The organism is Erythrobacter sp. A6_0 (assembly GCF_017744235.1).
In the GTDB taxonomy this organism is placed as follows: Bacteria; Pseudomonadota; Alphaproteobacteria; order Sphingomonadales; family Sphingomonadaceae; genus Qipengyuania.
The window spans coordinates 334,606-392,276 of sequence record NZ_JAGHQR010000004.1; the positions used below are offsets into that span (position 1 = coordinate 334,606).

At 63.6% G+C, this 57,671-nt stretch carries 49 protein-coding genes and 1 tRNA gene (2 of these 50 only partly in view); 28 read left to right on the forward strand and 22 right to left on the reverse strand.

The features are described 5' to 3' along the window. The 3 genes from J7347_RS12820 to bfr form a co-directional block, all read left to right on the forward strand. Positions 1-446: the end of a DUF418 domain-containing protein gene (locus J7347_RS12820; RefSeq protein WP_245174069.1), read on the forward strand. 850 nt of this gene lie to the left of the window's left edge; the window shows 446 of its 1,296 coding nt (coding positions 851-1,296); its start codon lies beyond the left edge, outside the window; it ends in the stop codon at positions 444-446. 83 nt (positions 447-529) lie between these two features. Further along, positions 530-724 carry a ferredoxin gene (locus J7347_RS12825; RefSeq protein WP_209162429.1) on the forward strand — a complete coding sequence of 65 codons (195 nt, stop codon included), beginning with the start codon at positions 530-532 and terminating at the stop codon, positions 722-724. Between the two features lie 124 nt (positions 725-848). Beyond that, on the forward strand, positions 849-1,382 hold the full coding sequence (bfr, locus tag J7347_RS12830) for a bacterioferritin (protein ID WP_067681423.1): 534 nt from the start codon (positions 849-851) through the stop codon (positions 1,380-1,382). A gap of 40 nt (positions 1,383-1,422) precedes the next feature. On the opposite strand, the gene J7347_RS12835 is transcribed toward bfr, so the two are convergent. From J7347_RS12835 to der, 3 genes are all read right to left on the reverse strand, one after another. Further along, entirely contained in the window at positions 1,423-1,641 is a 219-nt protein-coding gene (locus J7347_RS12835) for a hypothetical protein (protein WP_156502046.1), read from the reverse strand. Between the two features lie 131 nt (positions 1,642-1,772). Further along, positions 1,773-2,300 carry a DUF2721 domain-containing protein gene (locus J7347_RS12840; protein ID WP_067681429.1) on the reverse strand — a complete coding sequence of 176 codons (528 nt, stop codon included), beginning with the start codon at positions 2,298-2,300 and terminating at the stop codon, positions 1,773-1,775. Continuing rightward, positions 2,297-3,694: a ribosome biogenesis GTPase Der gene (der, locus tag J7347_RS12845; RefSeq protein ID WP_067681432.1), complete on the reverse strand. Its 1,398-nt coding sequence runs from the start codon at positions 3,692-3,694 to the stop codon at positions 2,297-2,299. Before der ends, J7347_RS12840 begins: the two co-directional genes overlap by 4 nt. 147 nt (positions 3,695-3,841) lie before the next feature. Between der and J7347_RS12850 the strand changes: the two genes are divergently transcribed. After that, complete coding sequence (locus tag J7347_RS12850) at positions 3,842-4,492, forward strand: CHAP domain-containing protein (protein WP_082851381.1); 651 nt, start codon at positions 3,842-3,844, stop codon at positions 4,490-4,492. A gap of 3 nt (positions 4,493-4,495) precedes the next feature. On the opposite strand, the gene J7347_RS12855 is transcribed toward J7347_RS12850, so the two are convergent. The 3 genes from J7347_RS12855 to J7347_RS12865 all read right to left on the reverse strand — a co-directional run bounded on the left by J7347_RS12855 (position 4,496) and on the right by J7347_RS12865 (position 5,390). Next, positions 4,496-4,852, reverse strand: a complete 357-nt coding sequence (locus J7347_RS12855; RefSeq protein WP_245174071.1) for a DUF3297 family protein — start codon at positions 4,850-4,852, stop codon at positions 4,496-4,498. A gap of 79 nt (positions 4,853-4,931) precedes the next feature. After that, the gene (locus tag J7347_RS12860) at positions 4,932-5,111 is read right to left on the reverse strand and encodes a hypothetical protein (RefSeq protein WP_209162430.1); all 180 of its coding nucleotides are present in this window, start codon (positions 5,109-5,111) and stop codon (positions 4,932-4,934) included. A 33-nt stretch (positions 5,112-5,144) separates the two neighbouring features. Further along, positions 5,145-5,390: a hypothetical protein gene (locus J7347_RS12865; RefSeq protein WP_209162431.1), complete on the reverse strand. Its 246-nt coding sequence runs from the start codon at positions 5,388-5,390 to the stop codon at positions 5,145-5,147. 171 nt (positions 5,391-5,561) lie between these two features. On the opposite strand from J7347_RS12865, the gene J7347_RS12870 reads away from it, so the two are divergent. Together J7347_RS12870 and tig are read left to right on the forward strand one after the other, a co-directional pair. Further along, positions 5,562-5,646, forward strand: a tRNA-Leu gene (locus tag J7347_RS12870). A 63-nt stretch (positions 5,647-5,709) separates the two neighbouring features. After that, positions 5,710-7,335: a trigger factor gene (gene tig / locus J7347_RS12875; RefSeq protein WP_209162432.1), complete on the forward strand. Its 1,626-nt coding sequence runs from the start codon at positions 5,710-5,712 to the stop codon at positions 7,333-7,335. Positions 7,336-7,553: 218 nt separating this feature from the next. Here the strand turns inward: tig and J7347_RS12880 are convergent, their stop codons facing one another. From J7347_RS12880 to J7347_RS12890, 3 genes are read right to left on the reverse strand one after another with little or no spacing between them, the layout of a single operon-like run. After that, positions 7,554-8,996, reverse strand: coding sequence for a cation:proton antiporter (locus tag J7347_RS12880; RefSeq protein ID WP_209162433.1), 1,443 nt, complete (start codon positions 8,994-8,996; stop codon positions 7,554-7,556). Between the two features lie 12 nt (positions 8,997-9,008). Then, positions 9,009-10,556: an amidase gene (locus J7347_RS12885; RefSeq protein ID WP_209162434.1), complete on the reverse strand. Its 1,548-nt coding sequence runs from the start codon at positions 10,554-10,556 to the stop codon at positions 9,009-9,011. Positions 10,557-10,599: 43 nt separating this feature from the next. Continuing rightward, complete coding sequence (locus J7347_RS12890; protein WP_348521628.1) at positions 10,600-12,744, reverse strand: TonB-dependent receptor plug domain-containing protein; 2,145 nt, start codon at positions 12,742-12,744, stop codon at positions 10,600-10,602. A gap of 194 nt (positions 12,745-12,938) precedes the next feature. On the opposite strand from J7347_RS12890, the gene J7347_RS12895 reads away from it, so the two are divergent. Together J7347_RS12895 and clpX are read left to right on the forward strand one after the other, a co-directional pair. After that, the gene (locus tag J7347_RS12895; protein WP_245174072.1) at positions 12,939-13,640 is read left to right on the forward strand and encodes an ATP-dependent Clp protease proteolytic subunit; all 702 of its coding nucleotides are present in this window, start codon (positions 12,939-12,941) and stop codon (positions 13,638-13,640) included. Positions 13,641-13,884: 244 nt separating this feature from the next. Next, complete coding sequence (gene clpX, locus J7347_RS12900) at positions 13,885-15,150, forward strand: ATP-dependent Clp protease ATP-binding subunit ClpX (protein WP_209162435.1); 1,266 nt, start codon at positions 13,885-13,887, stop codon at positions 15,148-15,150. A gap of 335 nt (positions 15,151-15,485) precedes the next feature. Here clpX and J7347_RS12910 read toward each other — a convergent pair whose 3' ends face one another. From J7347_RS12910 to mtgA, 3 genes are read right to left on the reverse strand one after another with little or no spacing between them, the layout of a single operon-like run. Continuing rightward, positions 15,486-16,028 (reverse strand): SEL1-like repeat protein, encoded by a 543-nt coding sequence (locus J7347_RS12910; RefSeq protein WP_209162436.1) that lies wholly within the window; start codon positions 16,026-16,028, stop codon positions 15,486-15,488. Further along, on the reverse strand, positions 16,018-16,962 hold the full coding sequence (locus tag J7347_RS12915) for a cation diffusion facilitator family transporter (protein WP_209162437.1): 945 nt from the start codon (positions 16,960-16,962) through the stop codon (positions 16,018-16,020). Before J7347_RS12915 ends, J7347_RS12910 begins: the two co-directional genes overlap by 11 nt. 3 nt (positions 16,963-16,965) lie before the next feature. After that, a complete protein-coding gene (mtgA, locus tag J7347_RS12920; protein ID WP_209162438.1) occupies positions 16,966-17,634 on the reverse strand; it encodes a monofunctional biosynthetic peptidoglycan transglycosylase in 669 nt (222 codons plus the stop codon). 89 nt (positions 17,635-17,723) lie between these two features. Here mtgA and J7347_RS12925 point away from each other — a divergent pair, with 89 nt between their 5' ends. Next, entirely contained in the window at positions 17,724-18,467 is a 744-nt protein-coding gene (locus tag J7347_RS12925) for an SDR family oxidoreductase (RefSeq protein ID WP_209162439.1), read from the forward strand. 97 nt (positions 18,468-18,564) lie between these two features. Here J7347_RS12925 and rpoH read toward each other — a convergent pair whose 3' ends face one another. Then, positions 18,565-19,470 (reverse strand): RNA polymerase sigma factor RpoH, encoded by a 906-nt coding sequence (gene rpoH / locus J7347_RS12930; RefSeq protein ID WP_197465545.1) that lies wholly within the window; start codon positions 19,468-19,470, stop codon positions 18,565-18,567. Between the two features lie 123 nt (positions 19,471-19,593). Continuing rightward, on the reverse strand, positions 19,594-20,538 hold the full coding sequence (locus J7347_RS12935; RefSeq protein ID WP_209162514.1) for an RluA family pseudouridine synthase: 945 nt from the start codon (positions 20,536-20,538) through the stop codon (positions 19,594-19,596). Between the two features lie 17 nt (positions 20,539-20,555). Here J7347_RS12935 and J7347_RS12940 point away from each other — a divergent pair, with 17 nt between their 5' ends. The 3 genes from J7347_RS12940 (at position 20,556) to J7347_RS12950 (ending at position 22,540) form a co-directional block, all read left to right on the forward strand. Further along, positions 20,556-20,951 (forward strand): M67 family metallopeptidase, encoded by a 396-nt coding sequence (locus tag J7347_RS12940; protein WP_067683760.1) that lies wholly within the window; start codon positions 20,556-20,558, stop codon positions 20,949-20,951. 168 nt (positions 20,952-21,119) lie between these two features. Then, positions 21,120-21,779 carry a histidine phosphotransferase family protein gene (locus J7347_RS12945; protein ID WP_067683763.1) on the forward strand — a complete coding sequence of 220 codons (660 nt, stop codon included), beginning with the start codon at positions 21,120-21,122 and terminating at the stop codon, positions 21,777-21,779. 122 nt (positions 21,780-21,901) lie between these two features. Beyond that, entirely contained in the window at positions 21,902-22,540 is a 639-nt protein-coding gene (locus J7347_RS12950; protein WP_082851488.1) for an N-acetylmuramoyl-L-alanine amidase, read from the forward strand. On the opposite strand, the gene J7347_RS12955 is transcribed toward J7347_RS12950, so the two are convergent. The 5 genes from J7347_RS12955 to J7347_RS12975 form a co-directional block, all read right to left on the reverse strand. Then, positions 22,537-24,504: a tetratricopeptide repeat-containing sulfotransferase family protein gene (locus tag J7347_RS12955; protein ID WP_209162440.1), complete on the reverse strand. Its 1,968-nt coding sequence runs from the start codon at positions 24,502-24,504 to the stop codon at positions 22,537-22,539. The two genes, J7347_RS12950 and J7347_RS12955, sit on opposite strands and share 4 nt — an antisense overlap. Before the next feature lie 85 nt (positions 24,505-24,589). Further along, positions 24,590-27,280 (reverse strand): TonB-dependent receptor, encoded by a 2,691-nt coding sequence (locus tag J7347_RS12960; RefSeq protein ID WP_209162441.1) that lies wholly within the window; start codon positions 27,278-27,280, stop codon positions 24,590-24,592. Between the two features lie 178 nt (positions 27,281-27,458). Next, positions 27,459-29,168, reverse strand: a complete 1,710-nt coding sequence (locus tag J7347_RS12965) for a BCCT family transporter (protein ID WP_209162442.1) — start codon at positions 29,166-29,168, stop codon at positions 27,459-27,461. A 196-nt stretch (positions 29,169-29,364) separates the two neighbouring features. After that, a complete protein-coding gene (locus J7347_RS12970) occupies positions 29,365-30,471 on the reverse strand; it encodes a copper resistance protein B (protein WP_209162443.1) in 1,107 nt (368 codons plus the stop codon). Then, positions 30,468-32,309, reverse strand: a complete 1,842-nt coding sequence (locus J7347_RS12975) for a copper resistance system multicopper oxidase (RefSeq protein WP_209162444.1) — start codon at positions 32,307-32,309, stop codon at positions 30,468-30,470. Before J7347_RS12975 ends, J7347_RS12970 begins: the two co-directional genes overlap by 4 nt. Positions 32,310-32,399: 90 nt before the next feature. On the opposite strand from J7347_RS12975, the gene J7347_RS12980 reads away from it, so the two are divergent. The 8 genes from J7347_RS12980 (at position 32,400) to J7347_RS13015 (ending at position 40,036) form a co-directional block, all read left to right on the forward strand. Next, on the forward strand, positions 32,400-32,678 hold the full coding sequence (locus tag J7347_RS12980) for a metal-sensitive transcriptional regulator (RefSeq protein ID WP_209162445.1): 279 nt from the start codon (positions 32,400-32,402) through the stop codon (positions 32,676-32,678). Continuing rightward, a complete protein-coding gene (locus J7347_RS12985) occupies positions 32,675-33,301 on the forward strand; it encodes a DUF2231 domain-containing protein (RefSeq protein WP_067683777.1) in 627 nt (208 codons plus the stop codon). Before J7347_RS12980 ends, J7347_RS12985 begins: the two co-directional genes overlap by 4 nt. Before the next feature lie 11 nt (positions 33,302-33,312). Continuing rightward, positions 33,313-33,801 (forward strand): DUF411 domain-containing protein, encoded by a 489-nt coding sequence (locus tag J7347_RS12990; RefSeq protein ID WP_245174073.1) that lies wholly within the window; start codon positions 33,313-33,315, stop codon positions 33,799-33,801. 41 nt (positions 33,802-33,842) lie between these two features. After that, on the forward strand, positions 33,843-34,568 hold the full coding sequence (locus J7347_RS12995; RefSeq protein ID WP_067683812.1) for a glutaredoxin: 726 nt from the start codon (positions 33,843-33,845) through the stop codon (positions 34,566-34,568). Between the two features lie 20 nt (positions 34,569-34,588). Continuing rightward, positions 34,589-35,176, forward strand: a complete 588-nt coding sequence (locus J7347_RS13000; protein WP_209162446.1) for a DUF305 domain-containing protein — start codon at positions 34,589-34,591, stop codon at positions 35,174-35,176. Positions 35,177-35,347: 171 nt separating this feature from the next. Further along, complete coding sequence (locus tag J7347_RS13005; protein ID WP_209162447.1) at positions 35,348-38,233, forward strand: insulinase family protein; 2,886 nt, start codon at positions 35,348-35,350, stop codon at positions 38,231-38,233. A gap of 38 nt (positions 38,234-38,271) precedes the next feature. Beyond that, positions 38,272-39,192, forward strand: a complete 921-nt coding sequence (locus tag J7347_RS13010; protein WP_209162448.1) for an ABC transporter ATP-binding protein — start codon at positions 38,272-38,274, stop codon at positions 39,190-39,192. Beyond that, positions 39,185-40,036: an ABC transporter permease gene (locus J7347_RS13015; RefSeq protein ID WP_209162449.1), complete on the forward strand. Its 852-nt coding sequence runs from the start codon at positions 39,185-39,187 to the stop codon at positions 40,034-40,036. Before J7347_RS13010 ends, J7347_RS13015 begins: the two co-directional genes overlap by 8 nt. Here J7347_RS13015 and J7347_RS13020 read toward each other — a convergent pair. After that, entirely contained in the window at positions 40,033-41,550 is a 1,518-nt protein-coding gene (locus tag J7347_RS13020; protein ID WP_209162450.1) for an MFS transporter, read from the reverse strand. The genes J7347_RS13015 and J7347_RS13020 overlap by 4 nt on opposite strands. 118 nt (positions 41,551-41,668) lie before the next feature. Continuing rightward, on the reverse strand, positions 41,669-42,706 hold the full coding sequence (locus J7347_RS13025; RefSeq protein WP_209162451.1) for a LacI family DNA-binding transcriptional regulator: 1,038 nt from the start codon (positions 42,704-42,706) through the stop codon (positions 41,669-41,671). A gap of 295 nt (positions 42,707-43,001) precedes the next feature. Between J7347_RS13025 and J7347_RS13030 the strand changes: the two genes are divergently transcribed. The 8 genes from J7347_RS13030 to J7347_RS13065 all read left to right on the forward strand — a co-directional run bounded on the left by J7347_RS13030 (position 43,002) and on the right by J7347_RS13065 (position 57,164). Then, positions 43,002-45,788: a TonB-dependent receptor gene (locus tag J7347_RS13030; protein WP_209162452.1), complete on the forward strand. Its 2,787-nt coding sequence runs from the start codon at positions 43,002-43,004 to the stop codon at positions 45,786-45,788. Positions 45,789-45,870: 82 nt separating this feature from the next. Further along, on the forward strand, positions 45,871-47,412 hold the full coding sequence (locus J7347_RS13035) for a tryptophan halogenase family protein (protein ID WP_209162453.1): 1,542 nt from the start codon (positions 45,871-45,873) through the stop codon (positions 47,410-47,412). Continuing rightward, positions 47,409-49,226, forward strand: a complete 1,818-nt coding sequence (locus J7347_RS13040) for an alpha-amylase family glycosyl hydrolase (RefSeq protein WP_209162454.1) — start codon at positions 47,409-47,411, stop codon at positions 49,224-49,226. The genes J7347_RS13035 and J7347_RS13040 overlap by 4 nt, the downstream gene beginning before the upstream one ends. Next, positions 49,226-50,854 carry an alpha-amylase family glycosyl hydrolase gene (locus J7347_RS13045; protein WP_209162455.1) on the forward strand — a complete coding sequence of 543 codons (1,629 nt, stop codon included), beginning with the start codon at positions 49,226-49,228 and terminating at the stop codon, positions 50,852-50,854. Before J7347_RS13040 ends, J7347_RS13045 begins: the two co-directional genes overlap by 1 nt. Next, entirely contained in the window at positions 50,854-52,914 is a 2,061-nt protein-coding gene (locus J7347_RS13050) for a glycoside hydrolase family 97 protein (RefSeq protein WP_209162456.1), read from the forward strand. The genes J7347_RS13045 and J7347_RS13050 overlap by 1 nt, the downstream gene beginning before the upstream one ends. Next, a complete protein-coding gene (locus J7347_RS13055; protein WP_209162457.1) occupies positions 52,914-54,428 on the forward strand; it encodes a tryptophan halogenase family protein in 1,515 nt (504 codons plus the stop codon). Before J7347_RS13050 ends, J7347_RS13055 begins: the two co-directional genes overlap by 1 nt. 142 nt (positions 54,429-54,570) lie before the next feature. After that, the gene (locus tag J7347_RS13060) at positions 54,571-56,196 is read left to right on the forward strand and encodes an FMN-binding glutamate synthase family protein (protein WP_209162458.1); all 1,626 of its coding nucleotides are present in this window, start codon (positions 54,571-54,573) and stop codon (positions 56,194-56,196) included. Next, entirely contained in the window at positions 56,193-57,164 is a 972-nt protein-coding gene (locus J7347_RS13065; RefSeq protein WP_245174074.1) for a mechanosensitive ion channel family protein, read from the forward strand. The genes J7347_RS13060 and J7347_RS13065 overlap by 4 nt, the downstream gene beginning before the upstream one ends. Here J7347_RS13065 and J7347_RS13070 read toward each other — a convergent pair. Further along, positions 57,117-57,671 carry the 3' portion of a peptidase M61 gene (locus J7347_RS13070; RefSeq protein ID WP_209162459.1) on the reverse strand. 1,332 nt of this gene lie beyond the right edge of the window, so the window shows 555 of its 1,887 coding nt (coding positions 1,333-1,887); its start codon lies beyond the right edge, outside the window; the stop codon is at positions 57,117-57,119. The two genes, J7347_RS13065 and J7347_RS13070, sit on opposite strands and share 48 nt — an antisense overlap.

A 57,671-nucleotide genomic window follows, 5' to 3' on the forward strand; every position in this document is an offset into this window, starting at 1 on the left:
GGGCGGGGGTGCTGGTCGGCGGGGCGCTGACATTGTGGATCGCGCTGATGGTTCGGGCCGGTGGGTTCGGCTATTGGGACACGATTGCCGCTTTCATCGGCTGGTCCCATTTCCCGCGTCTCTTCATGGGACTGGGTCTGCTCGCGTTGCTGGCGCTGTGGGGCGAGCGGGTGAGCGGATGGCTGGCCGTGCGCGTTTCGGCAGCGGGGCGGGCCGCCTTTACCAATTATCTCGGCACGTCCGTGGTGATGATGCTGGTCTTCCATGGCTGGGCGGGGGGGCTGTTCGGCGAATTGACGCGTGGGGGGCTCTACGGCGTCGTGGTGCTGGCCTGGGCGCTCATGCTGCTCTGGTCGAAGCCGTGGCTGGATCGGTATCGCTACGGCCCGCTCGAATGGCTGTGGCGATGCCTGACCTATGGGCGCCGGTTTCCCCTGAGGCGGTAAGATATTTGCCCAGCCCTTGCTATTGAGAATAACTCGCACTATTCCTGTGAATGCGAATCGATCGCAAAGGGAGATCAGCGAGCGTGTACGTCTGCATCTGCAACGCCATCCGCGAAAGCGACCTGCGCCGCGTGGCACGCCATTGTCCGGGCGATGCGGAGGCGTGTTACGCCGCGTTGGGCAAGACCCCCAATTGCGGGGCCTGCCTGTGCGAAGCGGACGAGATCGTGGATAAAGAGCGCGAAATGGCCTTCGTCCCCGAACACGTCGCCGCCTGATTTTTCGCTAATGAAAAGCGCTCGCAATGGCGGATTTCCGCCATTTTTCTGGTATTCCGCCTTGCCAGGACCGACCTTGGCGAGCATACCGCACCGGTAATTTCCCTCTTTCAGGAGACCCCCGGTGAAGGGCGACGAAAAGGTCATCGATTATCTCAACAAGGCGCTCACCAACGAGCTGACCGCGATCAACCAATACTGGCTGCATTATCGTGTGCTGGACAATTGGGGTGTGTTCAAACTCGCCGCGTACGAGCGCAAGGAGTCCATCGAAGAGATGGAACACGCCGACTGGCTGGCGGATCGTATCCTGTTTCTGGACGGGCTTCCCAACTTCCAGGCGCTGCACAAGCTGAAGGTGGGCGAATCCGTCAAGGAAGTGCTCGAAGCCGATCTCGCGCTCGAAATGGAAGCGATTCCGCTGCTGCGCGAAGCCGCCGACTACTGCCAGCAGGTCAAGGATTTCACGTCCGGCCAGCTGTTCGAAAAGATCCTCCGCAACGAGGAAGAGCATGTCGACTTCCTCGAAAAGCAGTTCGACATGATCGTGCGCATGGGCGAGCAGAATTACATCCAGCTCCAGAGCGCGGCTGCCGGGGAAGAGGGCAATGAAGGCGGCGCGTGGGGCCTTGGCGGTGGAGACGGCAACGGCAATTGAGTGAAACGGCGCGCGGCGTTCGTATGAGCGTCGCCACCCCTCAGGCGAGTTCCCAGAAAGGCGCGTGGCCTGTGCCGCGCTTGACCAGGCGCGCGATCCGTTTCCCATCGGCAAACAGTTCGGCGCTTCCGCGCGTGAGATTGATGTCTGACACCAGCAACGCCGCCTCCACGCTTGCGCTGTCGAGTTCGGTGTCGGGCATGTCCTTTCCCTCGTCGTCCTCATCGAAGGACCGGATCACAATCTGCACTCTTCCCACGTCACTCTCCTACGCGCTTTCCGATCAATAGATGGGAATGGCGGCCTGAACGGAGTATGTGGGATTGGCTCGTCTGCCCGCAATTCCGTAACGTCCGAACGCGAAATGAGCTTGTCGTGCGATCGCCGCGCTCAGCTGCCGCCGTGCTTGCGCTTCGTACGCTTCCAGAAGCGGTTCTGCAGGCGATGCGGCGATTTGACGCCGACCGCTGCCAGTCGCGTTTCGCGGAAGAAATAGATCAGGCCGATGATCAACAGGATCATGGTCAGGATCCAGCAGGCTGCGATCAGCGTGCCGATCTGCGCTTCGATCCAGGCGCTGATGAAGAGCAGCGCGATCACCAGGCTGATAACCGCCGCCGCACCGGTGCCGAACATCACCGCGACCTGCGCCAGCGCGCGCCGCTTCTCCAGCCAGATGCGCTCTTCGTCCTGCGGATCGGTCCGGCCGTCCTCGATCCGGTCGTCGATCCGTTCGATCCGGTTGGCGATCCAGATCATGCGGCTGACCAGCACGTTCATGATCGCGCCGATCGCGGCCAGAAGGAAGGCGGGCGCCAGGCTCAGGGAAACGATCTGTTGCACGCGCGGCGTGCTCGCCGTGCGTTCGAGGATGTCGGACGCCACCGGAACGGCGGAACTCAGCAGGTCTGCGATCATGACGATGCGTAGGGGTTCTTCGCGCTTTTGAGGACGACGCGCACCGGCACCGCATCGAAGCCCAGCTTGGCGCGGATGCCGTTGACCAGATAGCGCTCGTAGCTCTTGGGCAGCATGTCCAATCGCGTGCCGAACACCACGAAACGCGGCGGGCGCGTTCCGGCCTGCGTGATGTAGCGCAGCTTGATCCGCTTGCCGCCGGGCGCGGGCGGGGGATTGGCCTCCATCGCATCGTCGAACCAGCGATTGAGGGCGGCGGTGGATACGCGTTTCGACCAGGTCTCGCGCAGCTCGAAGGCGGCGTTGAGCATGGTGTCGAGGCCCTTGCCGGTCTTCGCGCTGACCGCGAGCACCGGAAGGCCGCGCACCTGTGCCAGCCCATCTTCCAGCGCGCCCTTGATGCCATTGAACAGGGAGCTCGCATTTTCGGCGACATCCCATTTGTTGATGGCGATCATCAACGCGCGGCCTTCCTGCAGGACCATGTCGGCGATCTTGAGATCCTGATGCTCCAGCCCCTTGGTCGCATCGAGCAGCAGGACGACGACTTCGGCGAAATCGACCGCACGGCGCGCGTCGGCGACGGACAATCGCTCGAGCTTATCGGTCACGCGCGCTTTCTTGCGCATTCCGGCAGTGTCGATCAGGCGAATTTCCTGCCTGTCGCCCGTGCGGGGATTGAGCCACTCCCAATCGACCGCAATCGAATCGCGTGTGATCCCGGCTTCCGGGCCGGTGAGGAGGCGGTTTTCACCGAGCAGGCGGTTGATCAGCGTGGACTTGCCGGCATTGGGACGCCCGACGATGGCGAGCTTCAGAGGGCCGCGCGGGCGCTCTTCATCTTCGTCTTCGTCAAAGTCGATCGGTTCGACCGCATCCTCGTCTTTAGCTTCGGCCTTTTCGCCGATCACGGGCCATAGCGCGCCGAACAGGTCCGCGACGCCTTCGCCATGCTCGGCGGAGAGCGGCACGGGTTCGCCGAGGCCCAGCCCATAGCTTTCGAATACACCCGCTTCGCCCGCGCGCCCTTCGGCCTTGTTGGCGACGAGCACCACCGGCACGCTCTGCTGCCGCAGCCAGCGCCCGATTTCCTCGTCGAGCGGGGTCAGGCCCGCACGCGCGTCGATCACGAACAGCGCCGCATCGGCGCCTTCGATGCTGACTTCGGTCTGGGCACGCATGCGGCCGGGAAGCGTGTCCGCGTCTTCGTCCTCCCACCCCGCAGTGTCGACCACGGTGAACTGCAGGCCCGCGATCTCCGCATCGCCCATCCGCCGGTCGCGCGTGACGCCGGGCTGATCGTCCACCAGCGCCAGCTTCTTGCCGATCAGTCGGTTGAAAAGAGTGGACTTGCCCACATTGGGACGTCCGATGATGATGACGGTGGGTTTCATGAAAAGCGGCTTTCGTTGCGCCTGCGCAGGTGGCCCCTGCCGCCACCTTTGGCAAGCTCGGGGGCAGGCGGGTCGAAGAATATGCTGAATTTCTATTAACCAGCCCTACAAGGATAGCGGCAAATTTTTGCCGCCATTACGGTGGGCATGTACAAGCCTTCTCACCGTTCGCTCGCCATTGCGCTCCTGGCCGGTTCCACCGCCTTCGCTCCGCCGCTCGCCGCGCGCGATGCGCCAGGTTTCGAAGCGCGCACGGTGTCTCCCGCTATCGGCGCTCGGGCGGAACTGACGCCCTATCTCCAATGCGTGCCCTATGCGCGGCAGGTCTCGGGCATCGAGATATACGGCGATGCCCGCACATGGTGGGATCAGGCGCAGGGCCGGTACGCCACCGGTACCGTCCCCAAGAAAGGCGCGGTGATGACCTTTCGCCCGCACGGCTCGATGGAACTGGGTCATGTCGCGGCGGTCAGCCGCGTGGTGGACAGTCGGACAGTACTGCTAGACCATGCGAACTGGTCGCCGATCGACGGGCGACGCGGCCAGATCGAGCGGGACGTGATGGCGGTGGACGTCTCGCCCGCCAACGACTGGAGCGCGGTGCGCGTGTGGTATCACCCGCTGGGCGCGCTGGGTACGACCGAATGGCCGGTCGAAGGCTTCATTTATCCGAGCCGCGATCGCTCTGCCCCGGCGGCAAATCCGACACGGGTGGCGCAAAGCCCCGCCATTGCGCCCGGACCGACGCGGCTCGAAAGCTCGCGCCGGTTCCTCGCCGCATTCGGCAATCTGGACTGAGTATCAGGCCTTGGCGACCGGCGCGTCCTCGCCGAGGTCTTCGTACCAAGCTTCGACAGGGCCGTTCAGCTTGATGGTGAGGGGATTGCCCTTGCGATCCATGGTCTTGCCGGCCTGCACGCGCACCCAGCCTTCGGAAATCGAATATTCCTCGATGTCGCGGCGCTGATTGCCCTTGAAACGGATGCCCACGCCGCGTTGCAGAACTTCCTGATCGAAGTGCTCGTTGCGCGGATTGACCGACAGGCGATCGGGCGGAACGTCGCTCGCGTCGGGAGTCTTCGCGGCGGCAGTGGTGTCGGCGGCAGTGGTGTCGGCGCCAGTGGTATCGGCGGCCATGTTTTCGGTTTCGTCGGTCATGCCGCGCCCCTAATTCGCGGGGGCGCGGGCGGCAAGATCATTTGCGGCCCAGCGTGGCATGAGCGCCGGAACGAGGCCGTCAATCCGGCGGCGGCGGGGTTTCCAGCGGGGTGCGATCGGGCTCGTCGTAATCGGGCTGGACCGGCTGGATCTCGTCCGGCTCCTCGAAGGGCGTTTCGGAAGGCGGGCTTTCACCCGGGACCTCGCTCGGCGCGCCGGGATTTATGGTGTCGGGATTGGGATCGGGTTGCGTGGCCATGATAGAGGCTCCTTCGCGGTAAGGGGAAAAGGATCAATCGGGCGGCAGGTTGATCGTCGGCTCTCCGATCCCGTCGCGCTTGTCACGTTCCACCAGTTTATCGGACAGCTCGGTATCGATCTCGTCGGGATCGCTGCGATGGCCGAGTACCTCGCCTTCGGTTTCGCCCTCGTCCTTCATTTCGGCGGCGGTCTTGGGCTTCACATTGGGATCGATCGTTGGCGGAGTCGCAGGGGGCGTGCGCGGGGTTTCGTAATCGGGATCGGGCGTGTCGGTCATCGGAGACAATCCTTTCACTATCATCAACCGACGACGGGTCTGCCCCGTTCCTTCCGTCATGGGCGCTTCACCGCCACGCTTGCCCTTTTCGGCGCAGCGCATTAGAGGCACGCGGCTATACGCGCGCTGGCGGCTGCTGGCGCGCGGCTTCGTTCGTATTGCGGGCGGATTGCGGGCGTGGCGGAATTGGTAGACGCGCTGGTTTTAGGTACCAGTATCGAAAGATGTGGGGGTTCGAGTCCCTTCGCCCGCACCAGCCGCCGCCAACCGGCCGTCCCTCGCGCAGCCCGATAGACAAGATTCGAGAGTATCCGTTCCCATGCAGATTACCGAGACGACCAATGAAGGCCTCAAGCGCGCCTACACGCTGACGATCCCCGCCAAGGACATCGATGCGCGTATCGGGGGCGAGATCAAGAAGATCGCCCCGCAGATCCGCATGCCCGGCTTCCGCCCCGGCAAGGTCCCGGCGAATCTGGTGCGCAAGATGCACGGCGAGCAGATGCACGCGCAGGCCATCAACGACATGATCCGCGAATCGGTCGACGAATTGATGCGCGAAAAGGATCTGCGTCCGGCGATGCAGCCCAAGATCGAGCTCAACGAAGGCTACGATCAGGGCAAGGATGCCGAGCTGTCGGTCGAACTCGAAGTGCTGCCCAAGGTCGACGCGCCCGATGTCGATGGCCTGAAGCTGGAACGCCTGACGGTGCCGGTGGCTGACGAGCAGGTCGACGAGATGCTGCAGCAGCTCGCCGGCAACAATAAGAGCTACAAGGACGCGGCGAAGAGCAAGAAGGCCGCCGATGGCGACCAGCTGATCATCGATTTCGTCGGCCGCGTGGATGGCGAAGAATTCGAAGGCGGCGCCGCCCAGAACACCCCGCTGGTGCTCGGTTCGGGCCAGTTCATCCCCGGCTTCGAAGAGCAGTTGACGGGCGTGAAGACGGGCGATGAAAAGACCATCACTGTCACCTTCCCCGAAGATTACCAGGCCGCGCATCTCGCCGGCAAGGATGCCGAATTCGACATCACGGTCCAGCAGGTGAAGGTCGAAACCGACACCGAGATCGACGACGATTTCGCGAAGAATTTCGGCCTCGACGGGCTGGACAAGCTGAAGGAATTGCTGCGCGCCCAGATCGAGCAGGAAACCAACGGCCTGACGCGCACCCAGATGAAGCGCCAGCTGCTCGACCAGCTTGCTGCGGGCCACGATTTCCCCGTGCCGCAGACCATGGTCGATGCCGAGTTCGAACAGATCTGGGCCCAGCTGCAGCAGGAAGCCGCTCAGGCCGAAGATCCCGAAGCGGCAATGAAGGAAGTGGAAGACGAGCGCGACGATTATCGCCGCATCGCGGAGCGCCGCGTGCGTCTGGGCCTGCTCCTTTCCGAAATCGGCCAGGCCAACGGCGTCGAAGTGACCGGCCAGGAAATGAACATGCTGATCCAGCAGGCCGCCCAGCAATATCGCGCCGAAGATCGCGAACGGTTCATGCAGTATATCCAGCAGGAGCCGATGGCCGCCGCCCAGCTGCGCGCCCCGCTCTACGAGGACAAGGTCGTCGACTTCCTGTTCGACAAGGCCGACGTCACCGACCGCGAAGTGACGCGCGAAGAGCTCGAAGCCGCGATCGAAGCGGATGAGGGCGAGGAAACCGCGAAGGCGAAGGCTCCGGCCAAGAAAAAGGCCGCTCCGAAAAAGAAGGCTGCCGCCAAGGACGCTGGCACGGGCGACGCCAAGGACGCGGACAAGAAGGCTCCGGCGAAGAAGAAGGCTCCCGCCAAGAAAGCCGCCGCCAAGGATGAAGGCGCGGACGACAAGGCACCTGCCAAGAAGGCTCCGGCGAAAAAGGCTGCCGCCAAGAAGGACGACGGCAAGGCCGAAGCCAAGAAGCCTGCGGCCAAGAAGGCTCCGGCCAAGAAGGCCGCTGCGAAGAAGTAATCGATCGGGCGGGCAGGGGCGCAAGCGTCCTTGCCCGCTTCGACCGGCGGTGCCCTTTGGGCTCGCAATGAAACGGAAGAGGTCGTGTGCCTCGCCGGTGTTTCTTCCTCTGAAATCGCCGCCAGAGCCGATCAGGTCAGGTCGCGGGCCTTACCTCCGCCAATCCCCTTACCTACAATATCGTCGCGAGCGTGCCGAAGCGTTTCGGCGCGGCCCGATCACTCCGGCTTGTAGTGCCGCTCGACATCGACCGGTCCGTCGCAGTCGAGCCGGTCCGCATCCTCGTCGCGCATCTGATCGGCTTCGGCTTCCTCGAGTTCCTGCCGCAATTCTTCGCGATCCTCGTGATTGGGCGGGACAAGCGAGGCCATGCTGTCTTCTTCGCCGACATGGATATGGGCGTTGCGCCGCTCGACGAAGCCGATCACCGGCCCCGCAAAGACGCCGTGGACCATGATCGATAGCAGGATCGCGAAGCTGGCGGTCGCCCACAAAATGTCGAGCTGACCGAAGGCTGCGTTGTTCTGGCCGTAGGCGAGGTAATAGATCGATCCCATGCCGCGCACGCCCAGAAAGGCGATCGCGAGCTTTCCGGGCAGGGGCAGGCCGCACAGGGATTCGGCGATCAGGCCGGAAATCGGACGGATCACGAAGACGAGCGCAAGGCCGACCGCCGCACTCGCCCAGGTAAGCCCGTTCAGCACGCCGCTCGCCAGCATAGCACCGAAGCCGAACAGCACGGCGACGAGCACGATCTGTTCGATCTGATCGATGAAGTGATGGCTTATCTTGTGATAGCGGCTGGCATTCTCGCGCTGGCGCGCGGTTACGGCGGCGACGAAGACGGCCAAGAAGCCGTACCCTTCGACCAATTCGGCGCAGCCATAGGCGAGCAGCAGAGTGCCGAGCACCACCAGCCCTTCGCTGGTGGAATAGCGGGGGCGTTCGCTTTCGACATCGTCGATCGGCGCATCTGCCTCGCGCTCGAACACGTACCATGCGCCCGCCCGGCCGATGCCCCATCCGACCAGGCAGCCCATGACGATGCGAAAGACCAGGTCGAAGGCCGCCCATTCCGCCGTCCACCAGCCTAGCGAGGTCATGCCGACAGCGGCGATCGCGAGATAGGTAAAGGGGAAGGCCAGCCCGTCATTGAGGCCCGCTTCGACCGTCAGGCTGAAGCGCACATCGTGGCGCTTCGATTCGCCGGGAGGGCCGACCTGGACGCTGCGGGCGAGCACCGGATCGGTAGGCGCCATCGCCGCTCCCAGAAGTATCGCGCTGGCAGGCGCCAGGCCGAGCGCCCACCAGCCGAGCAGGGCCACCGCGCCCACCGTCAGCGGCATGGCGATGACGAGGAGCGGCCAGATCTGCCGCCAGTTCTTCCAGCTGACCGGACGATCGATCGCCACTCCGGCCGCCGCGAGGCTGGCGATGACGATGAATTCGGTGATGTATTCGAGCGTCAGCGCATCGAACCCGTCGCGCGCCGGATTGAAATGCGGCAGGCCGATGGGAAGCGAGAAGATTGCAAAGCCCGCCGCCACATAGACGATCGGCAGCGACAGCCAGAACCGCGACAGATGTTTTTCCAGACTGACCGCGAGCATCAGCCCGAGGCCGAAGATCGCGAACAGGAAGATGCGCGGGTCGAATTCCATGCCGGAACCCGCTCAGTTCGCAGTCGCGGGCGCGGACGGGCGCAGGGCGGGTTGCCAGCGCTCGAAGCGCGGCTGCGGCAGAACGGCGCTGCGTGCGCGCTCATAGGCGGCTCCCGCCTTCAGCACGGCGTGATCGTCCCACTTCGCGCCGATGATCGACAGGCCGACCGGAAGGCCCTCGATCGCGCCCATGGGCACGGTGAGGTGGGGATAGCCCGCGATCGCGGCAGGCGCGCCGAAGCCGATCGAGCCGTTGAAATTGTCGCCATTGACCAGATCGCTGACCCAGGCGGGCCCGCGCGTCGGCGCGACGAGGAAGCTGACGTCGTTTTCGGCCAGCAGCAAATCGATCGTGCGCTCTCCAGCGAGATGGATCGCGTTCTTTCGCGCTGCTTCGTAGGCCTCGCGGTCGGTGGTGCCTTCCGCCTGGATAAACAGATCCTGCCCGAACCAGCGCATCTCCGTTTCGGCATTGGCCTCGTTGAAGGCGATCAGGTCGGCCAGGCTGCGCGGCATGTCTTCACCGGGAAGGGAGGAGAGGTATTTCCCCATCTCCTCGCGCAGTTCGAACATCAGCACCTGAAAACTGTCGCGATACATCTCGGTATTCGGCTCGAACTCGATATCGACCAGAATGGCGCCCGCGCGCTCCATATCGGCGAGCGCGGCGTCGAATGCGTCTTTCAGATCCTGCCGGTCGCCGACCTGGCCGCGCATCACGCCGATACGCACGCCCTCCAGCGAGGCCTCGGCCAGTCCCGCGCTGTAATCGGCGGGGCGGTTCGGTACCGTAGTCGTCACGGCATCCGCCGGGTCTGCGCCCGCGATCGCGGTCAGCAGCATGGCGGCGTCCATGACGCTGCGCGCCATCGGCCCGGCCGTGTCCTGCGTGCTGGAAATCGGCACGACATGGGTGCGGCTGACCACGCCCACGCTGGGCTTGAAGCCGACCACGCCGTTGATCGAGGCGGGACAGGTGATCGATCCGTTTGTCTCCGTCCCGATCGCGGCCCAGGCGAAACCTGCCGCCACTGCCGCCCCGCTGCCCGAGGAGGAGCCGCAGCTGTTGCGGTCGATCGCATAAGGATTGCGGACGAGGCCGCCCAGCGCACTCCACCCGCTGGTCGAATTGCTGTCGCGGATATTGGCCCATTCGCTGAGATTGGTCTTGCCCATCACCACGCCGCCCGCGCGCCGCAGATTGGCGATCATCGGTGCGTCGCGCCCGGTGAGGTTGTCAGCCAGCACAAGCGATCCGGCGGTTGTCGGCCATTCGCGCGTCTCGATATTGTCCTTCACCAGTACCGTGCGCCCGGCCAGCAGGCTGGCGGCATCTGCCGCGCCAGCCTTGTCTGCGGCACCGGGATCGTATGCGATGACGGCATTCAGCATCGGGCCTGCATCGTCGAGCGTGCGGATGCGCTCCACCGCCGTCGCGGCGTCGCGCGCCGCACCGCTCGCCGAAGCGCTTGCGACTCTTTCAGTCGGCTGCGGCGTAGCTGTTGCACAGGCGGCGAGCGAAAGGGCGAGGGCGGCGAGCGGGATGGCGCGAATGGTCATCCGCCAGCACTGCCATCGCCACGCCCCTGCGGCAAAGCCTAAATCAGAAGTTACCGCTGACGGTCAGGCGGAAGATCGGACCGATCCGGCGGCGCGATGTCTCGCGGAACAGGATCTCCTCGGTTGGGCGCGGCCCGGCGAACAAGGTGCGCTCGAAATTCTGCGTCGCGCCGAAGATGTTCGCGACCGAGGCGTTGAGGGTCAGCCCGTACACGTCCTTGTTCTCCACGAACGCATCCACGAAGGTCGGCCCCTCGCCGAACCGCCCGATCTCGAAGCGACGCGAATAGGGCGCATTGTCGTTGCTGAACAATCCCGCGCCATAGGCCCAGTCCGATCCCGCGACGTCGTGGCGGACATTCGCCTCGACATAGTCGATCGTGTTGTTGGAGAACGGCCGGTCCAATCCGGTGAAGGGGTCGGTCACGCTCAGCCAAGCCTTCGAAGCGTTCACATCGAAGCGCACGCCCCTCGCGCCGATAGGATCGAGTTTCAGCGTCCCGGTCACACTCATGCGGGTCGATTGCGCATCGCCGATATTTCCCCGTGCCTCGCCCCCATTGTCGAGCGGGAAGAAATCGATGAAATCCTCGAAATCGCGGTAGGAATATTCGAGCTTCAGCGAACCCCAAGGACCGAAGCGGCGATTGGCTTCAATATCGAGATCCCAGCTCTGCACCGGGCGCAGGGCGTTGTTGCCCGCATTCTGATTGTCGTCGTCGAGCGCCACGCTGGCGAGAAAATCGCCGAACGACAATTGTCCGACCTTGCGCGTTACCTTTACCGAAGCGTCGAACTTGCCGCCCGGCGTCCAGGCGAGCGAGAGCGAGCCCTTGGGCCGCTGGAACGTGCGCGAATTGGCGGCCACGCCGGTCTGTTCGATGCGCGAATATTCGCCGCCCGCCGTTGCCTGCAAGGCGATCGTCCGCGTAACCTGCTTGCTGACGGACAGGATCGCTTCGTATCGATCCTCGGTCACGCCGCCGGTCCCTGCCGGGAACGGGACGATTACGAACTCTCCTTCGGGCGAGAGACGGAACAGGCCCGATGCGCGGTCAAGCCGGTTGAACGCGGCCTCGCCAGCCAGCTGCCAGTCGGCGGCGAACATGCGCCAGCCATATTCGAAGCGTCCGATCCGCTCGCCGATCCCATTGGTCTGGGTGAAGCGGCTGCCGCGCGGCAGCGAGCCATCGTCGAAGCTGTCGATCACGCTGCTTTGAAATTCGTCGCGTTCGAACCGTTCGAGGGCGATCAGCTTCATCTTGCCCGGCCCGAGCGGAAATTCGATATCGCCGCCGATTTCGTATTCCGGCCCGCGCTCGCGCGCTTCGGCCAGGCGGCTGCGGCGAGGGCCATCGAGGGGCGTCGCCAGTTCGGGCGTCTCCTCGAAAAAGAAATCCTCGCCATATTTGAGATTGAGATTGGCGAGCACGCTGTTCGAAAATTTATAAGTGAAGCGCGTGGAGAGCTGCGGATTGTCGAAACCGCCGGAAAATTTCGTCGCCTGCGTTTCGATCAACTGCCCGCGCCCGTCGGTGATGAGGATATCGCCGTCCGCCCCGAAACGCTGATTGCCGTTGCTGAGCGCAACCGTGTAATCGAGCGCACCGCTGCTGCCCGTCAGCGAGATTTCGCCGCCATAGAGCTGCGCTTTCGTATTATGGGCGCGAAAGCCCGTGGTGTAGCGGAACTGGCCCGAACTGCCGGCGCGCTGGATGACGACATTGGCGACCTGCCCGGTGAGGCCGGGAATATCGAGCACGGTCCCGTCGACGATTTCGATCCGCACCACGTCGCTTGCCGGTATGCGCTGCAATTGATCGCGCGCGCTGTCGGATTTGCTCGATAGCCGTTCGCCATTGATCAGCACGTTCTGGCTCGCCTGGCCGAGCCCGCGCGCCGAACCGCGTTCCTCCGTGATGACGAATCCGGGAATGCGCGCCACCATGTCGAGCGCGTTGCGCGGGGCGAATTGCGCGAAATAGGCGGGCTCGTACACGGTGCCGCGCCCCTGGCCGGTGCCATCGGCGACATTCACGCTCGGCGCGCCATCCCCCTTGGGCGCCGCTGGCGGTTTCTCCTGCGCGAACGCGGCGCTTGCCGTCCCGGCCAGCAGCATGGCGGCGCTCCAACGCGCGGGTCCATTGAGGCGATGACTGGCGATGATTGTTCCTCCCGTGTTGCCCACACGTGTAATCGGGCGCTCGGGGCCCGATATCCGCCATCGACCGGGTGCAATTTGGGTCCGATGAACGGCGCGATCACGCCGTCACGGATCGACGAACTTCGAATGGCGCGCCCGGTTAGGGTAAATGCTCTTGAAAACGCACCCATGATCGCGACATAGCGGGGCGACACGGACGGCAAGGACACTTCATCACTATGATCGATCTCAGCGCAGCACTCGGCGAAACCCACGGCACGCAGGGCCAGTTCACGCGCGACCCGCTCACCGGCGCGCTGGTGCCCGTGGTGGTCGAACAGACCAGCCGGGGCGAGCGCAGCTTCGATATCTTCAGCCGCCTGCTGCGCGAACGCATCGTGTTCGTGACCGGTCAGGTGGAAGACGGGATGGCCTCGCTCATCACCGCGCAGCTGCTGTTCCTCGAAAGCGAAAATCCGTCGAAGCCCATCAGCATGTACATCAATTCGCCCGGCGGCGTGGTGACGGCGGGCATGGCGATCCACGACACGATGCAGTACATCAAGCCGCGCGTTTCGACCGTGTGCATGGGGCAGGCCGCCTCGATGGGCAGCTTCCTGCTGGCTGCGGGTGAGCCGGGCATGCGCATCGCGCTGCCGAATGCGCGCATCATGGTCCACCAGCCTTCGGGCGGCGCGCGCGGCATGGCCAGCGACATCGAAATTCAGGCGCGCGAGATCCTGCGCATCCGCAAGCGGATGAACGATCTCTACGTCAAATACACCGGCAAGAGCCTGACCGACATCGAGAAGGCGATGGATCGCGACACCTTCCTCGAAGCGGAAGAAGCGATGGAATTCGGCATCGTCGACAAGGTCTTCGAGACGCGGCCTGAAAACGAAGGCAGCGAGGGCGAAGGCTCGGGCGGCGCGCCGGAGTGATCTTTCAATCCGATCGCATCCGGACGGACATACGGGCAGGCGCCCGATAGGTACGGATGCGATCGGCGATTAACCGTTTGGACAGCCGGTTCGCGTTACAAGGGCGAACCATGGCAGGATCTTCGTGGCGAAAGCACGGCCCGCCTCTTGGGTAAGGCGTTGCAACCGCTACGATGTTGACCCTGCCCCGCTGGAGCTTACAACCGGCCATTCGCCGGAGGCGATTGCGGGGCGAAGACAGGATATGACCGAGTTGACCGGAACCGATAGCAAATCGACATTGTATTGCAGCTTTTGCGGCAAGTCCCAGCACGAGGTGAGGAAGCTCATCGCCGGGCCGACGGTGTTCATCTGCGACGAATGCGTCGAGCTGTGCAACGACATCATCCGTGAAGAGACCAAGGCGGGAATCGCCGGCAAGAAGGAAGGGGATATCCCCACGCCTTCGGAAATCTTCGAGACGCTGAACGATTACGTGATCGGACAGGACCGCGCCAAGCGCGTGCTCTCCGTCGCGGTGCACAATCACTACAAGCGGCTCAAACATGCGGGCAAGGCGGGCGACGTCGAACTCGCGAAGTCGAATATCCTGCTCGTCGGCCCGACCGGCTGCGGCAAGACGCTGCTGGCGCAGACGCTGGCGCGGACTTTCGACGTGCCCTTCACCATGGCCGACGCCACCACGCTGACCGAAGCGGGTTACGTGGGCGAGGATGTGGAGAACATCATCCTCAAGCTGCTCCAGGCTTCCGACTACAATGTCGAAAAGGCGCAGCACGGCATCGTCTATATCGACGAGATCGACAAGATCACGCGCAAGGCCGAAAACCCTTCGATCACGCGCGACGTGTCGGGCGAAGGCGTGCAGCAGGCGCTCCTGAAGCTGATGGAAGGCACTACCGCCTCCGTTCCGCCGCAGGGCGGGCGCAAGCATCCGCAGCAGGAATTCCTCCAGGTCGATACGACGAACATTCTGTTCATCTGCGGCGGCGCGTTTGCAGGTCTCGAAAAGATCATTGCAGACCGGTTGCAGAAGCGTTCCATCGGCTTCGGCGCGCATGTCGCCGATCCGGACAAGCGCCGCGTGGGCGAATTGCTCGAAAAGAGCGAGCCCGAAGATCTGCTCAAATTCGGCCTCATCCCCGAATTCGTCGGTCGTCTGCCGGTGATCGCAACTCTGCGCGACCTCGACGTCGATGCGCTGGTGACCATCCTGACCGAACCGCGCAATGCGCTGGTCAAGCAATACGCCAAGATGTTCGAGCTCGAGGATGTCGAACTGACCTTCAAGGAAGATGCGCTCAAGGCCATCGCCGACCGCGCCATCGCCCGCAAGACCGGCGCACGCGGCCTGCGCTCGATCGTGGAAGGCATCCTGCTCGACACGATGTTCGACCTGCCCGACATGGACGGGGTGAGCGAGATCGTGGTCGACAAGGACGTGGTCGAAGGCCGCAAGGAACCGATCCAGGTCCATGGCGGCAAGAAGGACAAGGAAGAGGCGGCCTGAGTCGGACGCGCATTCTCTTCGTCTGCGGTAAAAACCGCTGGCGAAGTCCAACAGCCGAACAGATTTATTCCGGCCGAGAGGACATCGACGTCCTTTCGGCCGGAACTGCATCCGACGCGGATGTTCCGCTGGATGGGGAGACAGTAGCGTTGGCGGATCGCATCTTTACCATGGAGGCGCGGCACAGACGTGCTCTGCGATCACGCTTGGCCGAGCAGCTTGGGAACAAGTCGATCGTTAATCTCGGCATCCCGGATCGCTACCGGTTCATGGATGACGCGCTTATCCGTTTGCTGAAAGAACGGCTCGCACGGCATCTGCCTTGAGTCTGAGGTTCATTCGGCTTCGCCAGATATCAGACGGTCCAGCAATTTTTTCGCCTCCACCAAGCCTTCGATACCGGTACCTACGGAAACCGTGGTGACGCTCGATGATGCGCCTACTCCGCCGGGGGTATAGAAATTGCGTCGCGTCCTTCCAGACCGCGCAGCACGCGAGAGATAGTCCCGTGCTCGAGTGATATCTCTTTCAATGACCTCGCCTGCTACCAATCGCTTGCCCAGTTCGTATTGTGCGACCTTGTCGTCGCCGTCGGCCAATCGCTCGACCGTAAGGTTGGACAGGGCGGCATAGGCTTCGGCGTTTCGGCGGGCCTGTGCGATCGCGACGATGAGCGCTTGGCATCCGCTCGCTGGCCTTGTTTCGGTAGGCGTAAAACAGGTGTCGTTGAGGACCTGTTCCTGGACCGCAGTCATCGGCACTTCGCGCCATTCGCCGACAGATTGGGAGCCCACGAGATTCGAGGGGGATCCCGCGCATGAGGCAACAACGATGGATGCAATGGAGAGCAGGAAAAAGCGCACGATATTAGTCGTCACGGCAGCCGTCCGCTTGGCAGATTCTGCGAATTTCGATCTGGATCGTCGTATGGCCGATCCGGTGATGATGCTCCAACTCCTCCGCGACCTCGCGCAGGAAGGCGTCGCCGTAATGACCTTCCGGCATCACCAGATGCGCGGTGAGGGCGGTTTCAGTCGTGCTCATGGGCCAGATATGCAGGTCATGGACCGCCTCGACGCCCGGTAGTCCGGAAAGATAGGCGCGGACCTCGCTCTCGGAAACGGTCTTGGGCACGGCTAACAGGCTCATCGCCACGCTGTCCTTGAGCAGTCCCCACGTGCCCCAGGCGATCACGAGCACGATCGCGATGCTGACGGCGGGATCGATCCAGCGTTCGCCCGTCCACAAAATGGCCAGCCCCGCGATCACGACGCCCAGGCTCACCAGCGCGTCCGCCGCCATGTGGAGGAAGGCGCCGCGGATGTTGATGTCGTCCTGCCCTTTGAGAAACAGCGCGGCGGTGCCCGCGTTCACTAGGATCCCGATGCCCGCCACCACCGCCATCGTTTCGCCCTGCACCGGCGCAGGCTCGGCCACGCGGCGCAGAGTCTCGAACAGAATTGCGCCAATGGCGATCAGCAGCAGCCCCGCATTGGCGAGCGCAGCGAGGATGGTCGAGGATTTGAACCCGTAGGTAAAGCGCTGGGTCGGCGGGCGCTTGGCCGCGGCGCTGGCGCCCCAGGCGAGAAGCAGAGCGAGCACGTCGGACAGGTTATGGCCCGCATCGGCGATCAGGGCCATGGAGCCCGAAATCCATCCATACACTGCCTCGATGATCACGAAGCCGGTGTTGAGGATGATCCCGATCAGAAAGGCGCGGCCGAAATCCTTTGGGGCGTGAGAATGACCGTGAGCATGGTCATGGCCCTGCTCATGCGCCTGTCCTTGCGAATGTCCGTGATGCGAGCCCATCGCCTATTCGTAGACGCAGGCGTCCAGTCCGTCACGCCCTACCACGCCGATGCGGGCGGAGATCGTGTTGCCGTGGCGGCGCAGCCAGCCTCCGGGGTTCACGACCGAACGTTCCTTGGGCAGCGGCAGCGCGGCGGCCATGCGCGCCGCCTCGATCGGCGTCAGGCTGGCGGCGGACTTGTCGAAATAGCGCTCCGCCCCAGCTTCCGCTCCGTACGTGCCAATTCCCGTCTCCGCGACGTTGAGATACACTTCCATTATCCGGCGCTTGCCCCAGATGTTCTCGATCAGAAAAGTGAACCAGGCTTCCAGCCCTTTCCTGAAATAGCCGCCGCCCTGCCACAGGAACACGTTCTTCGCGGTCTGCTGGCTTATCGTGGAGCCACCGCGAATGCGCCCGCCTTCACGATTGCTGCGGATCGCGTTCTCGATCGCTTCCTGATCGAAGCCGTTATGCGAACAGAACTTTCCATCTTCCGCCGCAATGGCCGCGCGCACCAGATTGCGGTCGATATCGGAAAGCGGCTCCCAATCCTTGGTAATTCCGTTCTCGTCCATCAGCATCGTCGCGGTGACGGGAACGGGCACCAATCTGAAGACGACGACCAGCAGCAGGCTCAGCGCAACGAAGCCGAGGATCAGTTTCACCAGCAAGGTCGCGAACCATCTCATCGGGCAGGGATTAGGCGCGGTGCCGCTTGGGTGCAACCGATCGGCGCGCCCACCGTTATGGTGGCACACGGCACAGAAAGCTCCTTTTTATGAAGAACACCGGCAACACCATCCTCATCACCGGCGGCAGCAGCGGCTTCGGGCGCGAATATGCGCGTGCCTGGCACGATGCGGGCAACACCGTGATCGTCGCGGCCCGCAGCGCGGACGAACTCGAAGAGACGGCTAAGGGTCGCGAGAACCTTCATGCAATGCCGCTGGACGTGGCGGATGCGGCGGCGGTCGAACAATTCGCGAAAGAAATCGTCGAGCGGTTCCCCGATTTGAATGTCGTGATGAACAATGCTGGCATCATGCCTTATGAGGACATCAGCGGCGCGCGCGATCTGTCCGATGCCGAGAAGGTGATCGCGATCAATGTCCTCGGGCCGATCCGGCTGACCGATGCACTGATCGATCATCTGAAGGCTCGGGACGATGCGGTGCTGATCAACGTGACATCCGGCCTGGCCTATGTCCCCATGCCCAAGGCGGCGACCTATTCGGCCACCAAGGCGGCGATCCATTCCTACACGCTGTCACTGCGCAAGCTGATGGAGGGGCAGGTCGAGGTGATCGAACTGGTCCCGCCGGGTGTCCAGACCGAACTTACCCCCGGCCAGTCGACACGCGAGGGTTACATGCCGCTCGACGAATTCATCGAGGAGACGCTGGCCCTGTTCGCGCAAAATCCCACGCCGGAGGAAATTCTGGTCGAGCGCGTCAAGGGTTTCCGGTTTGCCGAGAGGGATGGCACGGTGAAAGAGAATCTGGACATGCTGGCGAAGCGGTAGGGCCGATTAATTCGAGCGGCTTTCGCTCCAGCGCAAACGAAAAGGGCCGCGCCTCCATCGCAGAGGCGCGGCCCTTTTATCTGATCGAAGCTGGAAGTCAGGCCATGCCCGGAAGCAGCCGGTCGCCCGCGATCGTCTTCATCGACTTCTGAAGCTTTTCGAAGGCGCGCACTTCGATCTGGCGGATGCGTTCGCGGCTAACGTCGTAGACCTGGCTCAACTCCTCCAGCGTCTGCGGGTTCTCCGTCAGGCGCCGCTCGGTCAGGATGTGCTTTTCGCGGTCGTTGAGGCTGCCCATCGCTTCCAGCAGCATGTCGTGCCGCACTTCGGCCTCTTCGGCGTCGGCTACGGTTTCGTCCTGCAAGGGGCGATCGTCGGTCAGCCAGTCGAGCCATTCGCCCGAGCCTTCCTCGCCATTGCGCATGCTGACATTAAGCGATCCGTCGCCCCCCATCATCATGCGGCGGTTCATGTTGATCACTTCCTGCTCGGGCACGCCGAGATCGGTAGCGATCTTGGTCACGTCGTCGGGATGCAGATCGCTGTCTTCATACGCTTCGAGCTGCTTCTTCATCCGGCGCAGGTTGAAGAACAGTTTCTTCTGCGCGGCGGTGGTGCCCATCTTCACGAGGCTCCAGCTGCGCAGGATAAACTCTTGAATCGAAGCCTTGATCCACCACATCGCATAGGTCGCAAGGCGGAAGCCGCGATCGGCCTCGAACTTCTTGACGCCCTGCATCAGGCCGACATTGCCTTCCGAGATCAGATCGCTGACCGGCAGACCATAGCCGCGATAGCCCATGGCGATCTTCGCCACGAGGCGCAGGTGGGAGGTGACCAGCTGGGCCGCGGCTTCGCTGTCCTCATGCTCCTCGTACCGCTTGGCGAGCATGTATTCCTGCTCGGCGGTGAGGATGGGGAATTTCTTGATTTCGGCGAGATAGCGATTGAGGCTCTTCTCGCCGCCGAGCGCGGGGACGCTCAAGGATTTTGACTTGCTCATGGTACCCTGACCTTTCTCTAGCCAGCCTCTTCGATCGGACCCCTGATGGGCATCCGGTGCGGTGGGCCGCTGGTTCAATATATAGTCTGTGGACCGGCGCGAGTGAAGCGCCCTTCATCGATTTCAACGAGCGGTTTCGTCGATAAGTTCCCGCATGTCGGGTGGCAGTTCGGCGCGGAATTCCACCGTTTCGCCCGTGGTCGGGTGAACGAAACCGAGCTCCGCCGCATGGAGCGCCTGACGGGTGAAATCGAGCCTGGCGAGAAGCTCGCGAAGGGGCTTGGGCGTCCGTCCATAAACAGGGTCTCCCAATAGCGGATGACCTATTGATGCGCAGTGAACGCGCACCTGATGAGTGCGCCCCGTTTCCAGCCGGCATTCGATCAGCGCGGCATGGGCGAGTCGCTGGACGAGCCTGTAATGCGTAACGGCATGTTTCCCGCGTGAGGAATCCTTTGCGAGCACGGCCATTTTCTTCCGGTCCCGGTCCGAACGGCCGAGGCGGGCATCGATCGTGCCTTCCGCTGGGTTGGGATGGCCCGCGCATACCGCCAGATAGCGGCGATGGATCGAATGATCGGCGAACTGGCGCGCGAGGCCTTCATGCGCGGCATCGGTCTTGGCGACCACCAGCAGGCCCGACGTGTCCTTGTCGATCCGGTGCACGATGCCGGGCCGCTCCACGCCGTTGATGCCCGACAGACGCCCCCGGCAATGATGGAGCAGCGCGTTCACCAGCGTCCCGTCGCGATTGCCCGCCGCCGGGTGCACCACCATGCCCGCAGGCTTGTCGACCACGACAAGCTGATCGTCCTCGAACACGATCGTCAGCGGAATGTCCTGAGGTTCGAGATCGAGCGGGGCGGGCGGGGGTAGGGCGATGGCGAAGCGCGCGCCATCGGCCACCTTCCTGTTGGGCGAAGTGGCAATGGCTCCATCCAGCGTGACCGATCCCTCGACGATCAGGGCCTTGATCCGCTCGCGCGACAGGTCGGTCGCCTCGGCAAGCGCCTTGTCGAGGCGATTGGAGGCGGCAAGCGCGCCAGTGATGCATTGCGGGCCGGACATCGCTATGGCCATGCGCGATGGCTCTCACCGTGACAAGGCAGGCGATCGCGCGCATGCTCGCCGAAGCGGAGCGCGCCCATCCGCACGAGGCATGCGGCCTGCTCCTCGGCCAGGGGGAGCGCATTACCGCCATCCGGCCCACCGCCAACGTCCATCCCGAACCCGCGCGGTTCTTCGAAATCGATCCGCAGGCGCTGATCGATGCGCATCGTTCGGCGCGTTCGGGCGGTGCGGAGCTGATCGGTTATTACCACTCGCATCCCGTAGGCCCGCCCGAACCGTCCGCAACCGACCGCGCGCAGGGAACGGGGGACGACAGGGTGTGGGCGATCGTCGGCGAACGGACGATCCGTTTCTGGCGCGACACGAAGGATGGTTTTGAACCACTTTCCTATGTGGCCGACGAAGGCTAGATGGGTCTGGCACCCGACGATCGCTTGGTTCGTGGGGACGATCGGAATATCGTCCCGCAGGATCGGCCATTGCCGAAGTCGACGGATGCCGGAATACAATGCGGTGTGGCGGCAAATCCGGACGCCCCGCTCGCACCGCCAATCGCCTCGCTCTGAATTGGGATTACGATGACCGCCACTTCCGCCACCGATCTCGCCGCGCTGCTGTGTTCGCGCCTGTGCCACGACATGCTGTCTCCGGTGGGGGCGCTGTCGAACGGGCTCGAACTGCTTGCGATCGAAAGCGATCCGGAGATGCGGCAGAACTGTATCGAACTGCTCGAACAGAGCGCCACGATCAGCGCCAACAAGCTGAAATATTTCCGGCTGGCCTATGGCGCGGCGGGCGGCTTCGGAGACCGTGTCGGCGTCGAAGAGCCGAAGGATCTGATCCAGTCGCTCGCCACCGACAAGGGGCGGATCGAGGTGAACTGGGCGCTTTCGGGCGGCACGCTTGCCAAGCCGGCGGTCAAGGTGCTGCTCAACTTCGCGCAGATCGCGCTGGATGCTCTGGTGCGCGGCGGCACGCTCGATGTCGGGGCCGAAGTGCGGGATGGGGCCTGCGAGATCGTGATCCGCGCGGCGGGGCCGAAGATCGCCTTTGACGAGGTGCTGGGGCGCGCGCTGGACGGCAAGCTCGATGCGGACGAGCTGACCAGCCGCACGGTGTCCGCACACATGATCCATCTGCTGGCGCAGGAATGTGGCGGCGGGCTTCAGTACGCCAAAGGTGACGATGCGCTGGTGCTGGGTGCGGTGCTGCCCGAACCCGAAGGCATGATCGGGTGAGCGAGCCTCTGACACCGTCCGATTTCGGTAAGGTCGGCGAGGAGCTGCCCACCAGCCGGGACGAGCTGGTCCATCGCGAGGTGCTTTCGCCGAACCATGACGAGCGCGCACTGCCCGTATCCATGGTGGTGATCCACTACACCGAGATGGAGGACAAAGGCTTTGCAATCGAGCGGTTGTGCGATCCGGAAGCCAAGGTTTCCGCCCATTATCTGATCGGCGAACAGGGCGAGGTCGTTCGGCTGGTGCCGGAAGAAAAGCGCGCCTGGCATGCGGGCGTCTCCTATTGGCGCGGGATCAAGGACGTGAATTCAGCCTCGATCGGGATCGAGCTAGACCATCCGGGCCATAAATACGGCTATCGCGGCTTCAACGATGCGCAGTTCGAAGCGCTGGTCCCGCTGGTGGCGCGCATGGTGAAGCGGTTCGACATTCCGCGCGCCAATGTGGTCGGCCATTCGGACGTCGCCCCGCAGCGCAAGATCGATCCGGGCGAGCTGTTCCCGTGGGAGCGGCTGGCCGAATACGGACTGTGCCTGCCGATACCGGACAAGCTCGAACGCGGCGATCCGTTCGATAACGACGCTTCGTTCTATCTCGCGCTCGAACGTTATGGCTACGACATCACCGACGGGCACAAGGCGGTCGAGGCGTTCCAGCGCCGCTGGCGTCCGCGCCGGATCGACGGGGTCATCGATGGGGAGGTGCGGGCGATCCTGTTCCAGCTCCTGCTCGATCGGGATCGCGGCACGACCCGCTAATCGGCGAGCGGGCCCAGCGCGGTCTTGAGATCGCCGAGCCAGGGCTCGTACGGCTTCCACGCCCCCTGGCCGGAGCGGTTGATCGGCCTTCGGACCTGTTCCGAACTCGCCGTGCGCACCGCGCGCGCCGTGCGGTGGAATTCGAGGCAGGCCTCCTCGAAAGGCAGGCCGATATGATCGAGCATGCGCCGGGTCTGCCCTTCGAGATCGTCGAGCACGTCTTCGTGCCGCACGCGCAGCACCTTTCCCGGCAGCACGCGGTCCCAGTGGTCCATCAAAGCGACGTAATCGGCGTAATAGCGCCCGATCTCGGTCAGGCCGTATGTGAAGTCCTGCCCTTCGGCGAACAGCTGCTTGAAGCCGGAGAAGCAGCAATCCATCGGATCGCGCCGCGCATCGATGATTGTCGCATTGGGCAGGATCAGGTGGATGAGCCCGATATGCCGGAAATTGTTCGGCATCTTGTCGATGAAGAAGGGCGCGCCCTGCCTGTGGATGCGGGTGTTGGCGAGGAAATCCCGGCCGAACTCGGTGAATTGGTCGGGCGTCAGATCGTGGAGCACTTGCGGATAGCGTGACTGGCCCGCCTTCCTGCCCCGCAACCGGTGCGCCAGCGCGAGTACGTTGGGCAGCTCCAGCGTCCCGTCGATCTGCGAATGGCTGGCGAGGATCTGTTCGAGCAGGGTCGATCCTGCGCGCGGCAGGCCGAGGATGAAGATCGGATCGCGCGCCGGATCGCCCGCGCCCTGCTTCGCCGCGAAGAGATCGGATGTGCAGACCTCTTCCTGCGCTTTCAGCTCCTCGCTCATCCGATCGGCGTCGTAGCGGGTCTGGCGCCGCTTCAGCGCATTGCCCTCTTCGTAGAAGCCGAAGGAGGCCTCGTATTCCTCGCGATCCTCGTGCGCTTTTCCCAGAGCGAAGGTGAGATGCACCCGGTCCATGAACGCGATTTCGGGCCGCGCGACCTGCTCGCGCATGGCGGCGATCTCGCCTTCGGTGAAGCGATAGGTCTTGAGATTGGCGAGCGCGTAATAGGCATCGCCGTGATCGGGCTTGGCGGCGATCGCCGCGCGGTAGGAAGCCACGGCTTCGTCCTGCTGCCCGGTCGTCTTGAGCGCATGCCCGCGCGAGGTCAGCGTCGCCGGATCGTCGGGCAATTTGGCGAGCACTGCGTCGAACAATTCGAAGGCGCGCGTATAATCGCCGGTCTGCATACTCTCGATCGCGAGATGCGACTGGAATAACGGGCTTTCGGGATCGCGGCGGTAAAGCGCTTCGGCCTCGTCGCGCGACCGTTCGAATTTCTGGCGCTTGCGCAGCACGTCCATGTAATCGAGCCGGACCTGGATATTGTCCGGTTCGAACGCGACCGCGCTTTCCAGCAGGAATTCCGCATCGTCGAGAATGCCGAGCCTGAGGCCGATCTGCGCGAGCAGGCGCATCGCTTCGACATGGCGCGGATTGCGGCGCAGGAAATGGCGGCAGATCTCTTCGGCCCGCAGGGGACGGCCTTCATGCAGATGATGGGTGACCGCCACCAGCTCGCGCGGCAGCGCCGTAACGCGCCGCGCCTGTTCCTGCGCGGCGGCGGCTTCCGCCGTGCGTCCCATCGCTGCCAGCAATTCCGCCTGTGCGGTCCAGCTTGCAGTCAGGGCCGGATTGAAGCGCACCGCGCGGGCATAGGCGCTGAGCGCCTCGTCAGTGTTCCCACGCGCCCGCGCGAGATGCCCCGCTTCCTGCCAGGCGCGCCCGTATTCGGGCATTTCGGCATGCAACCGCTCCAGAAAGGATCGCGCCGCATCGTGCCGATCCAGATAGCGCGCCGCGGCCGCCGCGACATAGAGCGCATCGCCATCCTTCGGATCCTGCGCCAGCAGCGCTTCGGCACACGCTAACCCGGCGGCGAAATCGCCGCGCTGCAGGGCTTCCTGGGCTGCTTTCAATTGGTCGCCGTGATCGCTCATGCTTGAGCCATTCGCAAAAACGAACGGCGGGGGCAAACCCGGTAAAAGGTTCGCCCCCGCCGCATCATGTCGTTCGACGACTGGATCAGTAGCTGAAGCTCGCCTTCACGCCCACGGTCAGCGGGCGATTGGTCACGATACGCGGGCGATCGTAGTAGAAATCGCCTGCGATCTGGGCTCGTTCGTCGAACAGGTTCGCCCCGTACACTTCGAACTTCCACTGATCGTAAGCGACGCCTGCCGAGAGATTGACCAGCGTGTAGCTGTCGAGTTCAAGCCGGTTGATCGCGATGATGTCGGTGAATTTCGACGCCGAATGCGAAACCGACGGCTGCACGAAGGCTTCGAGCCGGTCCGACAGATCCCATTCGTACCGCACCCGCAGATTGCCCTGGAAGGACGGCGCATAGGCGAGGTCGGATCCGGCCTGGACGTCGTCGGTCGGGGTCAGCACTTCGGTGATCTCGGTATCGAGCAACGAGACTGCGCCCGACACGGTCAGGCCCGGCACCGCATAGGGCGCGAAGGTGAAGTCCGCCTCGAACCCGAAGATCTCCGCATTCGCCGCATTGTCCGAGAAGAACAGATTGGTGATGCTGGGATCGAAGATCGTCGTCTGCAGATTGCTGATATCGACATAGAACAGGCTGCCATTGACGCGCAGCTGCCGGTCGAAGAGCTGGGTTTTGGCGCCGATTTCGTAGTTCTTCACCTCGTCCGATTCCAGTTCGAACGGCACGGTGAAGCCGCCGGGCCCCTGCGCGCCGCCGGGCCGGTTGAGCAGACCGGGGCGGAAGCCTTCGGAATAGGTGGCGTAGAACAGCAGATCGTCGCTCGGGGTGACGTTGACGGTCCCCTTGAAGATCACGCCCTTGGTGCGCGCCTCGTCCGGCGCGCGCACCGCGTTGAACACCTGCTGTGCCTGCGCCGCACTGAGCCCGGCCGCCTGAATGTCGGCCAAGCTGTCGTTAAGATCGAAGGTCTGGCGAAGATCGGCGTTGCACGAACCGATGAAGGTGTACTGGCCATCGCCATCGTAAAGGTCGGAGATGTTCGTGCCGAAGGCATTGGCATCCTCGGCCGCGCCGGAATTGCAGAAGCTGCTGTTCGCGGTGCCTTCGAAATCGACCGCCACGTCGTAATAGCGCGCGCCGCCGGTGACCGAGAGAAAATCGGGCACGATGTCGAAGCTCACCTGGCCGAAGACGCCGATCTGTTCGTCGGTGCGCTTCACGTCGTTGCGGAAGATCGCGGTGGCGGGAAGCGGGCCGGGATCAGACTGAAACGCGCCCGGGAACGGGAAATTCGGCGCGAAGGGACCGAACGGTGCCGCGGCGATGTTACCCGGATAATTGTAGTCGTTGCGCTCCTTCAGAACGAGGCGCGAATAAAAGCCCCCGGCGCTGACGCGGAAGCGGTTTTCTTCCGGCGTGCTGACGCGCAATTCCTGCGTGAACTTGGTCAGATCGGTATCCGACGTCACGAAGGCGTTGGGCGGCTGGCACGTGCCGCTCGGCGCGGCGTCGCCCGGATAGGTCACCGAACCGTCGCAGATGTAATAGGGCAGGTACTGGCCCGCGAACAGATAGTCGGAATAGTCGATCCGCTGTTCGGTCTCGCGATCGGTGTAGGCCCCGTTATAGATCACGTCGAGCATGCCGAGGCGGCCTTCGACGTTCCAGGCAGTGTTCGAGAAATCGTCTTCCAGCCGGTCGTCCTCGAAGCGCTGGATTTCCAGATCGTCTAGATCGAGGTCGGGATCGGAGAAGAAGACGCCGTCGCTCTCAAGGCTCTGGCGGCTATGCGCCACGGTGATCGTCCAGTCCGGCGTCACCTCGTACAATGCGGTGACGCGGAAGCCCGAATACTGGGTGTCGTTGAAATTGTCTTCCACGAGCCCGGCATTGTTCGCTTCGAGGAAGGTGACGTTCGACAGATCGGCCCCGGCCTGGAAACCGGCCCGGTTCGGCGCCACGACCGCGCCGTTGCGGCGCACGGTGCCCGCGGGGCGGAAACGCGCGCTTCCGCGTGCGGTGCGGGTGCCTGCGACATTGTCGACATAGCCGCCCTGATCGTCGAGATAGACCACGCCGCGCAGCGCCAGGCTGTCGGTGACGGGGACGTTCAGCATCGCTTCGGCACTGTAGCTGGTCTCACCATCCTTGGTGAAGGAAGTGCCTGCCGTCACCTTGGCGTCCCACTGGCCGAGACGCGGCTTGTTGGTGATGAGGCGCACGACGCCGGCCTGCGAACTGGCGCCGAACAGCGTGCCCTGCGGACCCGAAAGGACCTCGATCCGCTCCAGATCGGCGGCGTAGACGTCGAGATTGCGGCCCGGCTGCGAGAGCGGCTGCTCGTCGAGATAGAGCGACACGTTAGGCGCGAGGCCTGCGACGCCTGCGGTGGTCAGGTTCGGCGTGGTCGAGGCGAGACCGCGAATGTAGATCGTGCTCTGGCCCGGGCTGCCGCCCCCGGCGGTGACGGTAGGAAGTTCTTCGAGATAATCATCGAAGGTCGCGATGTTGAGCTGGTCGAGCTGCTCTTCCCCGAGAGCCTGGACCGAGATCGGCACATCCTGCAGGTTCTCGTTGCGGCGCTGCGCGGTCACGACGATGGTCTGGACGCCGCCCTGCCGCTGAGGCCGGTCGGCCTGCGTGGTACCCTGAGTAGCGGGTTGCGTGCTGGCGGGCTGGGCGGCCGCATCCTGAGCGGCGGCGGGCGTGGCGAGAGCGATGGCGAGCGCGCCGATCGAGGCTCCGCCTACATAGTTTTTCATTTTTGACCCCTGTGTCTTCTACGGACGAGTTGGCGAAATCCGGCGCGACGGAGGTCGGCCGGTTATCGAAATGCGAGTTTTGCTAGGGGGCCTAGGCTAACGGACCGGGTGGTGCCGGGCCACAGTGGGCCCGGCAAATTCGCCTAATGAATGCAGCAGCGTTGCAAATTCGCCACAGTTATGTTGCGTCGCTTCGGGCCTCGGCCTCGCGTGCCGTAACGTCATCGGCCAGTTCCACCGCTCTGGTTTCGACGCCCTGACTTTTACGGATCAGATCGTACACGACCGCCTTCAGCACGCCGACGCCCATTGCGGCGAGGACGAAGGAGAATGGCAGCGCGCCGATGATCATCGTGATGCGGATCGCGTCGATACCGCCCAGCACCAGCATGCTGCCGACCACGAAGGCGAGCGCCGCGCCCCAGAACAGGATATGATGGCGACGGTCCCCTTCGGTCTCTCCGGCGCCGTTGATCGTGTTGACGATCAGGATCGCGCTGTCGGCGGACGTGACCAGATAGGTCAGCAGCAGCACGACGATCAGCCCCGCCGCGATCTGCGCGACGGCAGGATCGAGCATGACGGCCAGCGTCGCGAAGAGCTGGTCGGCCATTTCCGCATTCACGATGCTGCCTCCGGCTGCGCCGCTGAGTTCCAGATCGATCGCGGTTCCGCCCACCAGCGCCATCCACACGAAACAGACGAGCGACGGCACCAGCATCACGCCGAAGACATATTCGCGGATCGTGCGGCCGCGCGAGATGCGGGCGATGAACATGCCAACGAAGGGCGCGAACGCGATCCACCACGCCCAGTAGAACACCGACCAGTCGAGCTGCCACTGGACCAGCTCGGCCCCGAAGGGCGCGTCTTCGGAAAACAGCGTCAGGGAATTGGGGACGAGGGTGCGGATGTAGTCGAAAATTCCCAGGCCCAGCGTCTTCATCCCATACGTCAGCGAACCGAAGATCGCGAAGACGATCAGCAGCAGGGCGGACAGGCCGAGATTGAGATTGGAGAGCCACTTGATCCCCTTGCCCACGCCCGACAATGCGCTGAGCGTGGAGGCCCCGACGAGGATCGCAAGCGCGAGCAGGATGGCGGGGACCGAGGACGAGCCGTCGGGATCGAGGAGCCAGTCGCCAAGGCCAAGGCGCGCAAGCCCCGCCACGAATTGTTCGACACCCAAGCCCATGGTCACGGCCACGCCCAGGATCGTCGCCACGACCGCGACCACATCGACGACATGACCGAACGGACCCGACATCGCCTTGCCGAACAGCGGAGCAAGGGCGGACCGGATCGTCAGCGGAAGGCCGCGGCGATACGCCACATAGCCGACCGACAGCCCGACCAGAGCGTAAGTCCCCCAGGCGGCGAAGCCCCAGTGGAGGAAGGTGTAGATATAGGCCGATCGTACCGCTTCGGCGGATTGCGAGGCCACCAGGCCGCGGATGATATCGGGATTGTTGCTGAAATGCGCCAGCGGCTCGCCGGTGGAATAGGTCAGCACGCCGATGCCGATCCCGGCACCGAACAGCATGGCGAACCAGGATAGGCGACCGAATTCGGGCTTCTCGTCCGCCATTCCGATGCGCAGGCGCCCCGATTGCGGGATCACTGCAAGCACGATGCAGGCGCTCAGCAGGAAGGCGACCAGATAGACATACCACCCCGCAAAGGTCGAAATGATCGTCGAATTGGCGGCCGTCAGCGTTTCGTTGGCGCTGACGGGAAAGAAGATCGCCCACATGATCAGCAGCGACACGATGACCTTGGCCGGGATCGTCACTTCGCGGCTGAAACCATCGTAGAAACCGCGGCTGGCGGTGCGGATGGGCAGGTCGACGAGAGGCGGAGAAATCCGCTTGTCGGAATGATCGGTCATGAAGGGCTCTCTAATTGAGTGCGTCAAGCCTTGAAAAAGGCCGAGAATATCGAGCGGCACGATAGACGGATCGCGAAAATTAGCAAATGCGCAGCGGCGCGGATGCGCCCGAGCAGGCGGCGCCGTACGGGGCGCGCGGCGCCGCCCGGCTCATAAGCGCCTGTAATGGTTCAAGCTGCTGCGAGGAAGCGCCGCCTCAAAACCAGAATCGTAAACCGACGACGTAATTGGTCGTGCTCGGGTCCTCGCCGGAAGCGCGGGCGTAATCGGCACTGCCGCCCAGCTTCCATTCCTGTTCGATCCCGACATAGGGCGCGAATTCGCGGGCGATCTCGTAACGAAGGCGCAGGCCCGTCTCGATCGTGTCGAGGCCTGCGCCGATGCCGAGTTCGGGGACGTCCTGCGCGGCGAGCGCGACTTCGAGGCGGGGCTGGACGATCAGGCGCTGGGTCACGCGCTGGTCGAGCTCGACCTCCGCCGTGGCGGTCAGATCGCCCTTGGTCGACAGCAGCAGATCGGCCTCGACCTCGAACAGATACGGGGCAAGGCCCTGGATGCCGATATCGAGATAGGTGCGCTCCGGCCCGGTCAGATCCTGCCGAACGCCCGCCTGGAGATCGAAATAGGGATTGATCGCGCGCCCGTAGAGCAGCGCGACATCGGCGCTTTCCAGCCCCTCGCCGAACGCTCCTTCGCCTTCGGATTCGAGCCAGACCCGGTTGATGTCGCCGCCATACCAGGCATCGCCGTCCCACAGATAACCGTCCTCGCCCTCGCGCGCCCGGTATTCGAAGCGATCGAGAACAAGGCCTGCGGTCAGCATGCCGCCATTCTCGCGAGCCAGTGCGGCGCGGCTGGCGCGCATGGCGTCGGCGCCCCAGATGGCATCGGCGGCGGTCGGCGGGCCGGACCCGGCGGATGCGGGCGGCGGCGCGATCGGGATTTCCGGGGACTGGTTTGAGACCGAGCCGTGGTTCATATCCGAATGGTCCATGCCGGAATGGTCCATGGTCGCATGATCCATCTGGCCGTGAGCCATGCTCGCATGATCCATCGCGTTATGGTCCATCGCGCCATGATCCATGTCCGCGTGATCGACCGGAGCGGGATCCTCAGGCGCGCAGCTGTCCTCGGGCACGGCATGGCCCATCGCGCGATGACGGGCCGCTTCGGCTTCGCATTCGGACTGCGGCGTCGCGGTATGGTGCCCCATATGCGCCGCATGGTCGGCATGGGATTGCGCGAAGCCCGGTCCGGCAGAGCTGGCCAGAACGAGCGCGGCGAGATTTACGGCGCGGCTCATCCTTCGGCTCCCGCAGTGGTCCCGGGCTGGGCCACGGTCACCACCTGAAACATGCCCGAATGCATGTGATAGAGCAGGTGGCAATGGAACGCCCAATCGCCCGGCTCGTCGGCTGTGAGGTCGAATTGGGCGAAGCCGCCCGGCTGGACGATCACGGTGTGCTTTTGCGGCTTGAAGCCTTCGGGTGCGCCATTGACCAGTTCGAAGAAGTGGCCGTGCAGATGGATCGGGTGCGCCATCATGGTGTTGTTGACCAGCTTGACCCGGACCCGTTCGTTATAGGCGAAGCGGATCGGATTATCGGTGACGGAGGAGTATTTCTCCCCGTCGAACGACCACATGTAGCGTTCCATGTTTCCGGTCAGATGGATTTCCAGCATCCGCGAGGGGGTGCGCGGATCGTCGTTCCGTTCAAGCGCGGCGAGATCGTTATAGGTCAGCACCTTGTGCGGCACCCTGTCGAGCCCGATGCCGGGATCGCCCATCCGGTCCACCGGATTAATCGCCACCATGTCGATACCGGGGCCGATTTTGACGGTGGGCGGAAGCTTGGACGTGTCGCGCATGTCCATCCCGCCCATATCCATGCCGGACATGTCCATCGGCTCGGCAGCCGTGGTCTTGGCGGGCATGTCATGTCCCATGGCGGAATGATCCATACCGCCCATCGCGCCAGCACCATCGCCATGATCCATGCCGCCGTGGTCCATTCCCCCACCATGGGCGCCGTGGTTCATGCCCATATCGGCCATGGTGAGGAGCGGAGCTTCGCGTAGGGCAGGCACCGGCGCGCGGGCGCCCGGCCTGCTCGCCAGCGTTGCCACCGCCATGCCCGATCGGTCCATCGCCTCGGCCACGATGGTCATCGCCTCGTCGGTCGGTTCCACCACAATGTCGTAGGTTTCGGCCGTACCGATCTGGAATTCCTGCACCGGAACCGGGCGCACATTCTGCCCGTCGGCGGCCACCACATGGATGGTCGCGCCGGGAATGCGGACGTTGAAGAAGCTCATCGCGCTGCCGTTGATCACGCGGATGCGCACCCGCTCTCCGGGGTTGAAAAGATATTCCAGCCCTTCTTCCGGGCCATGCCCATTGGCGAGATAGGTGTAGGTCGATCCGGTCACGTCCAGAATGTCGGTCGCCATCATCCGCATCCGGCCCCACATCCGCCGCTGTTCGGCATCGAGCGGATAATCGTCGGTGAAGCTGGTCTGCTGGTAATTGAAGTAGCCTTCGCCCTTCTTCAACTTGTCCATGATCGCGTGCGGATGCATCGGCGTGAACTCGCTTAAAAGCATCACGTAATCGCGATCCGCCTGCACGGGATCGGGCCCAGCGGGATCGACCACGATCGGCCCGTAATGCCCCGCCTGCTCCTGCAGGTTCGAATGCGAATGCCACCAATAGGTCCCGGCCTGGCGCACGGGAAATTCGGCGGTGAAGCTCTTCCCCGGGGCGATGCCGGGGAAGCTGACGCCCGGCACCCCGTCGAGATGGAAGGGCAACAGCAGGCCATGCCAATGAATCGAGGTATCCTCGTCCAGAGTGTTGTGGACGTTGAGGCGCACGCTCGTGCCCTCTTTCAAGCGCAGGAGAGGGCCGGGCACGCTACCATTGACGGCGATAGCATGGCCGCGCCGCCCCTGAACCGTATGCATGCCTTCGCCAACGGTCAGATCGATACTTGCGCCCGAAACCTCGTCGAAGCCGGACCGGATCGCGCCGCCATGGTGGATCGAAGCCCCGCGCGCCCAGGCGGGCAAGGCGCTCAACATGCCTGCGCCAAGCATGCCTGCACCCAGCAGGCGGCGGCGGGTAATGGACAGATCGGACATCGGACTTGCAACTCCTTCGCGAGCCGACATATATACCCCCCTACAGTATTGCAAGAAGGCCGGAAGGGCCTGCCGATCGAAAGGCCGAATATGGCTGCGAAGCCCGACACCACCATGATCGTGAACCGCCTGCGCCGGGTCGAAGGGCAGGTGCGCGGCGTTGCGCAGATGGTAGAGGACGATCGCTATTGCATCGATATCCTCACCCAGATGCAGGCGGTGAAAGCCGCGCTCAGCCGCGCGGAAAGCGAGATCCTGAAGCGCCACGCCGGATGCTGCGTGGCCGAAGCCATTGCCAGCGGCGACGAGAGCGAGCAGCGACGCAAATTCGGCGAGTTGATCGATCTGTTCGAGAAGGCGAAACGATGACGCGTCTCTTCCATGCGATTGCCGCCGCGCTGGTTCTGGCGCTGGCTATCCTCGCGCAGCCCGCTGCCGCACATGGGGGCGAGAAGCACGGCGCGGCAAAAGCGCCGGTCCAAACGGAAACACCCGCCGCATCCGCGCAGGACGGTGAGGAACCGGCCTCGCCGAGCAGCGAGGCACAAGAGGAGCCGCGCGCTGATAGCGAGCACGCCTCTTCCGGCGGTTCGGTCCTGACGCGCTTGCACCCCGCCACGGTGCACTTCCCGATCGCGCTGCTCATCGTCGCGGCGCTGGTGGAGATGCTGGCAATGGCCCGGTCTTCGGGCCCGCTGGCGCAGGCCGCCAATGTGATGACGGTCGCAGGCGCTGCGGGCGCGGTGATCGCTGCTCTATTCGGCTGGATCCACACCGGCATCTGGTTCGGCGGCGATTCAACGATGCACTGGCATCGCTGGACCGGGACGGGCCTGGCGCTTGCCGCTCCGCTCGCCGCGCTGCTGGCGTTTCGCGCCGATCGCAGGGCGTTCCGGATCGTCATCGTGCTGATTGCAGCGGCGTTGGTGGCGCAAGGATATTGGGGTGCGGAACTGGCGCAGGGCCCCGACCATCTCGGACTTGGAATTTAAGGAGAAAATCGATGATCGACAGCTTACGATCCGCCATGGCCCGCCGCTCTTTGGCAGGCGCGCTCGTCCTCGGTACGGCGCTCACCGCCTGCGCCGCGCAGGCCGCCAGCTTCACCATGTATCGCGATCCCAATTGCGGCTGCTGCCTCGCTTGGGCCGATCATATCGAGCAGGGCGACAGGCACAGCGTGAAAGCCGTCGATCATCCCGACATGGGCGCGATCAAGGCCGAGAACGGCGTGCCTAACGATTTGCGATCGTGCCACACGGCCATCGTCGAAGGCTATACGATCGAAGGCCACGTCCCCGCCGCCGATATCGAACGCCTGCTGGCCGAACGCCCCGCCGGCGTAACCGGCCTCGCCGTCGCGGGCATGCCGATGGGATCGCCGGGAATGGAGCATGGCGATCACCGCCAGGCCTATCAGGTCATCGCCTTCGGACCCGAAGGCCGCAGCGTCTGGGCGAATTACCCGGCAAGCCACGGGAGCGCATCGTGAGCGATCGCAGCACATCCGCCAAGAAGGCCATCGTCTACCGGATGGTCATGCCCGAACACGTCTGTCCCTATGGCCTCAAGACCGTCGACCTGTTGAAGCGCGAAGGGTTCGAGATCGAGGACCATCATCTCGAAACGCGCGAGGAGACCGACGCTTTCAAGGAAAAGCACGGCGTCAAGACGACGCCGCAGACCTTTATCGGTGGCGAGCGTATCGGCGGGTATGACGATCTGCGCGAACATTTCGGCAAGTCCGTCAAGAAGGAGGACGAGACCAGCTATCAGCCGGTGATCGCCATCTTCGGCGTCGCCTTCCTGCTCGGCCTCGCGATCAGCTGGTATGTGTTCGACACGATCTTCACCGTGCAGGCGGTCGAATGGTTCGTCAGCCTGTCGATGGCGCTGCTCGCGATCCAGAAGCTGCAGGACGTCCGCAGCTTTTCGACCATGTTCCTCAATTACGACCTGCTGGCGCGCCGCTGGGTGCGGTACGGCTTCATCTATCCCTTCGGCGAGGCGCTGGCGGGCATATTGATGGTGGCCCATGCGCTTCCGATCGTCTCCGTCCCGGTATCGCTGTTCATCGGCACGGTCGGCGCGGTCAGCGTGTTCAAGGCTGTCTATGTCGACAAGCGCGAACTCAAATGCGCCTGTGTCGGCGGAGGCAGCAATGTGCCGCTCGGCTTCGTTTCGCTCACGGAGAACCTTTTCATGATCGGCATGGGCCTGTGGATGGGTGCCAAGGCATTGGGCTGGATCGTACTTTAATCGAAAATACGGAGGCAGGAATGGACCACTCTTCCAATCACTCGGGCGGCGGCAACTCGTATTGGCGCTTCATGGCGATGGTCGCGACCTCGACCGCGATCATGTTCGGCCTGATGTATCTCAACACATTCGAACTCGATCACGTCTTCTGGAGCGAGACGCGCTTCTGGATGATGTTCGTGATGGGCGGGATGATGATGATCGTCATGCTGCTCTTCATGTGGGGCATGTATCGCGACACGAAGAAGAACGTGATCATCCTGGCGGTCGGCGCGGTGGTGTTCGCAGGAGCGCTATGGCTGGTCCGCAGCCAGGCGACCGTGGACGACGAGGAATATATGGCGGCCATGATCCCGCACCATTCGATCGCGATCATGACGAGCGCCCGCGCCAATATCAGCGATCCGCGCGTGCGCGAACTCGCCGATTCCATCATCGCGGCACAGGTGAAGGAAATCGCTGAGATGAAGCTGCTACTCGAGGATATCGAGGCGAACGGCAAGATGGGTGACGGCACTCCGCTTCCGGCGCGGACCACTCAGCTGACCGAGGAATTGCAGCGGGAAGCGCAAAACGCCGCGGATCGCCGTGCCGTAAAGGCTCGCTGACAGGCTAGTAACGGTCGGCTGAGTTCGCCGTTTTCCCCGAATTGTTGAGTAATCGAGTCCGGTCCAAATCGGACCGGTCCTCGCGATTTCGGGTATAACCCGGTTTGCTTTTTTCAGTTCGCCAAGGTTAGAGGGGCGCTGAAATTATGTAATCGTTTCGGGGGAATACTAATGGGCCGCATCTCGCAATCTTTCGCTCGCACCGCGTCCGCGCTGGCGCTCGGTATCGGCCTTGCGGTCGGTCAGGCGTCGATCGCCGTGGCGCAGGATGCGCCTGCAATGCCGAGCGCGAGCGTTCCTGCGACGACGGGCATTCCCGCATGGGGGATTACCGGCGCCGATGTCGCGCCCGATCCGGATATCGTGTTCGGAGTGCTGCCCAACGGAATGCGCTACGCGCTCCAGCGCAACACCAATCCGGTGGGTGAGGCGGCGATCCGGTTCACTGTCGAAGTCGGCAGCCGAGAAGAGACCGATGCCGAGAACGGCGCGGCGCACTTCGTCGAACACATGGCCTTCAACGGATCCACCAATATTCCGGAAGGCGAATTGCTGCCGATGCTGGAGCGGTTGGGGCTTGCTTTCGGTGCCGATACCAATGCCGAAACCTCGCTGGATTATACGACCTACAAGCTCGCTTTGCCGAACACGGAGGACGAGACGGTGGAGACGGCACTGGACGTCATCCGCGAAATGGCGGGCGAGCTGACCTTCGACCCCGAAGCGGTGGAGCGCGAACGCGGCATCCTGTTGAGCGAGGCCCAGCTTCGCAACGATCCCAACCGCCGCCGGATCACCGACTATCTTCAGACGGCACTTCCGAACTCGCGTCTTGGCGAGCGCGTGCGCGCCGATGTCGAGCGCATTCGCGGGATTTCCGCCGCCGATCTGCGCGCCTTCTATAACGGCTATTACCGCCCCGAACGCGCGACTCTGGCCATTGTCGGAGATTTCGACGTCGCGGAAATGGAAGAGCGCATCAAAGCCGAATTCGGCGATTGGCAGGGCGAAGGCGAAGCGCGCGCCATCTACCAGGGGCCCGTGCCGCAGAACGATGCGCCGGCGATTGCCAATTTCGTCGATCCGGCGATCCCCGAGATCATCGAACTCCAGCGCATTTCGGCTTGGGAACCGGCAGAAAACACGGTCGCGGATACGCGCGCGCAGTTTCTTCGCGCCATTGCCGGCATCGCGCTCTCCAATCGCATCGCGGCGCTTTCGCGGGCCGCCGATTCCCCAACGCTCGGCGCGCAGGCGCTTGAACAGCCGCTCTTCCGCAGTGTGAAAACCTACGGGCTCCTGATCGTATCGAAGGACGGCCAGTGGCGTGACACGCTCGCTTTGGCGGAGCGCGAATTGCGCCGCGCGAACCAATACGGATTTACGTCCGCCGAAATCGCCGAGGCGAAGGCCAACATCGGGACAGCGCTGTCGAACGCGGTTGCGCAGTCGACCGGACGGCCCAGCGCGGCTCTTGCCGAGGCGCTTGTCGCGGCGAGCCTTGCCGACAGCGTGCCGACCGCCCCTGCGGCCGATCTGGCCCTGTATCAGGCGATCGAGCCGACCGTGACAGCCGAGAGCGTCAGCGACGCTTTCCGCGCGGCCTGGCAGGGCGGGCCAAGCTTGGTCCACGTATCGACCAAAACGCCCATCGAGGGGGGCGAGCAGGCCATTGCGGCGGCGTTGAGCGAAAGCGCGGAAATTGCCGTGACCGCTCCCGAAGAAGCGGCAGCGGTCGATTTCGCCTATTCCGATTGGGGTGCGCCGGGCACGGTCGTCTCCGACGAGACGATAGAGGATCTCGGCATTCGCACGGTGCGGTTCGCCAACGGCTTGCAGCTCAATCTCAAGACCACCGATTTCGAGCCGGGCAAGATCGCGTTTTCGCTGCGCACGGGTTCGGGCGTCAGCGCGTTTCCGAGCGACAAGGCCGGTCTCAAGGACCTGCTGCCGATCGCGATCAGCGTGGACGGGCTGGAAGCGCACGATCCGGATGAATTGCGGCGTGTCGTGGCGGGCCGGTCGGTTACCGACAGTCTCGCTGCTGCCAACGGAGCGCTGGTGGCGTCTGGCAGCACCGTTCAGGACGATCTGCAATTCCAGCTGGACCTGCTGGCAGCGCGCCTGACAGCCACCGCCTGGCGACCGGAAACGCAGGCTCAACTGGCGGGCGTTGCGCCGATCCTCGTCAAGAACATCCGCTCGGCTCCGACCGCGGTGTTCGGCAATGCGCTCAACGCCGTGCTGTCCGGCGGCGATGCGCGCTTCGGTGTCCTCGACGCGAGCAGCCTTGCCGAAGTGACGCTCGACGATCTGCGTGCGGTGGTTGCGCCGCAGCTGGCCGATGGCCCGCTTGCGCTCGGCCTGGTGGGCGATATCGATCAGGATGCCGCGATTGCCGCTGTCGCCGCAACGCTCGGCGCCTTGCCGGAACGCGCGCTGCGTGACGAGGACGCTGCGGCGCCTGCGCCGGTGTCCTTTGTCGCCGACAAGGCGACCAAGGTGCTCACGCATACCGGCCAGCCCGATCAGGGCGTGCTGTCGTTGAGCTGGCAGACCGACGATAGCGAGGATCTTCGCGACGATATCGCCCGCGATCTGCTCGCCGCCACCATGGGTCTTCGCCTGACCGAGACGCTGCGCGAGGAACTGGGCGCGACCTATTCGCCGCAAGCTCTCAACTTCTCGCAGCGCACGTTCGACGGGTTTGGCCACATCACCGCCTTCGCGACCGTTCCGCCCGAAGCGATGGACGAGACGGCGAATGTCCTGCGCGAAATCGCCGCCGAGATGGCGGCGCAGGAAGTGTCCGCCGATCTGTTGGAAAGAGCGCGCAATCCGATCCGGGCAGGCTTCGAGCGCGCGGAAAGCCAGAACTCTGCATGGCTGGACGTTGTCGCCATGGCGCAGAGCGATCCGACTTTGCTCGATCGCAGGCGGGACCGTCTCGACATCCTCAATGCCATCACGCCTGCCGACATCCGGCAGGCCGCGCGGACCTATCTGTCAGACGATCGCGCTGTCGAAATCCGCGTCGTTCCGGAAAGCAGCGAATAGGGTCGCATATTGCGGATCGGACCGATCAGGGGGGGAGCTTGCACAGCGATCGCAACGAAATCGTCGCGCTCGAACTGCGCGATCTGAGCAAGACGTATGGGCGCGGAGCGAAGGCGAAGCGCGCAGTCAGCGATGTGACGCTCAGCGTGCGCTGCGGCGAGGTCTACGGGTTTCTGGGGCCGAACGGCGCGGGAAAGAGCACCACGATCCGCATGGCGCTCGGGCTCATCCGCCCCACGTCCGGCAAAGTGCGGCTTTTCGGCAGTGAGGTCACCGACCGCGACGCGCTCGGCCGCGTGGGCTCGCTGGTGGACGGCGGCACATTCTATCCCTTCCTGTCGGGGCGCGACAATCTTCGCGTCCTGGCGCGCACGCGCGGTATCGACGGCTGGCGGATCGAAGAGGTGCTGGAGCGTGTCGATCTGACGCGCGATGCGAAGCGCAAGTTCAAGGGCTATTCCACCGGCATGAAACAGCGCCTCGGCGTCGCGGCGGCGCTGCTGGACGATCCCGACCTGGTGATCCTCGACGAGCCGGCCAACGGGCTCGACGCGGCGGGCATTCAGGACATGCGCAAGCTGATCCGCGCTTTGGCGGACGAAGGCAAGGCCGTGTTCCTGTGCAGCCACCTTCTGCACGAGGTGCAGCAGGTTTGCGACCGCCTTGCAATCGTGAGCAAGGGCAGGCTGATCCGGGAAGCCGGCACGGCCGAACTGCTCGGCACCAGTCTCCGCCTGGCGATCGAGGCGCGGCCGATGGACGCGGCGCTCAAGGTTCTCGAAGCGCGTCGACCGATCGCAGCGCCCTCCGGCCAGGTGATGGTGGAGGGCAGCCGCGAGGAGGCACCGGCGATCGTCCGAGAACTTGTGGCCGCCGGAGTGGATGTGTTCCGGATCGCAGCCGAAGAACAGAATCTGGAAAAGGTCTTCCTCGAAATGACGAGCGATCCCGATGTTTGACGCCGTAGCCGCCGAAGCGCTGAAAATGCGCCGCCACCGGGGCACCTGGCTGATGGTGTGGATCTTCCCGATCGCGATTTTCCTGATCGCTCTGGCGAGCCTCGTCTATTACCAATTCGCACCGGCCAGCCCGCCCGGAGAGTCCCAGCCGGCGGCGGTTTGGATCGCCGACAGCGCGATCTTCTGGCGGGCCCCCGGTTCGGCCCCGGGGCGCATCCTGATCGCCGGATTTGCCGCTCTGCTTTTTGCGGGCGAATATTCCTGGAACACCTGGAAGCTGATCATTCCGGCGCGAAAGCGCTGGCAGCTCGTGGTCGCGAAATGGGCCGTTGCAGTCGGCTTCGTGTTTGCCGCTTTCGTTCTGACCGATCTGATAAGCTTGACGACCGAGTGGCTCCGATCGCTTCAGGGCAGCGAAATACCTGAAGGCGTGACTTTCTCAGGCATCTTCGCCGCGCATGCCGGTGCGGCGGCCTATGCCTTGCTGCCGATCGCCTACGCCACGGCGTTCGCCGCACTGTTCGCAGTGCTTACGCGGTCCATTCTCGCCACGGTCATCATTTCGATCGGGCTCGTCATCCTGGAGGGGATGCTCGGGCTTCTGGGCGTATTCTTCCACGCGCGTGCACCCGATCTCACGCGCTTCCTGATCGAGACGCTACCGCCCTACCACATGCTCAATCTGATCGAGTGGGCGAACAGGAAGGCTGGACTGGTCTCGCCGCTCGGCCCGGATGCGAGCGTGGCATTGAGCTGGACCACCTCGCTTCTCGCGCTGCTGGCCTGGATCGGGCTTGCCATGGCGATCACTCTGGTTCGGTTTTCGCGTCAGGATCTCAATTAGCGCAGTTTTCCGACGCGTAGAGTCAGGACTGCGGCCAGCCCCAAGGCCGCTGCCGCGAACAGCATCGTCCAGATGGGCTCTCCCGGAAACAGCAGCTTCATGATCGAGCCCATCAAGGTCGCCACCAGCAATTGCGGGACGACGATGAAGATATTGAAAAGACCCATATAAATGCCGAGCTTCGCCTGCGGCAGATTGGATGCGAGAATGGCGTAGGGCATGGCCAGAATGCTGGCCCAGGCGATCCCGATCCCGATCTCCGCCACCAGCAGCGCCTGCGCATCGCGCACCACGAAGAACATGAGGAAGCCCAGCGCCCCCAGCGACAGGCAGATCATGTGCGTGACCACCTGGCCGAACCGGCGGCTCAACAGGGGGAGCAGGGCCAGCGCCGCCACGGCTGCAACGCCATTGTAGACCGTGAACAGCACGTTCACCCAATTCGCGCCCTCATTATAGGCCGCGCTTGCGGTGTCCGTGCTGCCGAACACATATTGAGTCACCACCGGGGTGGTGTTGATCCACATGATGAACAGAGCGGACCAGCTGAAGAACTGAACCAGCGAAAGCCGCTTCATCACTTCCGGCATCCCGGCGAAATCGCCCACGATGCTGGATAGCATGTTGGTCGTCCGCCCCCGTTTGGCGAGTGCGATGGCGACCGTGCTCAATACGCCGTAAAAGGCAAGCAGGGCGCCGAGCAGCAGAACTTCCTTTTCCAGCGCGAGCGCGTCCACCGCCAGAATGACCAGCAGGCCGATCGCGATCCAGACTCCGCTCGAAAGATAGCTCTTGTGCGCCAGCGCGCTCACCGGCTGTCCGGCCTCGACCGGAACGGTCTGTCCGGCGAAGGCGGCCTGCTCGTCCGGGCTGTATTCGCGCGTCGTCGCAATGGTCCAGAGCACTGCCAGGAACAGCGCGGCACCGCCGAACCAGAAGCTGTAGCGCACCGTGTCGGGCAAAGTCCCGGCCGCCGCCACATTGCTCGCCCCAAGCTGTTCGAGCAGCCAGGGGAAGATCGACCCGACCACCGCGCCCGCACCGATAAAGGCGGTCTGGACCGAATAGCCGGCACTGTGCTGATCGGTGCGCAGCATATCGCCCACGAAGGCGCGGAACGGCTCCATCGAGACGTTGAGCGATGCATCGAGCAGCCACAGCATGGCAGCCGCGAACAGGAGCGGCGCGCCGAAGCCGGGGCTTAACGGCATCAGAAACAGGGCCAGCGCGGCGAAGACGGCGCCGGTGAGGAAATAGGGGCGGCGCCGCCCCAGCCGGTTCCACGTCTTGTCCGAAAGGTGTCCGATGATCGGCTGCACGATCAGCCCGGTCAGCGGAGCCGCGACCCAGAGCGCGGGAAGATCGTCCATACTGGCGCCGAGCGTCTGGAAGACCCGGCTCATATTGGCATTCTGCAGGGCGAAGCCGATCTGGATGCCGAAGAAGCCGAAGCTGATATTGAACAGGCCCCAAAAGCCGAAGCGCGGTTTCTCGGTTATCGCGGCAGTCGTCATCGATATCGTCCTCGTCCGTTTCCGGCGGGTCTCTTGCCCGCTCGGAACCGCATTCGGCTCGCACGAAGCGGCGGACCCGGCAAGGCTGCATACGAATGTGGCGTCGGAGCGGGGCGGGCTATACCGATGCGCTGGAGCCACGCAGGATCAATCGTCCGGGCAGCTTGCGAGGGGGAAGATCGCGCCCTTCGATCTGGGCCAGCAGGGTCTCGACCAGAGCCCGGCCCGCTCCGCCGATATCCTGCATCACGGTCGACAGGGGCGGGGTCGTCAGGCTGGCCGCTGGAATATCGTCGAAGCCGACCACGGCGATTTCGCTGGGCACGCTGCGGCCCGCTTCGGCGAGTGCACGCATCGCGCCGATCGCGATCAGGTCGCTGGCAGCGAAGATGGCGTCGAAATCGGCGCCGGACGAAATGAGGGATCTGGCGGCGTCATGCCCGGCCTTCTCTGTGGTGATCGCATCGGCCTGAAGTGCGGAATCGGTTGCGATGCCCGCCTTGTCCAGCGCTTCGCACAGGCCCAGATAGCGCCCGCGAAATTCGGGATAATGCTCGTCCGCGTGGCCGAGAAAGGCGATGCGACGGCGTCCTGCTGCAATCAGATGCTCGCCCGCCAGACGCCCGGCGGCATGATTGTCGGTCCCCACCGTCACCCCGCTTGCATCGCTCGACACCGAACCCCAGCGGGCGAAATGCGTCCCCTGCCGTTCCAGCTGGTCGAGTCGCTTGCGATAGAGGGTGTAATCCCCATAGCCGAGCAGGATCAGCCCATCGGCCCGGTGGCTGTCCTGATAGCGGACGTGCCAGTCATCTTCCATTTTCTGGAACGAAATCAGCAGATCAAGCCCGCGATCCGCGCAGGCGCGGGTGATCGATCCGAGCATGGCGAGGAAAAAGGGATTGATCATGCTCTCGTCGGGCGTGGGATCCTCGAAGAAGAGCAGCGCGATTGTGTTCGAGCGTTGCGATCGCAGCGAGCTCGCATTCTTGTCGACCGTGTAATTGAGTTCGGCGGCGATCGCTTCGATCCGGGCGCGGGTCTGCGCGCTGACCGATTTGTCGCCGCGCAGCGCCCGGCTGACCGTGGGTTGCGATACGCCCGCACGGTAGGCGATGTCGAAGCTCGTCGGCCTCCCGCTCGGCGTGCGTCCCATGCCTCTCTCCCAACTGCGCGCCAAGATTACGAGAACGACGGTTTTCCGCGCTTCCCGCAAGCTCTGGATACGCTAGGCCGAAGGGGCGATTCTGGCAATGCGGGGTTCGAGATCGCGCGTGGCAATCGCGCAACATCGGTGCCCGTGTGCATCGCATCACATACGTATGCTGTCTTCCGCAGCGCGCGAAACCAAGCCTATCCGTGAAGGGAAGGGCGGGGAACCGGACAAGCGGAAACCGCCCGAACCAAGGATTTCCGGCCCGAAGTGGACCGGCTCTGGAGAGGGTAGACCGATGGCTTTTCGCGAAACGCTTCGCAGCGGAATCAGCATTTCCGCATTCACTGCAACTCTGGCGCTGGCCGGTGGCCTGATCCCCGCCGCCGCAATGGCGCAGGGCAGCCAGCAGACCACGCCCGAGCAGGTGGACGAAGGCCAGCCGGTCACCGATCCAGACGCGGCGGACGATGATGTCATCGTCGTCACCGGCTTTCGCGCCAGCCTTGAAAGCGCGGTCGCGGAAAAGAAGCTGTCCGACCAGATCGTGGAATCGGTCACGGCGGAAGATATCGGCAAATTGCCTGACGCCTCGATCGGGGAATCGATCGCGCGTCTTCCCGGCCTTACCGCGCAGCGTCTGAATGGGCGTGCCAATGTGGTCGCAATCCGCGGCTTCGGCCCCGACTTCTCGCAGACGCTGCTGAACGGCCGCGAACAGACGACCACGAGCGACAACCGCTCGGTCGAGCTGGACCAGTATCCGTCCGAAATCGTCAATCAGGTCGTCGTCTACAAGTCGCCGACCGCATCGCTGGTCGGGCAGGGCCTGGTCGGCACGATTGACATTCGCACCATCCGTCCGCTCGAAACCGGCGAGCGGATCATCGCCGTCGGTGCGCGCGGTTCGTGGGCCGATATCGGCGCGCTGAACGCCGGATCGAAGGAATTCGGCTATCGCGTCAACGGCACCTTCGTCGATCAGTTCGCCGACGACACGCTCGGCATCTCGCTCGCCGCATCCTATGTGGACGAGCCCTATCAGCTGCAGGAATTCAATGCCTGGGGCTATGCCGGTACGCAGGTGAACGGCCAGGACGCGGCGCTGATCGGCGGATCCAAATCCTATGTCACCTCGACGCGCCTCAAGCGCCTCGGCGTCAACGGCACGCTGCAATGGCAGCCGATGCCGCAGCTGACCTTCACGGTCGACGGCTTCTATTCCAATTTCGACGACGATCAGACCAAGCGCGGTATCGAACTCCCGCTCGGCTTCGGCGCGTTCGGGACGACGTTCAATCCGGCCAATTTCACGGTTGAGGATGGGCTCGTGACCTCGGGCCAGTTCGACAATGTGCGCGGCGTGATCCGCAACGACGTCTTCCAGCGCAAGGCGGACCTGTATTCGGGCGGCTTCAACGCGCTGTGGGATGGCGACGACGGTTGGACCGCCTTCTTCGACTTCGGCTATTCGCGCACCGATCGCAACGAGCTGAGCCTGGAAAGCTATTCGGGGACTGGTTTCAACGGCCCTTCGACCGGGCGCGGTTCGGCGGCGACCATCGGGTTTACCTCGGGCGACGAAGGGACGGTGTTCGACCCGTCGCTCGACTATAGCGATCCGGCGCGCATCTTCCTCACCGATCCGCTTGGCTGGGGCGGCGGCGCGATCCCGCAGGCGGGCTATTCGAACAACCGCATCATCGAGGACGAGCTGTTCCAGTTCCGCGGCGAGGTCGAAAAGGAGTTCGACGGCGGCTTCCTGCGCAGCGTGCAGTTCGGCATGAACTACACGACCCGCGAAAAGAGCCTGACGCCGGACGAGGCTTTCGTGCGCCTTCCGAACGGCGCGACCGAAGTGGCGATCCCCTCGCAATTCCTGCTGCGCGCGACCGATCTGACCTATCTCGGCCTCGGCCCGATCGTCAGCTACGATCCGCGCGAGCTGATCGCGGCAGGCGTCCTCGTGCTCGAACCGCGCGTCGCGACCGGGCCGAATGCCGCCAACGATGTCCTGAGCAAGAGCTACACGGTCAATGAAGACCTGATGACGCTCTATCTCCAGGCGAATATCGAGCAGGAACTGGCGAGCGGCGTGCTGACCGGCAATGTCGGCGTGCAGGGGATCAACACGGTCCAGAATTCGACCGGCTTCATCTTCCCGGCTGCGGGGCCGCAGCGCCTGACGCTGGGCGACGATTACTGGGATGTGCTGCCGAGCGCGAACCTGTCGCTGCGCCTCAACAGCGACTGGGTGTTCCGCGTCGCGGCGGCACGCGAGATCATGCGCCCCCGGCTCGACGATACGCGTCTTTCGATCGGCTACGGCATCGATACCTCGGTGCCCGGCGGGATCATTCGCGGCGGTGGCGGCAACCCGTATCTCCGCCCCTATCGCGCCAATGCCGTCGATTTCAATATCGAGAAGTATTTCGGCCTCGGCGGGGTCGTGGCGCTCCAGCTGTTCTACAAGGACATCAAGAGCTACGTCTTCAACGGACGCTTCGAATTCGACTATTCGTCCTTCCCGCCGCCTCCGGGCAGCGCGGCCTATCCCAACCTTTCGCCGATCGGCACGCTGGATGCCCCGATCAACACCGGCGGAGGCGACCTCTACGGTGCGGAACTGGCTGTAACCCTGCCGTTCGACACCTTTACCGAGGCGCTGGAAGGCTTCGGCATCACGGGCGGTGCCAGCTACACCAAGACCAAGATCGAGGATGCTGACGGGAACGAAACGCAGATCCCCGGCTATTCGAAGTGGGTCGTGAACGGGACGGCGTATTACGAGAACGCGGGCTTCAACACGCGTGTCAGCGCGCGCTATCGTTCGACCTTCCTCGGCGATTTCACCGGCTTCGGCGGGTCGCCGGTAAGGCGCACGGCGTTGGCGGAAACGATCATCGATGCGCAGATCGGCTACGACTTCCAGGACGGAAGCGCGCTGGAAGGTCTCTCGGTCTATCTCCAGGGCCAGAACCTCACCGATCAGCCCTTCGTCTCCACCGGGGCGGAGCGCAACCAGGTGGTCGATTATCAGCTCTATGGGCGTCGCTTCCTCGCAGGCTTCACCTACAAGTTCTGATGCGGGCGGCGGGAGCCTCGGACATGCCGGGCCCCCGCCGATCCGGCTTGCCGAACTGCCCGATGAGGGGCGAGGGAGGAGCATGGCCGTGACGCAAATCAGTGAAACTCCCCTTTCGATCGCCATAGCGGGCGGCGGCACGGCTGGCTGGATGGCGGCGGCGGCCCTGTCCAAATTGACCGGGTGCAGCGTCACGCTCATCGAATCCGATGCGATCGGCACGGTCGGCGTGGGCGAGGCGACGATCCCGCAGATCCGCCTGTTCAATCGCAGCCTCGGGATCGACGAGGCCGAGTTCGTCCGCGAGACGAAGGGCACTTTCAAGCTCGGGATCGAGTTTGCCGGATGGCGCAAGCCGGGCGAAAGCTACATGCACGCCTTTGGCAATCTCGGGCGCGGGGCGGGGTTGCTGCCGTTTCACCAGCTCTGGCTGCGCGGGCGGGAGTTGGGACTGGCCAAGAGCCTTGCGGCCTATTCCCTCAACGAGACGGCGGCCCGCGCGGGTCGGATGCAGGCGTGGCAGCAGGCGCACGGCCAGCCCGACATGCCATGGGCCTACCATTTCGACGCGTCGCTCTATGCAGCCTTCCTTCGCCGCTTCGCCGAAGCGCGGGGAACGACCCGGATCGAAGGCCGCATCGCATCGGTGGAGCGCGACGGTGACAGCGGGGATATTCGCGCCGTTATTCTGGAAGATGGTGCGCAGGTCGAGGCCGATTTCTTCCTCGACTGCACCGGGTTTCGCGCGCTTCTAAGCCAAGGCGCGCCGGGGCAGGATTTCGCGGATTGGTCTCACTGGCTGCCCTGCGATCGCGCGGTTGCGCTTCCTTGCGCGAGCGACGGCGATCCGGTGCCTTATACGCGCGCCACCGCTCACGAGGTGGGCTGGCAATGGCGGATCCCCTTGCAGCACCGCACCGGCAACGGCCTCGTCTATTGCAGCGATTACCTGCCCGACGACGAGGCCGAAGCGATCCTGCGCTCCCATCTCGACGGCGATCCGCTGGCTGAGCCCAATCGCCTGCGTTTCACGACCGGAATGCGACCTGATCCTTGGAACGGCAATTGCCTCGCGCTGGGCCTAGCCGCGGGCTTCCTCGAACCGATGGAATCGACGAGCATCCACCTGATTCAGTCCGGTATTGCGCGGTTTCTTTCGATGCTCCCGCGCCGCGGCGCGACGGCGACAATGGCGGCGGATTTCAATCGTCAGGCCCGCTTCGAATGGGAAAGCGTGCGCGATTTCCTGATTTTGCATTATGCCGCGAACGAACGGCAGGGCGAGCCGTTCTGGGATCGCTGCCGCGCCATGCCCTTGCCCGACAGCCTCGCTGCGCGGCTCGACCTGTTTCGCGCGACCGGATACCTCCACCGCGAGCACGAGGAATTGTTCACCGAGCCCGGCTGGGTCCAGGTGCTGATGGGGCAGGGTGTAATGCCACGCGCGACCCATCCGAACGCGGATGCCGTCGATCCGGCCGCACTCGCCCGGCTTCTGGACGAAATCGAGCGCGGCATCGCGACGCTGGTCGATGCCATGCCCACACATGCCGAATTCCTGCGCCGAATTGGTGCGTCGCAGCCTAGTTCCCGACCCGCCGCCACGATGGAGACGGCCCTATGAAACATATCGCTCTGACTTTTGCCGCCGCTCTGCTCGCCACCGCTCCCGCCTTCGCCGAAACGGTTGCGCCGGAAAGCTTCCGCGAGCGCGGGGTGGAAGACGAGGTAATCTATTTCGTCCTCCCCGATCGCTTCGCCAATGGCGACCCTGGCAACGATCTGGGCGGCTATCCGGCGGATCGGCTCGTCAGCGGATACGACCCGACCCATAAGGGCTTCTATCACGGCGGGGACCTCAAAGGGCTGACCGAGAAGCTCGATTATATCCAGGGTATGGGCGTCACCGCGATCTGGTTCGCGCCGATCTTCAAGAACAAGCCGGTGCAGGGCGATCCCGGCAATCCGGGCAGCTTCAGCGCCGGCTATCACGGGTATTGGGTGACCGATTTCACGCAGGTCGATCCCCATTTCGGCACCAATGAAGAGTTCGAAGCCTTTGTCGATGCCGCCCATGCGCGGGGCATGAAGGTCTATATGGACATCATCGCCAACCACACCGCCGACGTGATCCGCTTCGCCGAGAACGAATACGAATATCGCAGCAAAGGCGATTATCCCTACTCGACCAAGGGTGGCCCGGATGGAGCGCCGATCAATCGCGGCTTCGATCCCAGCGATCCGAGCGCCGAGAACTGGGCGCGGCTGATCGATCCGAGTTACGCCTACACCCCCGTGGTCCCGGCAGCCGAACGTGACGTCAAAGTGCCCGCCTGGCTCAACGATCCGATCTATTACCACAATCGCGGCGATACGTTCTGGATCGGCGAGAGCAGCGTCTATGGCGATTTCGTCGGGCTGGACGATCTCTTCACCGAGCATCCGCGCGTGGTCGAAGGGATGATCGAGATCTTCGGCGGATGGATCGACCGCTACGGGATCGATGGGTTCCGGATCGACACTGCCAGACATGTGAACCCGGAATTCTGGCAGGCTTTCGTACCCGCCATGCTTGAACGGGCAGATGCGAAAGGCATCCCCAATTTCCACATCTTCGGCGAGATCGCCTACGACACGCCCGACGCAGTCACGGCGGCGCGGGTGATGGCGGAAGCGGACCTGCCCTATGCACTCGACATGGGCTTCGCCAAGGCGGCGCAGCTGGTCGCGAGCGGGAAGGAAGCGCCGCAGGTGATGGCCGATTTCCTGGTGCAGGACATAATTTATCCCGGCGGCGCGAAGACCGCGACGGGCCTTCCGACCTTCCTCGGCAATCACGATTTCGGTCGCTTCTCGATGTTCCTGCGCGACTATGCCGAGACGGAGGATCGCGACGAATTGCTGGCGCGCACCAGGCTGGGCCATGCGATGCTGTTCGCACTGCGCGGGGTGCCGACGGTCTATTACGGGGACGAACAGGGCTTCATCTCCGACGGCAACGACCAGCTGGCGCGCGAGGACATGTTCGAAAGCCGGGTCGATGCCTATAACGACAACGCGCTGCTGGGTACCGATGCGACGACTGCGGGCGACAATTTCGACACCTCCCACCCGCTCTATGTCCTGATCGGAGAGTTGGCGGCGATGCGGACCGGCTCGCCCGCCCTGCGGCGCGGGCTGACCACTGTACGCGGTTTCGACCATGAGGGGCCGGGCCTGCTGGCGGTCGAACGGTATGACGAGGAAAGCGGCCAGCGCGTGCTGGCGGCGTTCAATTCGTCCGATCAAGCGATTACCCGCGATATCGAAGTGGATTACGGCGTGCGCAGTCTCACGGCCCTGTCCGGCGAGTGCCCCGCCGCCCCGTCGGTACCCGGCAGCGTGCGGCTGACGATCCCGGCTTTCGGCTGGGCAATCTGCGAACTGGGGGCGCAATGATGGCGAGCCTGAGCAAGACTGCACTCGCGCCGCAAACCGGTCCCGCCGTGCAATGGTGGCGCGGAGCGGCGATCTATCAGATCTATCCCCGCAGCTTTATGGATGCGAATGGCGACGGGATCGGTGATCTTCCAGGTATCACTCAGCGGCTCGGCCATGTCGCCTCGCTCGGCGTCGATGCGATCTGGATCTCGCCCTTCTTCACCAGCCCGATGAAGGATTTCGGCTACGACGTGTCCGATTATTGCGATGTCGATCCGATCTTCGGCACTCTTGCCGATTTCGACGCGCTGGTCGCCCGCGCGCATCAGCTCGGCCTCAAGGTTCTGATCGACCAAGTCTATTCGCACACTTCGGACGAACACGCCTGGTTCGTCGAAAGCCGTGCGAGCCGCGACAATCCCAAGGCGGACTGGTATGTCTGGGCCGATGCCAAGCCGGACGGCACGCCGCCCTCCAACTGGCAATCGGTCTTCGGCGGCCCGGCCTGGACCTGGGATGCGCGGCGCGGGCAATATTACCTGCACAATTTCCTCAGCTGCCAGCCGCAATTGAACGGGCATAACCGGCAAGTTCAGAACGCTCTTCTCCATGTCGCGCGCTTCTGGCTGGACCGGGGCGTGGACGGCTTCCGGATCGACGCGCTCAATTTTTCGATGCACGATCCCGACCTGCGCGACAATCCGCCCGCGCCGCCGACCGACCGGGCGCGCACCCGGCCGTTCGATTTCCAGCGCAAGATCCACAATATGTCGCATCCCGACATTCCCGGTTTCATCGAACGTATCCGCGCCGTGACCGACGAGTATGCCGGGGATGGCGGGGCCATCTTCACCGTGGCGGAAGTCGGTGGGGACGAGGCCGAGACGGAGATGAAAGCCTTCACCCAAGGCGATGCGCGGCTGAATTCCGCCTATGGCTTCAACTTTCTTTATGCCGACCGCCTGACCCCCGGACTGGTCTGCGCTGCGCTGGCCGAATGGCCGGACGAGGAGGGGACGGGCTGGCCGAGCTGGGCGTTCGAAAACCACGATGCGCCGCGCGCCGTCTCGCGCTGGTGTGCGCCCGAACATCGCGACGCCTTCGCGCGGATGAAGTTGTTGCTGCTCGCGTGCCTACGCGGCAATATCATCCTCTATCAGGGCGAGGAACTGGGCCTGACGCAGGTTGATATCCCCTTCGAGCAATTGCAGGATCCCGAAGCGATCGCGAACTGGCCGCTGACTCTGTCGCGCGATGGCGCGCGCACGCCGATGCCGTGGGAGAGTGAAGGCGAGGGCGGCTTCGGCGCTGCCACCCCCTGGCTCCCGCTTGGCGAGGAGAATCTCGCCCGCTCGGTCGCGGTGCAAGACGCTGACCCAGCCTCGCTGCTGGCGCTGACACGCGAAATTATCGCGCTGCGCAACACCTCGTCCGCTTTGCGCTACGGCAGCGCCGCCTGCCAGGCCGATGGCGCGCTGCTGCGCCTCGAACGCTTATCGCAGGGCGAGCGTGTCGTCTGCCTGTTCAACCTGTCGCCAGACCCCATTTCCGACATCAAGATTCCTCAAGGAGAAACCCTATGCAGCATCAATTCGGTCATGCCCGACAGTCTCGGGCCCTACGGCGCGCTGGTGGTGCGGGTCTGATGCGCGCGGGACTGAAAGGAGCCCTGTGCGCGCTCCTCGCCTCGAGCGCGCTTCCTGCCTGGGCTGCCGATGTCGCCTCTCCTGATGGGCGCACAGTCGTAACGCTCGACGTCGATGGCGGCGGGGTTCCGTATTACCGCGTCGTCCGCGACGGCAAGACGCTGATCGCCGACAGCGATCTCGGCTTCCTGTTCACCGATGCCCAGCCGATGCGGCGCAATTTCGAGGTCGAAAGCGAAACCCGCGCCGCCCATGACGCCACCTGGGAACAGCCCTGGGGCGAACGCCGCTTCGTGCGCGATCACCATAACGAATTGGCCGTCACCTTCCGTGAAGGACGCCAGAACAGCAATCGCGCGCTGACGGTGCGGATGCGTGTCTTCGATGACGGGATCGGCTTCCGTTACGAATTTCCCGACAGCGAGGTCATGCCCGTTGCGAACATCGCCGAAGAGCTGACGGAATTCGCAATCGCGCCGGAGGCCGCAGAGGACGGCACGGCGTGGTGGATTCCGGGCGGCGACTTCAATCGCTACGAATATCTCTACAACGAAACGCCGATCGATGCGGTTAGTATCGCGCACACGCCGATCACCATGCGGCTGGCGGACGGAACGCATCTGGCCTTTCACGAGGCGGCGCTGGTCGATTATTCGGGCATGTGGCTGCGGCGAATGGAAGGATCGCGTTTCCGCGCCTCGCTCGCCCCTTCGAGCCGGGGGGCGAAGGTGGTACGCGAAGGCGCTTTCACCACGCCTTGGCGCACGATCCGCATTAGCGACGGTCCGGCGGGACTGGTCGAAAGCGACATCGACCTGAACCTCAACGAGCCGAACAAACTGGGCGATGTCAGCTGGGTTGAGCCGGGGAAATATATCGGCATCTGGTGGGGCATGATCTCCAATCGCTGGACATGGGGGACGAGCGACCGCCACGGTGCGACGACGGAGCGGGCGAAGGAATATATCGACTTCGCCGCCAAGCACGGTTTTCGCGGCGTGCTGATCGAAGGATGGAATGTCGGCTGGGACGGCGACTGGTTCAACAATGGCCGCGAATTCAGCTTCACCCAGAGCTATCCCGATTTCGACCTGCGCGAAGTGACGGATTACGCCAGATCGAAGGGCGTGCGCCTGATCGGGCATCACGAGACCAGCGGCAACATCGCTAATTACGAAGCCCAGCTCGAAGACGCGCTCGACCTCTACAAGGAATTGGGCGTCGACTGGATCAAGACCGGCTATGTCGCCGATGCGGGCGGGATCGTGTCCTGCAATGCCGACATCGCCGACCCTTGCGATCCGGAGACCGAGATCTTCGAATGGCATGACGGCCAGCGCCAGGTGCAGCATCATCTGAAGGTCGTGCAGGAAGCGGCGAAGCGCGGCATCGCGATCAATCCGCACGAACCGGTCAAGGATACCGGCCTCCGCCGCACCTATCCCAACTGGGTCGCGCGCGAAGGGGCGCGGGGGCAGGAATACAACGCCTGGAACGCCTATGGCAGCGGGGTCGAACATGATCCGACGCTGGTCTACACCCGGATGCTTTCGGGTCCGATGGACTACACGCCCGGCGTGCTCGGCCTGGTCGGGGACAACGATTATCCCTTCTCGTCCACGCTCGCCAAGCAATTGGGCCTCTACCTCGCGATCTATTCGCCCATCCAGATGGCGGCCGATTTCATCGAAAGCCTTGAGGCGCATCCGCGCGAGCTGGAATTCATCAAGGCGGTGCCCGCCGACTGGTCGGAAAGCCATCTGATCGACGGTGCGGTGGGCGATTACGCCATCTTCGCGCGCAAGGGACGCGATAGCCAGGACTGGTATGTCGGCGGCGTCAACGATGCGACCGAACGCACTCTGACGCTCGATTTCGATTTCCTCGATGAGGGCAAGTCCTACACGGCCAAGGTCTGGAAGGACGGACCGGAAGCGACCTACTTGACCGAGAAGCGCCACGAGATCGCATACGACACCGTCACGGTTAAAAAGGGCGACAGCTATACTGTGCGGCTGGCACCGGGCGGCGGCGTGGCGATCCAGCTCAAACCCCGCTGATGGAGGCAGGCGCGCGATCTAACGGGCCGCCCCATGTGGTCGTCTTGGGTGGAGGCAGCGCGGGATGGATCACCGCCTGCCTTCTCCATCAGCGCTGGGGGCCGCGCGGGGGTCGGGTGACCGTGGTCGAGAGCCCGGCCATCGGCATCATCGGCGTGGGCGAAGGATCGACGCCCCAATTGAAGGCCATGTTCGACCAGCTCGGGATCGACGAAGCCGAATGGATGCCCACCTGCGATGCGACCTACAAGCTCGGCATCCGCTTTTCCGGGTGGAGCGAACGGCCGGGTTTCGAAAGCTATTTCCATCCCTTTCCAAGCCCCGTGGACCTGCACCCCGAACCGCATTTCATCCGCAATTGCCTGTTGGCTCGCAAGGGGCTGGACGTGCCCGCGCATCCGGATCGCTGGTTCCTGGCGACACGCCTCGCCGAGGAAGGCCGCGCGCCGCATCCGGCGGAAAATTTCCCCTTCGAACCCAGTTACGGCTATCATTTCGACGCGCACAAACTGGGCGGCTTCCTGCGCGATTGGGTGGTAAGGCAGGGGGTGGACCATCGCCCGATCAAGGTCGAGCGGGTGGAGCTGGACGGCGAGGGGGATGTGGCCGCGCTCCTGTGCGAGGGCGGGGATCGGATCGCGGGCGACCTGTTCGTCGATTGCTCGGGCTTTCGCGCCCTGATCGCGCAACAGGCGTTGGGCGTGCCATTCCAGAGCTTCGCGGACAATCTCTTCAACGATCGCGCCGTAGTGCTGCCGACCGCACATTCGAACGAGCACGAAACCGAACGGCTTCCACAGACCGACGCCGTCGCCATGGAAGCGGGCTGGCGCTGGGCGATCCCGCTGACGACGCGGATCGGGAACGGCTACGTCTATTCCTCACGCTACGTCTCCGACGAAGCGGCGGAGGAGGAATTGCGCGCCGCGCTCGGCCAGCCGGAGGGGGAGGCACGCAGGCTGGAAATGAAAGTCGGCCGCGTGGTCGAAACCTGGCACCGCAATTGCCTTTCGGCGGGCCTCGCCCAGGGCTTTCTCGAACCGCTCGAAGCTACCGCGCTTCACATCGTGATCGCGACGGCACTCGAATTCGCGCAGGCCTTCGAGGCGGGCGGCTTCACCCCCCGGCATCGCGAAGCGTTCAACAAATCTATCGCGGCGCGTTACGATGGCGTGCGCGACTATATCGTGGCCCATTACCGGCTCAACCAGCGCACCGACACGCAGTATTGGGAAGACAACGCTGCCAACCAAAACCTGTCGGACGAACTGAAGGCGATGATAACCGCCTGGTTCCGCTGCGCGGACATTTCGGCCGTCAATGACGAGGCCTATGCCGGCAAACGCTATTACGCCAGTGCGAGCTGGCACTGCCTCTTCGCCGGTTACGGAGTATTCCCCGATGCGAAGGATTCCGGTGGGAAGCGGCCCGGGCTGGTCACGGGAGATATCGAGGGAATGTCGAAGCTCCTGAACGCCAGCCTTCTGAATTTCCCGCCCTATTCCATCGGGTAAGACTATCAGTAGCTCAAGGTTTCCCGAAAGAAGCGGTCGTGCGACGCGCGAAGGACTGAATTTGGGATGTAAGGAGCTGGCTTTCCATCGCCGCAAATCGGGCTTACGGCCTTCGTGAAACACAAAGATGGATCGGAATGGTATGATCGCAGGTGGGCTAATCGCCGATAAGGGTTTCGAGCGGAATATCGGTTTCTGGATACCGCTTTTCCTGTCGGCTTTGCTTGTCGCCCTGGGTGTCTTCGTTTCGCAAGGCTTCTACTGGGGCCTCATCCTGACGGGCCCGCTCCTGCTGATTGCCATCTGGGACATGGTCCAATCGACTCATTCCCTGCGGCGTAATTATCCGCTTCTCGCACGGTTCCGCTGGTTGTTCGAAGACCTGCGCCCGTTCCTGCGCAGTTATATCGTGGAAGGGCCGCTGGAGGGCAGGCCCTATGACAGGGTCGCCCGCTCGCTGGTCTATGCACGGGCGAAAAAGCAGGAGGATGCGCATCCCTTCGGCACGGAACTGGACGTCTATTCCGAGGAATACGAGGCGCTTTGCCATTCCATCAATCCGAACCCCAAGGCACCCAAGCGGACCCGCGTGCATGTCGGCACGGATCAATGCGCCAAGCCCTACGATGCCGCGCGCCTCAACATCAGCGCCATGAGCTTCGGCGCGCTCGGCAATCATGCGATCGAAGCGCTCAACATGGGCGCGAAAATGGGCGATTTCTACCACGATACCGGGGAAGGCGGCCTGTCGCCCTATCACCTCAAGCACGGCGGCGATGTCGTGTGGGAAATCGGCTCGGGCTATTTCGGGGCGCGCGACAAGGACGGCAATTTCGACCCCGAAAGTTTCCGCGACAAATCCCGGCACGATTCCGTCAAGATGACCGAAATCAAGCTGAGCCAGGGCGCAAAGCCTGGCCATGGCGGCCTGCTCCCCGCAGCCAAGGTGACCGAGGAAATCGCAAAGACGCGGCAAGTGCCTGCGAATGAGGACTGCCTTTCGCCACCCGGCCATTCCGCTTTCTCGACCCCGCGCGAAATGCTGGAATTCGCGGCGAAGATGCGGGACCTTTCCGGCGGCAAGCCGGTCGGGATCAAGCTGTGCGTAGGGATGCCGCACGAAGTTTTCGCGATCTGCAAGGCCATGATCGACAGCGGAATCCTGCTCGACTTCATCGTGGTGGATGGCGGTGGCGGCGGGACCGGAGCAGCGCCGCTGGAGCTGTCCGATCATGTCGGGCTGCCGCTGCGCATCGGGCTTTATTACGTCAACAACGCGCTGATCGGGACCGGTCTGAAGGACAAGATCAAGCTGGCCGCGTCGGAAAAGGTATTTTCCGGCTCGTCCATCGCGATGAACGCGGCGCTGGGTGCCAATTGGTGCAACGCGGCGCGCGCCTTCATGTTCTCGCTGGGATGCGTTCAGTCCCTGCGGTGCCACACCGGCACTTGCCCGACCGGCGTCGCGACCAGCTCTCCCGCCAGGCAGCGCGGGCTGGTGATCCCCGAAAAGGCGGAGCGTGTGGCCAATTTCCAGTCCAAGACGCTCGACAGCCTGCACGATATCGTCGTCGCATGCGGCCTGGAAACGCCGGACGATTTCACGCCGCGCCATCTGCGCCAGTGGAAGAACAACGCCGAGATGATCCCCTGGTCGCAGATCGTCCACGAAGTGGGGCCGGGCGAATTGCTGCACGATCCCGAAGGCACGTCCTTTGCCGAATATTGGAGGATGGCCGACCCCGACACTTTCAAACCCGCCGCATGATGGCGCTGGAAACGGGGGCGAGCGCTTCGCCCACACCGTCGCCATCGGTCTCGCCAACGACGACAGCTTCCACCGGCGTGCATGATCCGCGCTGGCTGGAAGCGCTGACGCAGTATCTCGACCCCAGTCATTTCTGGGGTGCGGTCGGTCTGGGCGTCGTATTCCTGCTGATCGGGGCGATCCTGAGCTGGATCATCCGCCGCGTGGTGGCGACGGTCATTGATCACGATCCGGGCGAGCGTATCGACCGGATGACGATCAGCTTCATCCAGCACCTTGCCACATTCGTCATGTGGATCATTCTGGCCCTGCTGTTCTCCCACGTCGTTCCATCGCTCAACAAGCTGACCACCTCGCTGCTGGCAGGCGTCAGCATCGTTTCGGTGGTGATCGGATTTGCCGCGCAGTCGACGCTTGGCAATCTGGTGTCCGGCATCAGCCTCGTCATCTACAAGCCGTTCCGCCGCGGGGACCGCCTGCAACTGACCACGCCGACGGGCCTGGAAACGGGCGTGGTGGAGGATCTGTCGCTCGGCTACACCGTGCTTAGGACGTTCGATAACCGCCGCATCGTGCTGTCCAACGGCACGATCGCGAACCAGATCATGATCAATCTTTCCTCGGTCGACCTGCGCGTCATGATTACGCCGACCATCTCGATCGGTTACGATTCCGACATCGACAAGGCGCGCGCCATCGTGCTCGAACTGGCAGATGCGCACGCCGATATTCTGGAAGTGGTCGGCTGTCCGGTCGTCAATCTGGGCGGGTCGAGCGTGGATCTTTCACTGCGCGCGTGGTGCAACGATGCTGCAACCGCCAAAGCCGTGGAGTTCGACCTTCTGGAACAGGTGAAGAAACGTTTCGACGTGGAGGGCATCGAGATTCCCTATGCCTACCAGAATGTCTTGCTGAGCGGCTCAGTCCGTCTCGACGGGCAGAGCGCCGAACCGATATCCGAAGCTTAAGCGCGAGAACTGAGGATCGCGTCGAGAAGCCGGGGCGCCTTGCCGTGTTCTTCGAGTGACGGATAGCGCTGACCGGTCGGGCAATCGACCGTGACCGTCTTTACCCGGTCGAGGCGCTTCACCACCAGATCGATGCTGCCGCCTGCGTCGGCGCACGTATCGATTCGCATCCTGCATCGCCGCGTGCGAATAGGTTATTCCGCCGACAGACAGCACTTCCATCCCCTTGACGATCCCGGCCTTGAAGGCTGGCCCCTCCCACATGACGTCGATCACTTTCGCGCTCAGGCCCATCTTCACGCCCAGCGAATAGGAAAAGTCGAAATAGGAATGGTGGGTCTGATCGTCGGCCTGCCAATCCGATGGGCGATCCTGCCAGACCAAGCGATAGCCACCGTTCTCGATCCCGGCATAAGGCGCGTGCGGAGCGATGCCGTCGACGCGCGAGGCGAAGAAACCGGCCCAGTCGTAATCGAACACATCGGTCAGCGCCTCGATAAGCTCGTC

Coding starts and splice junctions, on each gene's coding strand:
- J7347_RS13030 (WP_209162452.1), top strand. CDS start 43,002: ATGGCTTTTCGCGAAACGCTTCGCAGCGGAATCAGCATTTCCGCATTC.
- J7347_RS13060 (WP_209162458.1), top strand. CDS start 54,571: ATGATCGCAGGTGGGCTAATCGCCGATAAGGGTTTCGAGCGGAATATC.
- J7347_RS12935 (WP_209162514.1), bottom strand. CDS start 20,538: ATGTCCGGCCCGCAATGCATCACTGGCGCGCTTGCCGCCTCCAATCGC.
- J7347_RS13020 (WP_209162450.1), bottom strand. CDS start 41,550: ATGACGACTGCCGCGATAACCGAGAAACCGCGCTTCGGCTTTTGGGGC.
- J7347_RS12840 (WP_067681429.1), bottom strand. CDS start 2,300: ATGATCGCAGACCTGCTGAGTTCCGCCGTTCCGGTGGCGTCCGACATC.
- clpX (WP_209162435.1), top strand. CDS start 13,885: ATGACCGAGTTGACCGGAACCGATAGCAAATCGACATTGTATTGCAGC.
- J7347_RS12995 (WP_067683812.1), top strand. CDS start 33,843: ATGGTCATGCCCGAACACGTCTGTCCCTATGGCCTCAAGACCGTCGAC.
- J7347_RS12965 (WP_209162442.1), bottom strand. CDS start 29,168: ATGACCGATCATTCCGACAAGCGGATTTCTCCGCCTCTCGTCGACCTG.
- J7347_RS12895 (WP_245174072.1), top strand. CDS start 12,939: ATGATCGATCTCAGCGCAGCACTCGGCGAAACCCACGGCACGCAGGGC.
- J7347_RS12945 (WP_067683763.1), top strand. CDS start 21,120: ATGACCGCCACTTCCGCCACCGATCTCGCCGCGCTGCTGTGTTCGCGC.
- rpoH (WP_197465545.1), bottom strand. CDS start 19,470: ATGAGCAAGTCAAAATCCTTGAGCGTCCCCGCGCTCGGCGGCGAGAAG.
- J7347_RS13045 (WP_209162455.1), top strand. CDS start 49,226: ATGGCGAGCCTGAGCAAGACTGCACTCGCGCCGCAAACCGGTCCCGCC.
- J7347_RS12975 (WP_209162444.1), bottom strand. CDS start 32,309: ATGTCCGATCTGTCCATTACCCGCCGCCGCCTGCTGGGTGCAGGCATG.
- J7347_RS12855 (WP_245174071.1), bottom strand. CDS start 4,852: ATGACCGACGAAACCGAAAACATGGCCGCCGATACCACTGGCGCCGAC.
- J7347_RS12980 (WP_209162445.1), top strand. CDS start 32,400: ATGGCTGCGAAGCCCGACACCACCATGATCGTGAACCGCCTGCGCCGG.
- J7347_RS12960 (WP_209162441.1), bottom strand. CDS start 27,280: ATGAAAAACTATGTAGGCGGAGCCTCGATCGGCGCGCTCGCCATCGCT.
- J7347_RS12880 (WP_209162433.1), bottom strand. CDS start 8,996: ATGGAATTCGACCCGCGCATCTTCCTGTTCGCGATCTTCGGCCTCGGG.
- J7347_RS13065 (WP_245174074.1), top strand. CDS start 56,193: ATGATGGCGCTGGAAACGGGGGCGAGCGCTTCGCCCACACCGTCGCCA.
- J7347_RS13040 (WP_209162454.1), top strand. CDS start 47,409: ATGAAACATATCGCTCTGACTTTTGCCGCCGCTCTGCTCGCCACCGCT.
- J7347_RS12925 (WP_209162439.1), top strand. CDS start 17,724: ATGAAGAACACCGGCAACACCATCCTCATCACCGGCGGCAGCAGCGGC.
- J7347_RS13005 (WP_209162447.1), top strand. CDS start 35,348: ATGGGCCGCATCTCGCAATCTTTCGCTCGCACCGCGTCCGCGCTGGCG.
- J7347_RS12985 (WP_067683777.1), top strand. CDS start 32,675: ATGACGCGTCTCTTCCATGCGATTGCCGCCGCGCTGGTTCTGGCGCTG.
- J7347_RS13055 (WP_209162457.1), top strand. CDS start 52,914: ATGGAGGCAGGCGCGCGATCTAACGGGCCGCCCCATGTGGTCGTCTTG.
- J7347_RS12940 (WP_067683760.1), top strand. CDS start 20,556: ATGGCTCTCACCGTGACAAGGCAGGCGATCGCGCGCATGCTCGCCGAA.
- J7347_RS13015 (WP_209162449.1), top strand. CDS start 39,185: ATGTTTGACGCCGTAGCCGCCGAAGCGCTGAAAATGCGCCGCCACCGG.
- J7347_RS13000 (WP_209162446.1), top strand. CDS start 34,589: ATGGACCACTCTTCCAATCACTCGGGCGGCGGCAACTCGTATTGGCGC.
- J7347_RS13035 (WP_209162453.1), top strand. CDS start 45,871: ATGGCCGTGACGCAAATCAGTGAAACTCCCCTTTCGATCGCCATAGCG.
- J7347_RS12990 (WP_245174073.1), top strand. CDS start 33,313: ATGATCGACAGCTTACGATCCGCCATGGCCCGCCGCTCTTTGGCAGGC.
- J7347_RS12970 (WP_209162443.1), bottom strand. CDS start 30,471: ATGAGCCGCGCCGTAAATCTCGCCGCGCTCGTTCTGGCCAGCTCTGCC.
- J7347_RS12865 (WP_209162431.1), bottom strand. CDS start 5,390: ATGACCGACACGCCCGATCCCGATTACGAAACCCCGCGCACGCCCCCT.
- J7347_RS13025 (WP_209162451.1), bottom strand. CDS start 42,706: ATGGGACGCACGCCGAGCGGGAGGCCGACGAGCTTCGACATCGCCTAC.
- J7347_RS12850 (WP_082851381.1), top strand. CDS start 3,842: ATGTACAAGCCTTCTCACCGTTCGCTCGCCATTGCGCTCCTGGCCGGT.
- J7347_RS12860 (WP_209162430.1), bottom strand. CDS start 5,111: ATGGCCACGCAACCCGATCCCAATCCCGACACCATAAATCCCGGCGCG.
- der (WP_067681432.1), bottom strand. CDS start 3,694: ATGAAACCCACCGTCATCATCATCGGACGTCCCAATGTGGGCAAGTCC.
- mtgA (WP_209162438.1), bottom strand. CDS start 17,634: ATGAGATGGTTCGCGACCTTGCTGGTGAAACTGATCCTCGGCTTCGTT.
- J7347_RS12955 (WP_209162440.1), bottom strand. CDS start 24,504: ATGAGCGATCACGGCGACCAATTGAAAGCAGCCCAGGAAGCCCTGCAG.
- J7347_RS12885 (WP_209162434.1), bottom strand. CDS start 10,556: ATGACCATTCGCGCCATCCCGCTCGCCGCCCTCGCCCTTTCGCTCGCC.
- tig (WP_209162432.1), top strand. CDS start 5,710: ATGCAGATTACCGAGACGACCAATGAAGGCCTCAAGCGCGCCTACACG.
- J7347_RS12950 (WP_082851488.1), top strand. CDS start 21,902: ATGGTGGTGATCCACTACACCGAGATGGAGGACAAAGGCTTTGCAATC.
- J7347_RS13050 (WP_209162456.1), top strand. CDS start 50,854: ATGCGCGCGGGACTGAAAGGAGCCCTGTGCGCGCTCCTCGCCTCGAGC.
- J7347_RS12915 (WP_209162437.1), bottom strand. CDS start 16,962: ATGGGCTCGCATCACGGACATTCGCAAGGACAGGCGCATGAGCAGGGC.